This window comes from Actinomadura montaniterrae (assembly GCF_008923365.1).
GTDB lineage: Bacteria > Actinomycetota > Actinomycetes > Streptosporangiales > Streptosporangiaceae > Spirillospora > Spirillospora montaniterrae.
Genome location: NZ_WBMR01000003.1, coordinates 111,804 through 154,277, shown reverse-complemented (window position 1 = coordinate 154,277; position 42,474 = coordinate 111,804). Strand labels below are relative to the sequence as shown.

Genomic DNA, 42,474 nt, shown 5'->3' with positions numbered 1-42,474 from the left:
TGGTCAGTGGGGTGACAGCCCGCAGTTCGTCGCGGTCCTGGACGCCATCAACGTGACGCGGCTGGGGCCGGGTCGCCCGCGCCGCCGTCCCGATCACGTGCTGGCCGACAAGGCCTACTCCTCGCGGCCCACTCCTCGCGGGCCAACCGGGCGTATCTGCGTCGACGCGGGATCGGGCACACCATCCCGGTGCCGGCCGACCAGCGGCAGCACCGCCGCGACCGCGGACGCCGCGGTGGACGCCCGCCCGACTTCGACCCCGAGCGCTACAAGCAACGCAACACCGTCGAACGCGCCATCAACCGCCTCAAGCAGTTCCGCGCCGTCGTGACCCGCTTCGACAAACGCCGCTACCTGTTCACCGGCACCATCACCATCGCTGTCCTACTCATCTGGCTACGCACCTGATCCAAGAAACAGGCCCTAGTGGGGTGGCGGTGTTCGCGGCGGCGGTGCACAGCCGGGGCGAGGTCGTCCTGGCCGTCCATGTCGTGACGCTGGCGGCGCTCACGGTCGTCGGCATCGTGCGGAGGCGCTGGGCCACCATCGCCGCCGGAGGCGCGGGGCTGGCGGTCGCCGCGGGCGGCTACTTGGTCGCGGCGGCCGTCAACGGGCACGTCCGCGCCGAGCTGTACCCGGCGGGGGCGCGCGACCTCGCCGAGAACCTCGGCGCGCGGTTCACCACGGGCGCGGGGCGGGCGTGGGCGCTGTCCGGGGCGGCCGGGCAGATCTGGTACCTGGCCGTCTCCACGTGGGGGCTCGGCGGGGTCGGCTTGGCGGCCGTCGTCGCCGTGCTGGTGCGGCGGCGGGCGCACGCCGCGGACCGGGTCATGGCGGGCGTGCTGCTCACCGTGACGTTCGGGATCGCGTACGCGTCGTCCGCCGCGCTGCCGGACGAGCACCGCGTGGGCAACTACGCGTATGGGCGGTACCTGTCGTGCGTGGCGCTGGTGTACGCGCTGGCGGGTGCGGCGGCGCTGTTGCAGGTGGGCCTGCGCAGGGCGGTGGGGCTGGTCGCGGCCGCGGCCGCCATCGTCGGCGCGGCGGGGCTGTGGGTGCGCCTCTACGCGGGCGAACGGCTGCACACCTACAAGTTCATCGGGTTCGACTTCCCGGAGACGTCGTTCCTGACGGACGCCTGGGTCCACGTAATGAGCCGACGGTGCACAGGAGACCGCGTGCCACATCGCGTGGCTGCTGGACGCGGTGGAGGCGCAAGACCACCGGCGGCTACTCGGATTAGCCGTACGGCGGAAGGCGTGCGACGTCGTGACGGACGGGGCGGACGCCGCCGCTGCGTTCAGGCGTTCGGCCACGCGGAGTCCCGCGCACTGGAACAGAATCCGGAACCCGAGTCGGAGCGCACCGGCGAGTGCGGTCTCGGCGACGACTCGGAACGGAGCAGCACCGGCAAGAGAGGAGATCCAGGTGCTAACCCCGTGAAGGATCACCCGGCCAACTTGCTCCGCCCCGAGTCGTCGTCCGAGCTGTACCGTCCGTGCACGACCTCTCACAGCAACCCGCAAAGATCTCCTGCACCTGGCAGCCGAGGCGTTGGCGGCCTGGAGCCACGGGCCTGGCGAGTCGCCTCTGGGGTCTTCGCACCTGCGGGTTCGGACGGCGATGTGCACGTCGACCTCGCCTGGCCGCCAAGCCGCCAGGCATTCACCCTTCTTCGCCCGCAGAGCGCACCGCCGGGCGCCCGTCCACGTCGACGGCCTGCGCGACCGCTACCAGGCCGCACATCGTCCGAGGCCGACGGTCCGGAGAACGTAGTGGCTCATGTATCGGGCCGAGGGCTCAGACTGGGAGGTCTTCGACGTCGAAGACGCATGCGAGGTCAGCCTGCAACCAGAAAGTATTGCCCGAAGATTTCGTTGAAACGATAGCCCTGAGACTCAAGGATGCACATCGCCTTGGTTGTCAGCAGGCCGCCCCGCCGACCAGGAGATACTTCAGTGAGCATACCTTTCACCCTGGCGAGCCGAACCCAGTTCGCAACCGCGCGCCAATTGCATTCGATAATGACTTCCATTTTCCGCACGGGATTCGGATACCCCAGGTCGACGTACCATGAGTACAACGCGGCAACCAGCGCAAAAAAATCGTCTGACCGTCCCGCTCGCCCGGGCCGGGGCACTGACCGTACCACACATTGTATCTGGCAAGCCATCCTATCGATCACTTCAGAAAAATTATGCTCTCTTTCCATTTTTGCCATCAAGTTCAGCATCTCCCGGGCGTCCCTGGTCATCTTCGCCAGTGGGATCGAGCGCAATGTGTCGACCGTGATTCCCTGCTCGACCGACTCGGGATTCGCCTCCCGGCTGGGCCTGATGACGAGTTCAACGGGGCCGCCGGTGGTCATCGTCGGCCAACGCGTCGTGACCTCCCAGGCACCGGTGACCATGCGATGTTCGACAGCGGCCGCTCGCGTGGTGATCTCACCGTCGGCTCGGTCAGGCTCAGTCCCGCTAGGAACGCTCACAGAGGAAACGACTTTGAGTTCCAACCGTTCAACGGTTTCCACGCTCCCTTGCTGAGCTCCCGGGCTCCAATGCTGATCGCTCTGTCTCACTGCATGCTTCATGCAGCACCCCCCTCGTGCACAACTGCCGGCAGATCCCGAGTGACAACCCGGATTCCCCCAAGATCAGTGCATGAGTCTCAGTCCGTGCAGACCCTCTGCCCGCGTCTTGTTCGTTGGACTTTCGTCCGAACCACAGTCAGGCGTGACCGGAAAAGAACTGTCCTTCCGTGGCGGTTCCTGGCAACCGAACAGACTGAGATTGTGACCCGACCGTTATTAGAGTGTCTGGGGTGCCGCCGTCCCGCCGTGCTGCGATGAACCTGTCGCCCGCGTCTTAAAGGTCGTAACAGAATCAGCGGACGAGGCGTCGCGAGCAGATGAAGGCTGCGGCGAGGGTCATGAAGGCTTCGTGGATGTCGTCGCGGATCTCCCAGCGGATGCGTAAGCGGCGGAACCGGTGCAGCAGGCCGATGGTGCGTTCGACGACGTAGCGGTGGACGCCCAGCCCGGACCCGTGCGGGGTGCCGCGGCGGGCGATGACCGGTTTGATGCCCTTGACCCAGACCAGGCGCCGGTACTTGTCGCGGTCGGCCAGCAGCCGCCCGGGTCTTCGACGAGGCCGGCCGAGCCGCCCCCGGATCGGTGGCACCGCCTCCAGCAGCGGCATCAACTGAGTGACATCGTTACGATTCCCACCAGTCAACGACACGACGAGAGCGGGATGTTGTGGCCGTCGGTCAGCACGTGGTGGTTGGAGCCCGGTCGGCCACGGTCTAGTGGGCTCGGCCCGGTGTTGGGCCGCCCTTCAAAGCCCGGACGTGGGAGCTGTCGATCACCGCCCTGGACCAGTCCAACTGCCCGGCGGCGCGCAGTTCGTCCAACAGCAGCCGGTACAGACGTTCCCACACCCTGGCCTGATGCCACTCAGCCAGCCGCCGCCAGCACGTCATCCCCGAACCGAACCCAGCTCCTGAGGCAAGGACTCCCATCGGATCCCGGTGTGCAGGACGAACAAGATCCCGCGCAGCACCTTGCGGTCGTCCAACCGCTTACGCCCGGCGTGGCGCTTACGGCGCTCCACCTTCGGCAACAGCGGCTCGATCCGCTCCCACAGACTGTCAGGCACGATCCACGGGGGTTGCTCGCCCTTACGCACCCGCCCACACCACACCCGGCCATCACTCTATGTCGCGCTACATGCACACTCTGTTATTGCCTCTTACTGCCGACCGCGTCACTTGCATTTGCTCCTCCAGCGCACGCAGAGCCCGTTGGACCTCATCGGCCGTGTGTCTTCTCTCGGAACCGCCACCATCCCGCCTCCGCCGTCGATCAGCCGCCTCGGAGATCAAGCGCGGCCCCAGGCACTTTGGATCAACCGCCCGCACGTGCAGGACTCGGTGGTTCGCTTCCACTTCACCAGCGTCGGGCCGATCGCCCAGCGGGCCTGGGGGATGGTCGCTGGCCTCGTCTCGCTGGCCGCAGTGGCCGATCTTGCCTTGATCGTTGCCGCCTGGGGGTCTGGCGCCGATCGCGGGCCCTTCGGGGTCGCCGCTGAGGACCGCAGGCAGGTACCCGTTGAGGAAGGCGAACAGCGTCATCGGCCCGTTCACGTGCTCAGGACATCGGGTAGTCGCGCGACGGGACTCCCAGTCCCACGTGAGGCACCCACATGCGGACGGCGAGCAAGTACAGGCCGAGGATGAGCGCCGGCGCCAGCCACCGGGTGAGACGCGTCCGGTTCGCCGGCATGGTCAGGACGATCAGCGCGGGAGTCGCCGATGCGGCGCACACCAGGCCGAGCGCATCGAGAAGCGGACCCGGTCGATTCAGACAGCCGAACGCCAGGAACGCCTCTCCTCCGCAGACGTCCGCCTGGGTGTAGAAGAAGGCGAGAAGGCAGAACAGGCCGCCGAGAAACCATGCGCACGTCCCCAACGCCACGTCGAGGCCAGGGCCCCTCATCGGCCAGAGCTTGCCATCGCGCCGGGTGGCGCGCACATCCTTGACCGCCACGGCCGCCATCAGCCCGATGACCGCCACCACCGCCAGTGTCCCCAGACCCCACCCCGCGCTGCCCCCCTGAAAAGGCGGTTTCTCGGGGTCCGTGTCGTCCGTCGGCCAGGTCGAAATGGTCATGACGAAAAGGGCCGCGAGCGCCGCCCAACCTCCGCCCAGCACCCCGTACTCGCGAACGCGGCCGCGTGTCATCGCCAGGCCCTCGACCACGTGGACGCCCCCATCCGCGATAGCCGGTGGTTGTAGATCGTTGTACGCACCCAATGGCAGAAGTGCTCCTGGATGCTCGGCTGCTCGATGTCGAGGACCATGACCCTTCCTTGCTGCCGTTGTCGTTTGTCTCGCACATGCCGAGACGAAGCATTACCAGATGATGGTCTCTCAGAGACCGTCCGCGGTCGGGGCCGATGTACCACTTACCGAAGACCGATAGCAAAGGACACGACCCGGGTTTCTGACCGCGCCCTGGTCGGTGACGCTCGGGGCCGCCGTCGTGTCCGACGGGCCGGAGCGATCGGGGATGGCGGTAGCGCCGCTCGCCTGAACTGTCTGTCTGGTGTGCTGGTCCGGCTGGCCGTCTGAACGCTGGGGATGAACGATCAATGACCAACGCCCTGAACCTTGTCGTGGCGGGAGACGTGGGCCTGTCACGGAAGTTGCGTGGCACAGGACGGTTTCCGGCCGTGTTCGATGTCGCCTCCGCCACCGAGCTTCGATCCGTGTCCAAGAGCGGTGAGGTTCGGCCTCCGGCCGCGTTCATGTTCGCGCGGACTTCAACGAGGACCTCCCCGACGTCTGTGTCACTCACCTGGCCAACGGGTTGGCGGCCGCCGGGTTCACTGTCCTCGTCCACTGCTTCTTCACCCAACGTGGTGACTGCTTCAGCTCGGGGGTTCTCACCAGCGCGGAGCCGATGAGCCTGTCGCAACTGCTGACAACGCTCGGCGCCGCCCCACCGGAGGACGTTGAGCAGCCGGACCTTCTGCCCGAGCCGCCGCCGGAGCCCTGGGTACTCCCGGGCGTGACGGCCGCGGGGCAGACCGGCCAGGCATGGCCCGCGGACGAGCCGCCGGCAAGTCCGGTCCAGAGCGGCGTCGGCGATGAGCCTCTGGAGACCCCGCCCGGTTACGGCGAACTGACGGTCGCCCATCGCGGCGTCGCTGCGGTCACCTACCGTGCCGTGCACGAAGAATCCGGGACCACGGTCGCCCTCGGATCCGGCACGATGGTGTGGAGACACCGCCGGACGAACTGGCCGCCTTGGAGCGCGCCTCCCTCACTGATCACATGGTCACCGTGCTGGAGTCCGGCCGCACCCCGGCCGGGCAGGTGTACACGGCCTCAGTGCACTGCCCCGCGTACGCATCGGAACCGCCTCTGTCGCTCCGGGAGGCGGTCCACGTCGCCGCCTCGCTGGGCATGGGTCTGCAGGCGCTGCACGAGCAGGGATTGATCCACGGTGATGTCAATCCCGGCCGTATCATGAGCGACGCCGGGAGGCCGCTGCTGACCGGGGCGGCGAGTCTTCGGGGCCTGGCGGCACATTCCTCGCCGGGCATGCTCGAACCGGTGGACTTCGAACGCATCGATCCGAGGGTCGCCGCGCCCGAAGTCCTTTCTGGGCGACCTGCGACCGCGCGTTCACCGATGCGCTCGAGGAGGGCATGCGGGGCGTTCTCGAATCCCCCACTGACTGGGAATCCCTGCTGGCATGGTCGTCGGGTGCGACAGTGGCGGAGCCCGGCGGCGCAGGCCGCCGCCGCAAGCCCGTGCTGGCGGTCCTGGCGGTGTTCGCCGTGCTCGTCCTCGCCGGGGTGGGAATCGGTGCGGCGGGACTGATGGCCGGGGACGACGGGGAGGCCGCGCAGCATCGGCAGCCGAGCCCTTCGCGGCCGGAAACATCGCCTTCGAGTTCTTCGCCGGGCCCGACGTCCCCCCCGACAGCGGTGAGGCCGATCAAGGAGTACGCGCCCGGCCGGGTACGGATCGCCGACGCCAGGGTATCGATCGAGGTCGCATGGGCGGACCGCAACGGGGACGAGCCGCGTACTACGTCGGGGGGCCTGTGGGACGCAGACCCTCCACCTTGGCCAGCGCACCGCCGGGAACCGCGAAGGTCACGGTCACCGCGCTGAACCCGAGCGTGGACTACTGCTTGACGGTCGTCGCCGTCCTGGACGTCGACCGCGTAGCCCACGCCGAGCCCGTCTGCACCCACCGCGTCAAGAGGGCCGGCTGACCCGACCGCGGAGCCCGGTGACGGGCTCTCCCCGCGTCAGGCGGGACGGTCGAGCCGCCCAGAGCACCGCTCGCGGGTTCACCCACCACGACAGGCGGCGCGGCAGTGAACTGGAGTGCCGCAGCCGTGTGGCCAGCAGGCGAACCTGCTCGGACGTGAACGAGGCGTCGTCCGGTGTGACCGGACCACCGAAACCCGCCGCGTTCACCAGCCGGCTCAACGTGCGCAGCCGTCCAGTATCGGTGTCCGGCAGTGCCGCCGCGAGGCTCGCCGTCAGTTCTGCCGTTGTGGCGGACGCGGGCACGGTGTGGCCTGCGAGCCGCATCGCCACTAGGAGTTCTGCCCAGGCCGCGAGGATGCGCGCGCCGTTCCCCTGCGCGATCTGCGCACCCCACGCAAACGCAGCAACGGCATCAGCAGCAGCAAGAGGACGAGCAGCCCCAGCTGGGTGTCGATCAGCAGAGTGTATTCACCACCTGACAGCCGTGGCACGGCGCCGCGTGCACCAGTGTCCGTAGCGTCGGAGGTTTCGCCGCCGCGGTATGTCCCGTCGTGGCCCGCCCGCTCCTGCGAGCCCGGACGCGCCGACGCCTCCGAACGCTTCCGCGGGTTCGGGTCGTAGGGCACCCAGCCCAGGCCCTCGAAGTAGATCTCGCCCCAAGCCACCGCGTCACCGGTGCGGATCACACGGCTGCCGCCGCCGCCCGCCCCGAACCCGACCACGACCCGGCTCGGCAGTCCGGCCGCCCGGGCGAGGACCGCGAACGCGCTGGCGAACTGCTCGGAGGTGGCGCCGCCGCCCTTGCGTCCCGGCGGGACCAGCAACTCGGCGAGCTCGGCGTAGCCGTGTCCGCCCGGGGCGCCCGGCTCGAAGGTGTAGGAATCTCGCAGGTACTCGGCGATCCGGGAGGCACGCTGGTGCGCGGTGCCGTTCCCCGCCGCCGCCTGGGCGATGTCGCGCAGGCGCGCCGGCGCGCCCGGCGGCAACCGAAGGTAACGCTCGTACCCGGTACCGGAGGCGGCCGCCGCCCGGGTCCCCTTCCATCCGCTCCAGTCGGGAACCATTCCGGCAGCCGTGTACGAATGGCCAGCGACCGCGCCGTCCAGGGAGAGCAGTGTGCCGGAGACGGCGTCGTGGCCGACCGCGACGCCGTCCACCCGGGTGGCGATGCCCGGGACCGGCAGCCAGTCGCCGGGCAGGTCGCCGGCCGAGACCTTCACGGTGGTCCGCGTCGTCCGCGGCGGCACCACCTCGGGGGGAGGCAGGTCCGGCCCGGCAGGACGGTAGGAGCTGTCGGGCAGCCAGACAGGTCCTGTGAAATCCGCGAGCGCGACCCACCGCAGCGTGGTCCGCGGACCCGAGACCGTCATCAGCGGCACGTCCGGGGCGGCCGACCACGCCGACAGGTAGGACAGCGGATTGCGCACCTCGCGCGGCTTCTCGGGAAGATCGCGCTGCCCGCGCGGATCGGCCGCGCGTACCGGCGTGGCGGGGAGCAGGGCGGGAAGGACGCGGCCGTCGCGGCGCAACACCGTCGTGATCGCTCCGGCGAGCCACATCGCCAGAACCGGGAACGCGAGCAGGTCCACGGTCGCCAGGGGGTGTGGCCCCGTGGTCAAGATGCGCGCTCCCGAGTGGAGCACCGCGTCCACCGCCGCGGGGACCGGCTCCTTGATCGGCCCGGGCGGCCAGCGCGACCAGCACGACCGCGGCCATGGGCAGGCCGGCCGGCACCGCGACGGGCCCCAGCCCGCGCAGTACCCGGTGCGCCGCGGAGGTGACGGCCACCGCCGCGATCGCCGTACTGACCAGCACGGCAGTGACCGGCGCCGACCGTTCGTAGCCGGCGGCCAGCAACGGCGCCGGCGCCGCCGCGGCCACCGCCACAGCGGCGGAGGCGAGGACGGCGCGTCCCCGATTCACGTGGTCCACCAACAGGTCTGGTTCCAGCCGGTGGCGAAGGCCGCCGGGGTGTGGGCCTGCAGGATCCGCCCCCCGGCGGTCGATGCGGGGGGATGATCGGTTTCGCGGAAGTGGCCGATCAGGGCGACCAGCGACAGGACGCGCCGCGCGGCCAGAGCGTCCAGCGCCGCCGCGGTGTCCGCCGGCGTAGCTCGGGCGGACAACAGGACGACCACGCGCCCGGTCGGGGCTGAACGGAGCAGAGCGCACGCGGCCTGGAAGTCCGCGCCGGGCCGCGCCGCCGCCTCGGCGAGGAGGTCCAGATGCGCGGTGACCCCGGCGGATGAGGGCGAATACCCGCCACTGGCCAGCCGCAGTTCGACCGGGAGCCCGCGGGCGGACAACACGATCGAGGCCGCCGCCTCCGCGAGGTCGTCCAGCTCCGCCTGGCCATGGCGGTCGTCGACGAGCACGGTGACGCCGGGCCGGGGAGAGACGGCGTGCTCGCGCACCATCAGCCGCCCGCGGCGGGCCGTAGTGCGCCAGTGGATCTGACGGACGTCGTCGCCGGGTGTGTGCTCGCGCAACCCCGCGAAGGCGCCTTCGATCGACCGGGTCACGGCCGATGAGGCGTCCCGGCCGCCGGCGCCGGCAGCGGTGAGGACGGCCAGCTCATGGTGGCGGGGATGCACGAGCACCCGCACGGTCTGGTCGTCGAGCAGCCGGATGGCGCGTGCGAGCCCCAGCGGGTCGGTGCGGACCAGGCTGAGCGGGCCCACTTCCAGCACGCCCCGCTGCCGCGCGGACAGTTCGTAACGGAGTTGGGCCCGGACTCTCCCCAACGGAATGTCGTACGTGCCGGCGGGCGAGGTCACACGTTCGGCGGCCGTCACGCCACCCGCGTCCGCGACGTCCGTCTCGATGATGACGGTGACGGACTCGCCGACGTGTACGCGCGTGTTCGTGATGCGGCGGTGTACCCGGGCAGCGCGCGGCGGCCGGGCAAGGATCACGGCCAGCGCGACGGTGGGGAAGGCGAGCGCGCCCAGCACGCCTGGTGCCAGGTAGCCGAGGCCGCCACCGGCCAGGACGGCACCGGACGAGAGGATCCCCCAGCCGCGGGGGGTGGGCCGAGGCATGCGACCCGCCATCCGCTAGGGCCGGTTCCCGTGCGGCCCCGGTACCGGAACCTCGGCCAGGACCTCGGCCAATAGCGCTGTGTTCTCCTCTGCGGTGGAGGCGCGAGAGAACGGCGCCAGCCGGTGACCCCACACGGGCCCGGCGAGGTCCTTGATGTCGTCGGGGGTGACGTACACGCGACCGTCGGCCAGCGCGTACATGCGCGCTGCCCGGCACAGCGCGATCGACGCGCGCATCGACACTCCGGCGCGCAGCCTCGGGTGGCGACGCGTCCGCTGGGCCAGCTAGAGCACGTACTGGTACACCGGATCGGCGAAAATGATCCGGTCGGCGGCGGCGGCCAAGCGCGACATCTCCGCTCCGTCGAGCACGCAGGCCAGGTCCTCGGGGGCGGCCATGGACGCTCCGCGCATCAGCGACAGCTCCGCTTCCTCACCGGGGTAGCCCAGTGAGAGCCGCATCAGGAAACGGTCGAGCTGAGCTTCCGGGAGCGGGAACGTGCCCTCCAGATCGGCCGGATTCTGCGTCGCCACCACCAGGAACGGGTCCGGCACGGGATGCGCTTTCCCGTCCACCGTGACCCGCCCCTCCTGCATCACCTCCAGCAGCGCCGACTGGGTACGGGGCGAGGTCGTGTTGATCTCGTCCACCATGACGAAGTTGGCGAAAACCGGACCGGGATGGAACTCGAACTCCTGGGTCCGCTCATCGAAGATCGTCACCCCGGTGATGTCGGAGGGCAACAGGTCCGGGGTGCACTGCACGCGGCGTGCGGTCCCCCCCGGTCACCGCCGCCAGCGCGCGGGCCACCGTGGTCTTCCCCATGCCGGGCAGATCCTCCAGGAGCACGTGCCCGCCCGTGGCGAACGCGGTGAGGAGCAGCCGCACCGTCGCCGGAGCGGGCCACGGTCCCCACGCTCTCCGCCATCCGGTCGAAGGTATCGGCCGCCCGCATGGCCTCCTCGCCGGTGACCGCGGCAGACTCGGGTGTACTGATGCTCAAGCTCATCCCTTCCAGGGGCATCTGCAGTTGCCCCACCCGGCTGATGCACTCGCGGCGGACGCGCCACCAGAGAAGCTGACGCAGATGCCGGGTGCATCCACATACACCGGCCCGGCGTAGTACTTGAAGGTGCCGCCGTCGTATGCGGGGCTGCCTCCGCTCTGCTTCTTCAGCTGAACCCAAACATTGGTGCCCTTACCGACGTTGGCGGTCTTCATCGTGACCGCGCAGTTCTTCTTGGTGCTGTTGCTGTAGAGCAGGTAGGCCCGCCCCCCATGGAATGAGACCGACCGCTGCACGTAGTAGCCACCGCCCGACCCGATGTTGCAGACCTGCTGCGGTGTGTACGGGTTGCGCGTGGGCTTGGGTTTGGGCTTCGTCGCCGGCGGGGGCGGCTTCTTCGCAGGCGCCTTGCTGCTCGGCCGTCTGCTGCTCGGCCGTCTGGTGGAGGGTCTTGGCGCGGAGGGACGTCCACCCGAAGAGCTGGCCTTGGGCGCGGTGGTTCTGGATCCAGTGGGTTCGGGCGGGGTTTCGGGCTTCGCCGGCCCCCGGTGCGAAGGAGTCGGGTCGAACGGGTTGGGGAAGATCGGATCGATGGACGGTGCCGGCACCAGCGGCGGAGCCTTCTCCCAGCCCACCGGCACGACCGGACGGTCTCCACCCTTCCCCGCCTTGCCGAGGTACTTGCCGACGATTCTGGCCCGACCGTCGGATCCGACGACGCGAGCGTCCGGGCTGCCCGGTGCGTTGATGAACAGGTTGCCCTCCCGGACCTGCAACTCCAGGTCACCGCGTCCGGCCGGGATCGACTGCACACCGGTCTGCCGTCCGGCCGGGTCGTACACGTGGACCTGCCCGGTCTCCCTCACCGGCACGTACACCTTGCCCGCGAACGGTACGGCGGGCTCCTGGACGGGATCGCGCAACGGGAAGGACAGGACCGGACCGCTCTTGCCCACGTCGCCCAGCGTGACCACCGAGCCGGCGGCGGGGACGGTGATCGCGGCCAGCGCACCATGCGTGCGCTCGGGCACCAGCGCGCCCGCCAGCGGCACCGGCGCGGTGACGCGGCGGGTGCCGCCGAGCGTCGCGACCACCAGGTCGCGCCCGCCGCGGTCGACGACCAGCGCTCCCTGGTCCAGCACGCTCAGCCCGAGATCACGGCCCGGCTCAGCGACCTCGGTGGTGAAGGTGACCGCGGCACCCCGGGCAGAGACCGTCAACGCCGCGGCCGTGCCCTGCTGGGGCACCGCCACCCACAACCGCCCGGCGTCGTCGAACTCGCCACCGGCCAGCGGGCCCGGCAACTGCAGCACCGGTCCGACCGGGCGAAGCGTGGCGGGGTCCAAAGCGCGCACCGAGCCCGAGGCGCGGTCGATCACTGCGGCGGCGGTGGCGGTCATCGCCAGGTGCGGGTCACCGCGCAGGCCGACGTCCAGCTGTCCCGACAGCCCCAGGCCGCTCAGGTCGAGGGAGGACACCCGGCCGGTGTCCAGATCCTGAATGAGTAGATGCTCGTCGTTCTGGGTGACCTGCACCCGATGGCCGCGGGCACGTCGGTCACGCCGCGGCGCTGCTCCACCTGGCCGCTGTCGGGATTGACGCGCGCCACCTCACCTGCCGTCCGGCTCCACAACCAGGCACTGCCATCGGACGCCTCGGTGGCGTGGCCGATCTGGCCGCTGCCGAGCAGTGTCGCGGCAAGAGCCAGAGTGATGAGGGCGGCCGCGCCCCAGCCGCCGATGCGCGCCCGGGCCTTCGGCGCGGGCTTTCCCGAACCCATCAGAGGCACCCTTCGTCGTCCCCACCAACCGGACTTTCTGGTACGGGGGACGACATCCGGGCCAACCTCGGCCTTTGCAGCCTCCAGTTCCCGCCGCCGATTCAGCCCGCGCCACAGGTCTCCGTACCGACAGTCCGGAATGACCTGCGATGTGCACTACCGGGCCTGTGGCGGGCGGGTCGCCGGCCCAGGGAGCATGAGTCAGCGGGGACGGACCAGAGGCAGGAAGACCTGGTCGATGATCTCGATGAGGGCCTGGTCGGAGATGGGGGCGGTGCCGCCCATCAGGTACTCGTTGCGAAGCAGGGCGATGGGGAGAGTGGCGATGCGGGGGACGAGGGCTTCCTGACGTGCCTCACCGCGGGCGACCGCTCGCGCCAGGATGGCCAGCATCACGCCCGGCTCCCCCTCGGCGAGTTCGTCGCGTATGCCGGCCAACAGTCCAGGGTCGCTGCGCGCGTCCATCATCAGCCCGCGGAGGATCTCGGTCCCTGCGGAGGAACTCATCCGGGCGGCGGTGGACCGGAGCAGCTCCAATACGTCGGAGCGGAGTTCCCCGGTGTCGGGTGGGCTTTGCGGACGGCCGACCATCTGCTTGTAGGCGGCGAAGGCGAGTGCAGTGCGGCTGGGCCAGCGCCTGTAGATCACCGTCTTGTTCGTGCCGGCGCGGGCGGCGACCCGGTCCATCGTGAAGCCGCCGTAGCCCCGCTCGGTCAACTCCTCGATGGCGGCCTGCAGGACAGCGCTGTCGATTTCCGTGGCGCGGCGCCGTGGACGCCGTGCCGGGCCGTCGGCCTTCTCCACCGGGAGCATGCCCTCCGCTCGCATCGATGCCCCTCCGATCACTTGTCATCGGTTTGCAGGGTGCTGGCGGGCACATTCTACTTGAGCAATAAAGAGACTCTTAGTACCTTATGAGGGTACTGGGAGTACTTACAAAGGAAGGCAGGAGGAGATCATGTGCATCCGGTTGGCCCTCGCTGGCATGGCGTTCATCGTCCTCGGCGTGCTCGACCTTGGCGGCCTCAGGGAGTTCGTGATCGTGGCCGGCACTGTGGCGTTGCTCGGCTCCAGTATCGGCTGGCTCATCGCCCGACGCGGCTGGACATCGTGAAGGGCGCACTCCTGCGCGCCGCCCTGTCCGGCCTGACGTCCGAAGGCGTTGCCTCAGCGGCCGGGCCGCCGCGCGCACAGAGCCTGGCAGTGCACAGGACAGGTACTCATAGTGTCCAGGCTCACGAACATGGGAGAGGGGCGGCGAAGCGGCCGAGATTCCTCGTCCGGTGGACGGCCCTGCCGCTCGCGCTCGGTATGGCCCTGGGCCCGCTCACCCCAGCGGCTGCGTCCCCGCCCTCCGCGCCGGACATGCGGGACGTCGGCTCGCTGGTCGACACCATCGTGCCGAATCAACTCGCCGAGGAGAAGATCCCCGGAGCGGCCGTCACCGTCGTCGCGGGCGGCAGGACGGTGTTCAGCAAGGGATATGGGCTCGCCGACGTCGGCCGGCGCGTGCCGGTGAGCGCCGAGCGCACCGAGTTCTTCACCGGCTCGCTGGCCAAGACCATCACCGCCAACGCGGTGCTGAAGCTGGCTGGAGAGGGGCGGATCGACCTGAACGCCGACGTCAACACCTATCTGCGCCGCTTCAAGGTCACCGGGGCTCCGGGACGCCCGGTTCGGGTCCGCGATCTCCTCACCCACACCGCGGGGTTCGAGGACGATGTGCTCGGCCGGTCCTGGGGAGACCCGGACAATGTCCCGCGGCTGGCCGATCTCGCCGAGGACCGGCCGGACCGAGTGCGCCCGCCCGGCACGCTGGTCGCCTACGACAACTACGCCTACACGCTCGCCGGATACCTCGTGGAAGTGGTCTCCGGCCAGCCGTTCGACCAGTACGTGCAGCGCGAACTCCTGGCCCCGCTGGGCATGAGCGGCACGACGTTCGCACTGCGGCGCCCGCTCGCGATCGACGCCGCGCTCGCCAAGGGCTACCGTCCCGACGGCGACGGGTTCACCGCCTACCGGCGCTACTACGGTGCCGCACCGTCCGGCGTCGGACCGGTCACCACCGCGGCGGACATGGGCCGATACATGATCGCCCAGCTGCGCCATGACCCGCTGCTCGGGAAGGACGCGGCCGTGCGTATGCAGGCCAGGCAATACGCCCAGGACCCCCGACTGCCCGGCATGGGCTACGGGCTGGAGGAATGGCCGCGCAACGGCCGCCGGCGGCTCGTCAAGGGTGGAGACGTCACCGGCTTCCATCAGATCATGGCGCTGCTGCCGGACGACGGAGTGGGCATCTACGTCGTCTACAACGGCGAGGGCACGTCGATGGGGAAGGGGACCGTCCTCGCCGAACGCCTCGTCGACCGCCTCGTCGACCGCTACTTCCCGGCACGGCGATCCGCGCCGTCCCGGCCCATCAGGGCAGACGCCTCGAAGTACGCAGGCACCTACGTGCCGAGCCGGAGACGCGGCGACCTGCTGAGCTTCAGCACGCTGTTCAATCCGGTGACCGTCGAGGCGACCGGCGACGGGACGCTGCACACCACCGGGCTGTCACCCGATCCCGACAAGCCCGAGCAGGACTGGACGCAGATCGGGGTCGGTCTGTTCGCCGAGCGCGGCGGCCAGGAACGCATCGCCTTCGACGGGCACGGCCGGTTGGCCGGCGGCCACACCGAGGAGGCATCCGCCTTCGAACGCCGTGACGGGCTCTCCTCACCGGTGCTGCATCAGGTCCTGGTGTACGCCGGGTTGACCGCCTTCCTGCTGTCGTTCGCGGGCGTCCCGATCGTCGCGCTCGTCCGGCGGCTGCGGAAACGCCGCGCCGACCATCCGTCCGCATGGTGGCTGGCCTGGCTGACCAGCGCCCTCGTGCTGGTCTTCGTGGCCGTCCTCGCCTGGCTGTTCATCCTCGACTCCAACAACGCCGGAGACGCGATCTTCCTCGGCTCGCCGCTGCTGACGGCGGGCCTGCTCGCATCCTCGTCGGCCTTCGTTCTCACGGCCGGCCTGGCCATCTGCAGCATCATCGCCTGGCTGCGCCGCTGGTGGCGCCTGCCCAGCCGCATCGCCTACACCGCCCACACCTTGTGCGCCGCCTCGTTCATGACGGTCGCGTACATCTACCACCTGGTCGGAGGCGTATTCGCCACGTCCTGACTCCGACGCGGGTGAACGCGTACCACCGGAACCGTGACGGGCCGCTGCTGATCGACCCGCATCGCACAGACAATCGAGCACCCACACGGCAAACTCTCTCCAGAAGCAGACCGGGGTGGCCGTGATGCCCTTCGCCCGGACGGTAGGCGGCACAAGACGCTCACCTACAGGGCGTTAGAGGCCTTTCGGAGCGGATTCCGCACCCAGGAGGTTGATACCTGATGCGCATACCGCGATTCCCAGAGCCCGCCGCGACGGGCACGGTCACCATCGGAGCGACGCCGGACGAGGTCTACCGCGTCATCAGCGATCCGCCGTCCATGGCCCTCCTCGCCGAGGAGACCCACAGCTCCCGCTGGCTGGACGGCGCCACGGGGCCCGCCGTCGGCGCCCGCTTCCGCGGCTACAACCGCAACGGGCCGCGTCGCTGGTCCACCACCTGCAGCATTACGGACGCCGAACCGGGCCGACGCTTCGCCTACGAGGTGGCGGCGCCGTTCAACGTCCCCATCTCGCGCTGGCAGTACGACATCGAGCCCACGGCGGACGGCTGCAGGGTCACCGAGACCAACTGGCTGCGTGTGCCGACCTGGTTCCTCCCGTTCGGCATCCTGATCACCGGCGTCGCCGACCGTGCCGACGCCAACGACACCAACATCGCCGCCACACTGCGGCGCCTCAAGGCGTATCTGGAGACGACCCCCAACCTCCACACCGACAGGCGCTAGGCATACACCGTCCGTTCGGCGGCGCCCGGGCTGGCGTGTTGAGCCGGCGGCCAGACCGACAGCCGCAGGTCGTTCGTGGCGGCGAGCCGTACGGCGTTCGGGATCCTGCCGCGCTTCACCGGGGTCGCCGTCCATGATGCATACGCCGGATATGACAGCCTCACCGGGTGTGCACGCGCTGTGTAACGCCCATGCGGTACGGGAACCGGACGCGATCGCCGAGTTCGACGCCGTCGCCCGTGATGACGGCTAAGCGGCTGAGATGATCGGCCTGCTCGGTGACGCTCACCGGCAGTCCGGCGCCTGGCAGCGCAAATGACACACCCGGCTGCCCGGCTTCGAAGCCGATGACCTGCGCGGACGCTGGGATGAGCTGGTCAATCGGGCACTTGACCGCCCATCCATCCCGGCCCGGGAGACACAGCCGGGCCCGCAACCTCGCTCTGCGGCTACGGGACCGCCGCGAGGAGTTCTTGCGTTTCACCGCGATTTCACCGTCGCCTTCTCCAACAACACCGCCGAGCACGCCGTCCGCATGTCGGGATCAAGACCAAAACAGCCGGCAGGTTCCGCACCCTGCACGGAGCCGTTACGTTCCTGGCCATCCACGGCAACATCTCCACTGTCTGCAAGAACGGACTTGGGGTCGCTCGCGCGCTATGAGAAGCGCTGCACGGCAACTCCCGGATCCGCCCATTCAAGCGACCTGCATAGTCACCTGCCAGCGTGTAACGTCGGATGACACGAACCATTAGGGAAATCTCCATGTGCGACTTATCGAGGAAGGGGAGCTCGGTCAGCGTCATAGTCAATATCAACGTTTCCAAAGATGTATATCACAAAAGCTGCAGGGCCACGGTTACTGCAGGGTCCGGCAGTTTATGACGCATCGGGCCAGTAAAGGCGGGAAATGTAAACTGAGTGAGCAGACCTACACCTTTCGTATCTTCGAGAGCGATGGACGGAGTCTAAAGAAAGCCACCACTGCCAGATTCTTAAACGACCATTGATCCGACCTGCCGCGATGGTCCGCGCTAGCCGGAGCCGCGTCCCAGGCAGTGGCGCAGGCCCGCCGGGTCCCCAGGGATCAGCGGTCATCTGCAGAGGTGACCGTATGCGTAATGGTCAGCCGGTCGGCCTGCTCACCGGCAAGCTCCCGTAACTCTTCCTCCAAATGCAGCGCGCAGCGCGCTGCCCCCGCCTCTGTGAGATGCCTGTGCCTGCACTCGCGCTTGTAAGTCTTCATCTCGTCCGAGACTACGGTGACGGCGATGGCGGTTGCGGTGTACACGACGCTCTCCTAGCCGGATTGCCCGTCCGATGTCCATATGAGACTGTCCTGGACATCGGCGCTCTGACAGCACGAGATAGGTTGGTGTAGCGAGTGGGTTCAGCTGCCTCTCCTTACCGGCGCTCGGGCTGCCAGGTCATCTGGGGGATACCGACCCTGGCGGGTCGCGGGCGGCTCTGCACTGGGCCGCCGAACGAGTATTCGACCCTGTGCATGGTCCATTCGCCGTCGCCGCTCGCCTGAGTCTCCGAGTACACGGGCAGCCGAGTCTGAGGATCGATATAGCGTACGATGCGCAAGGCGTCCACTTCCTTGCCGATGAGGTTATACGGGTGGGTATCGGCCTTGAGTTCGGTGTACTTGAAGGCATCCAAGTACATACCTGCGCCGATAGGGTCCCCACTTCCGACGACTTGAGGCGTCACCTGGATCTCAAGGCGCACATACTGTTTGCCGGCCCGCTCCACCACGCTTTTCCCGCGGGTGTTGATCAAGCCTTTACAATCGGCGAGGTGTCCGACGAAGATATCGGCCTGCTCGGGAGTCAACCCGCCAACACCGAGTCCGTCGTTGAGCCATGTCTGATCAGTAACGGACGGGCACTGGTCACTCTCCTGAGTCCAGCGGCCCACACTTGACCAGAACCAATCCTGGTATCTGCCCTGGCACCAGTTCGCCCATGCGACGCTGGCCTTGCCGTTCTCCACCGTGACCTCTGACTTCTCCAGGCGCACGTCCTTGGTCCGGTAGTCGACCCCCGAGATCACCGCCTCCCGGCTGCCGCCGGGATAGGCCTGCCGCTCCAGGTAGTATTCCTGCACCAGGTTGATGGACGGCTGCAGCGCCTGCCGGCGCAGCGAGTCCAGATAGAGCCCACGCGCATCGGTGGTCGCGATGGCAGGTGCCCCATTCGCATCCACCCTGGCCGACGGCGAGTTACCAGCCGGCCGCGAGCCTCCTTCCTGATCGCCCGCCTTTCCGTGGATCACACCGCAACCGCAGATTACTATCAGCAGAGTTGCCACCAGACCGTGTTGAAAAATACGCATCGGCACACCTCACCGTTCCGGTCGAGACACCGGCCACCGGTTTGACCAGCCCGGATTACCGTCCGTCGGCCTCCCACGGCCGCAATCATCCCGGGCGCCGGATGTCGCCGCTTGCGATGTCGCTCACCCGGCGGACGGTCCTAGATGGCCCTTGGTGCAAACCAAGACAGCGCAGATTGGAGGCAGTCATGCGTGACAGCGGCTGGGGCTGACGAGCCGATCAGAAGACCGATCCTTCATGAAGCGGTGGCAGGCCGGGTTCGGCTGAGCTCGCACCCCTGAGAGGGTCGCCTCCGCGGATGGGGCGCGCGGATGCCGGGGTTCCGCGCATCCGCGCGCTCACGGATGGGTGTGAGAAGTACTCCGAAGAAGCTGAGCTCATCAAGGCGTGGGGAACCGTGTCAGCGGATCGGACGGCCACGTTCGCCGACCTCTTCCGAGTCGGCGAATACCGGGCGCTATTGATCGCCAACCTGATCTCCAATCTGGGGGACCAACTCGCCCGGGTGAGTCTCGCCCTCCTGGTCTTCGACAGCAGCGGTTCATCATTCCTCACCGCGCTGACCTACGCGCTGACCCTGCTCCCAGCGATGGTGGGCGGGCCGCTGCTGGGCGGGCTGGCCGACCGGTACCCACGTCGCGACCTGCTCATCGCGTCCAATCTGATCCGAACCATCCTTGCCGCGGCGATGGCACTGCCCATGTTGCCCTTGGCCGCGGTGTACGCACTGGTGTTCGCGTTGACGCTCCTGGACGCGCCGGAACGGGCCGCACGCACCGCCCTGGTCCGGGACCTGCTGTCCGGGGATCTCTACACGCTCGGAGTGGCGACCAATCAACTCATGTACCAAGTGACTCTGCTGGCGGGGTTCGGTGCCGGCGCCATGGTCGTGACCTCGATCGGCCCATATTCAGCCCTGGCGGTCAACGCCACGACATTCGCCTGCTGTGCGCTGCTTCTTCGGACATGTCTTCGACAGCGTCCCGCTCTTCCCACAGCAGGGCAAAGAAGCTGGCGAGTTGAACTCGCCGCGACATTCCGGCTGATAGCCGGTTCGCCGCAACTGCGCGCGATCCTCGCCCTCGCTCTGCTCGCGGGATACTTCGTGGTCCCCGTGGGCCTCGCCGTTCCGTACGCCGCTCAGATTCACCTGCCGACGCGGCTAGTGGGCCTGCTGCTAGCCGCCATCCCGGCCGGAAACGTGGTCGGCATGGTCGTGATCGGCCGATTGCTGCGGCAACGGACGCGGGTCACGGCTATGGGACCGCTGGCGTCACTGGCCGGGCTCCCACTCACCGCCTGCGTCCTGCACCCGGGGGCCGCTGGATCCCTGACCTTGTTCGGTCTCACCGGCGTGGCCGCGGCCTATCAGGTGATCGCGCAGGCGGAGTTCGTTCGTGCCGTGCCCGCCCACCGGCGCGGTCAGGCTCTCGGCCTGGCAGCCCCGGCGATCACCGCCGTCCAGGGTGCGGGGGTTCTGCTCGGCGGCCTGCTCGCCGACCACATCGGCCCCGCCGCCACGATCGCGCTCACGGGTACCGCGGGCCTGGTCACCGGGATTCCGCTGGCCATCGTCTGGCACAGGGTCCGTACGAGCGCACCGACCGTGCCCGAGCCCGACCGCGACGCGGACACCCCGACCGCGCGTGATCCGGCACGAGGGCCGTGAGCATCCCTCGGCCGCCGAGGACATTGCCAAAGAGCGCAACAGGGCTCACCTGCGCTCGCCTCACCTTGACCCGGTGACGGCCGGGCTCGGAGCCTTCCCCGCCGGCCTGTAATCCCAGCCGGCGGGGAAGGCTTACTGCGGTGGCGGCGCCGCGAGAGTGCTCTCAGCGGGCATCGCCGCTCACGACTCCGGCCGATCCGGCACGAGTCCGGATCCGGCGCCCGGGCGCGCCCGGCGCTCGATCTTGCGGATGAGTTCGGCGGCCCGTGACTTCATGTACGCGATCCCGCCCGCTCCCCAACTCACGAGTTTTAGTGTCGATGACGGCGACGGTCCCGAGCGCCACCGTCCCATCGATCAGCGGAGCCCCCAGATAGGAGCGGACCCCGATCGCATCGACCACTGGATTGCCGGCGAAGATGTGGTAGTCGCTCACCTCGTCCAGCGCCAGCGCGTGCATGGCGCGCGGTCGCGAAGATGCAGAAACCACTGTCGCAGGACATCACCCGGAAGGGGTCGTTCTCCGGTTCACGCACCTTTCCTCGGAGGATGGATAGATTCCTGCGAAGAACTGCCGCTCCGGACTGATGATGTTAACGCACTCCTCATTTCATTTTTCTTGGATTTGGACTCGGTGTGGGGCCAGTGCATCCAAAAGGTATTTGATCAGAGAACGCAGGACGAAAATCGTGGAGCGGGACTCTCTGGCATCGCACAGCATGATCGGGGCGTCCGGATCGAGCCCGAGAGCAGCGCGCACTTCTGCGGCTTCGTAGTGGAACGCTTCTTCGAATTGGTTCACGGTGACCAGGAAAGGTATACCTCCGCGTTCGAAGAAGTCCACTGCGGCGAAGCATTCCTCGAGATAGCGGGTATCGGCCAGGATCACCGCGCCGAGCGCCCCGGCGGCGAGTTCCTTCCACATGAACCAGTAACGTTCCTTCCCGGGCATTCCGAACAGATACAGCACGATGTCGTGCTGGACGATGGTGATGCGGCCGAAGTCCATGGCGACGGTGGTGGTCGACTTGCCCTGCACCCGGCTCATGTCGTCGGCGTCGACGCTGGCCGTGGTCACGATCTCTTCCGTGTTCAACGGCTCGATTTCGCTCGCCGAACCAACGAAGGTCGTCTTTCCAACGCCGAAGCCGCCCGCGATCAGGACCTTGACCTGTATGGAGGAGACTTCAGATTCGCTGTAGACCATCGAGAAGTCTCTCCAGAAGAGCTCTGTCGTGCGCGGGGGCACGAGGATTTGGTGCCTGAGGGGCGATGGTGCCGCAGTCGACCAGGTCGGCGAGAAGGACTCTTATCACCACCAGGGGAAGACGCATGCGCGCCGCCACCTCGGCGACTGAGATCGGCCTGCGGCACAGTTCCATTACCTGAACGTGCTCCAACTCCAGAGTCGAGCCGGCGCGGCCGGTACTGACCGGCAACGTGAGCAGAACCAACTCCACCTTCGGGCGGGTCCGCCCCCGTTCACGGTGTATGCGCGTACCAGCGGACCGGCCGCGTCGTCGACCCAGACCCCGTTCTCGCGGCCAGCCACGATCACCGCATCCGGTCGTCGGCCGCGGCGGGCGCCGGCCGGGGGGCGGTGTCCAGGAAGGGGCGGACGGCTTTGATCAGGCGGGCCATCTCGAATCCGATGACGGCCGGGTCGGCGCTCCCTTCCGCCAGCACCGCGAGGACCGAGTTGAACCCGGCCCACGAAATGGAAAGCTGACTTGAGTGGAGTTCGGCCACGACCTGCCGGACATCGGTCCCGTTGTCGAATCTCGTGCTGGCGCTACGTGATATGGAGAACAGGCCGGAGGTGAGCGCCGCGAGATATTCTAAACTGGTGCGGTCTAGGCCGTGACGGGCCTTTACCATTCCGTCGGAGGAAAGTAGGACGCTACCACCGATCGCCGGAACCTCTTGAGCCAGCCCCTTGAGGAGCCAGGCCAGGTCCGCCGGCTGGTTCGAAGTGGTGCCGGCCATTCGCCGCTCCTTACGGCTTCATGGTGGTCGAGGGGTCGATGCCATTCGGCCTATTCGCAGGACGTGGTCGCTCGGCATCACGCATCCCCTGACGAAAAGCGGCCATCAGACCGTGATTGAGCTGGACGCCCGCGGCGCTGTCCGGCGGCAGGGGAGCCTCTGTTGGTTCAGGGGCGAAGTTGGTCTGGGCAGCCGCTTCGGCAGTTCCGTTCGGCCACGACTCGGACGGCGCTGCACGGTAGGTATCGTCGCCATTCGGCGAACTCGGTACCAGGCTCGGAGGGGTCCCGTACTGAGTTGGAGATAGAGGCGCCGGGGGCATGCCTGGCGAGGGGGCCGCGCGGAGCCGGGGAACTCGGCCGGCGGCGCCGGATGAGCACCGATACCCGGCACTTCCGAACCGATCAGCTCGTGCGGAATCACCATGACCGCCTGCGTCCTACCGTAGATGTTCGCCTGCAGCCTGACGGCGATTTTGTGTCGGCGTGAAAGTGCGGCCACCACAAGGAGGCCGATGCGCCCCTCCTCCAGCAAACGGTCGTCGCCGAGTTGTTCCGCGTCGTACAGGAGGTCGTTCAGCCGGTGCTGAGCTTCGACCGGTGATCCGAGGCCGCGATCTTCAATTTCGACTGCGAGTCCGGCGGTCACCGTCTCTACCCGGACGAACATCTCCGTGTGCGGCGGAGCGAACTTCGTGGCGTTCTCGATGAGTTCGGCCAGAAGATGGACGACGTCGGAGACCGCGCCCCCGTCGAGGGTGCCTTCGACGGCGGGAACCACTTTGACCCGGGCGTACTGCTCGACTTCGGCGATGGCCGAGCGAAGCACCTCGTGAACCGAGACCGGCCTGCTCCACTGGCGGCGTGGGGCGGCTCTGCCGACGACGGCGAGGCTTTCGGCCTGGCGGCGCACCCGGGCCGTGAGGTGATCGATTCGGAAGAGTTCCTTGAGGAGATCCGGGTCCTCGACCTGGTTCTCCAGCTCGTCGAGGCTCTCGAGCGCCCGATGCAGCAATGTCTGCATCCGCAGGAAGAGATTGACGAACACCTCTACCGTGCGCTCGAGGCCGTTCGAAGGCTGCTGCCGGGTCGCCAACTCGACTAGTACGTTCCATGCCTCGTTGTGAGCCTGCTGCAACTCCCATCCGAGCCGCGCGGCCAGGTCCTCGATCTCGGCCGGGTGAGAATCGACGGCACGAAGCGACGGGATCTCGCCGGCCGCGATCCGATTGCTGAGGTCCCGTAGTTCCTCTCTGCCATGGAGCATCAGGCTGGCCAATGCGTCAAGTCGCGAGTGGGCTCCCTCGCCTCTCTGGGCCGGCGCGGTGGGCATCGGCCACGCCCGGCGGGCTGTCGCCTCTGCCGCGAGGGCCGCGCCGAAAACAACCCCTGCCGCTGCTACAGCGATGACGACGAGCGCCCATCGAACCTTCGGCGGCAACGGCTCGGTCCTGATCAGAATCATCACCGCGACCAGTCCCAGACCCGCCATCAGGGCCGAGCGGACGACCGTCGCGCACAACTGGACGACACGATCGTCGGCAGGTCGCCTTCGTCGCCGACGGGAAGGGCGGGTCGGCGCCGTTGTGCCTCGGCGTGCAGGGACCGTGGTGTGCGGCGAAGGCTCAGGCATCGGCGTCCTTGATTCGGCTGATAAAGCTATAGGGGCCACCGTCTTGAGTTACGTGGAAGGCGCACGGACATATCCATAGCTGTGGAAGTCGCGGGAGGCGCGGTTCCCGCGTTGCGGGGACCAGTGGGTGCGGCCGAACACCGGTGGCGTCGGATGGTAGGGCCTGTGACGCATCCTTCCCGGCCCCGCCCGCCGCATATAGTCGCCCTGGCGGATCAGATGCAGGCGGCCCTTCGCGACAAGGACGGTGATCGTTTCGCTCGTATCGTCCGTGCGCTTTACCTGCACGCCCCTGCCGCAGCCAAGATGATCCTGTGGGAAGGGCTGCGGCGGGCGACCGGCTCCGAGCCCCGGCCGAAGCCTCCGGGACGGTGACCCGGAGGGGCGCTGACCGGCGGAAACGACAGCGTGTTCGCCCGCTATTGGTCGAGGTCGATTTCGGCCCACGTCCACGAGCCGTCGCCCATCGAGTGATGGCCGAACGCGGTGTTGGGCAGGTCGAGGTCGGCGAAGTCCGCCGAGCCGGCCCGCTGGGCGTGCCGTGCCGGGGCTTTGTCGAAGATCTCGATACGGACGTATCGCCCGTCCTGGCGGTGGATGAGCCGGATCGCGACCTCCAGTTCTTCCGCCCGGCCCGCGGCCCCGCATGCCGCACACCGCCTCATCCACCAGTTCGCTGACGGCGACCTCCGCGGCCACGGTGACGCGGAAGTTCTTCACCGCCCACCCCGCGAGAGCCGCGCTCAGGAGGCCCTCGGCGGCGCGTACGAGCCCCACGGTGGGCTGGTGGAACAGGACGTAGCAAGCCTTCTCGTCCGCCAGCGAGATTGTTGTCGTGCCCGGACTCCTGGTCATAGCGCATTCCCTCAGACGGCGTCGGCGATGGGCTCGTTGAGCTTGGCCAGAGCCTTCTGCTGTATTCGGCGAACTCCCTCACGAGACAGCCCGAGCTGTTCACCGATGACGCGCAGCGGCTGTTCCTCCTCCCTATCCAGCCCGAATCGGCGGGTCAGCACGTACAGTTCGCGTGTGTTGAGGTTCGGCAGCCCGTGATTGATAAGTGCACGCAGGTGGAACCGAAGTTGCACCTGGTGCTCGATACTCGAGGACGGATCGGGGAGACGGTCCTCCCAGGGGATCGTGTCCTCACCCTGCCCGCCGATCGGCGCCTGGAGGCTCTCCAGGCGAGGCGCATCCAGGGCTCGGTGACCTGGGCCTCGGTGACACCCGCTCGCCTGGCGATCTCGGCGTGATCGCAGACCGCGTCGGCTCCGTGGTCCTCCAGGAAGGCGCGCTCGGCAGCGAGGATGGCCGGGCGCTTCTCGAAGTCGCTGAGGTTGAGATTGTGATGATCGGCGTCCCGGACGGCCCGCAGCACCTCGCGCTGGATCGGTTTGAACGCTCAACTGGCGAACGAGGCCCGTGCGGGATCGTAGGACGCGATGGCCCAGAGCAACCCGACCTTGCCGGCGCTCTGAAAATCCTCACTGTGCTGACTGGACCTGAAGGTGAACATGGCGACATACCGCCGCACGAGACCGTAGTTGGCGGCCGTGATCTCGGACGTCAGATCGTCCAGTTCGCGCTCGTCCTGCCGCAATGCCGCCTCGGACACCTCGTCGATCTCGCCGGCTTCGGCCTTGGCCCGCAGCTCGGCGATGCGATCCGAGAGCTCTTTCCGGCGGGCGAAGAGTTCGTCGTTCCGACTGTGGAGCTGGGTGGCGGGACGTCCGTCACTGGTCGGCTGCGCGATGTCCATCTCACTCTCCCTGGCTTGTTCTCCACGGAAGCTGCGAGGTGACGATCTCCAATAACGGTCGGTGCGGAAAAGAGGTTGTTGACAGGCCGATGACGGTGGCAGACGGCGGAAAACGTTCGGGATTCTCGGGCGATAGGGCGAGGGAGTAGCCGTATATCCAGGTGAGAGGCCATCGCTAAGATCCACGGGCGCGGCCGGACCAGGGCCGCTGTCGTATTCCGTTGACACGTTATTAATCGCTAGCAGGCGGCACGTTGATGCGCCGGTGGTCCCCGCGGTGCGGTTGTAGTGTGCAAATTAGCCGAACAACACGGCCTTGAGCGAAAACAGCTTGCCGATCCGTGCGCGCACGGACTTTAGAGGGCATGGCGGAGGTTAAGCGTTCTGGTGGGAACGGGCGGCGACACCGCAAACCCGCGAGAAGGAGAGCAAACGGAGATCCAACGGATGATCCCGGCGGTTCAGGGCCGCGTTCACCGCCCGCCGGGGGCATCGGCGTCGCGACGGGCCACCACCGGCATGAGCCGGGGGCCTGACATAGCTCGGTCCGGATCGGCCCTCTACCGCCGGGTGCTGAGGTAAAACGGTGCAATGGGTTTCGTGTTGGTCCAGGCGCAGGCGGGAACGCCGCCTGGTAGTGTGGAGGAGCTGACAGGGTGCGGGCGATGCTGCCCTGGATCGGAATTCACTGGTCGTTGCAGGCCAGGTACTGACCTGGCAGACGACGTCCACGAGCGGCTCTCTTACCGCCGTCCCGCTGAATGAGACCGCCGCGATGGTCTTCAGCCGGGTCGGCGGGACGGGCTCGGGCAGTGGCACGAGCGGTTCGCGCGAGGACTCGGTCACTGCATGGCGGGGGAGATGACCATCGCCTCCGTCACCGCCGGACTCCTGGACGAAGCGGCCGGGATGACCGAGGATTCCGAGATGCTCGGTTGCGTCGTCGACGGGTTGGCATGGCTGCTCACGGAGGTGGAAGAGGCGCAGATGATGGAAGTGCCCGCCGCCCGGATCGTCGCCGACACCCTCAGCACCCACGCCGCTCTCGTGGGCGCACTCACCGATGAGCAGGTCTCCGAGCGGCGGCAGGGGGACTTCACCATCCATACCGTGCGTTCGACGTCCGCCGGTCTGCGGCGTCCCGCTCTCGAACGCGCTCGAGCGCGGGATGGCCTGCCCTGGCCCACGCGGGTGGAGAACGGGTTAGGCAGTGACCTCGGGCTGGCCCGCTGGTGCACGGCCATGCAGGCTCACGGCCACCAGATGTGGTCGCGGCTGGAAGACGAGGCGACCCTCGTCACCGACCTGTGGCTGCGGAATCATCCGGCCTCGCGGGGATGAGGTATCTGTAGCCCCGTCTGGGGCACGATGAGGCCATCGCCCAGCTTGCGGCGCAACCTCGAGATGTGCTCGGCCAGTGTCCGGGAGACGCCTCGGCTTGTTCCCCACACGTGCAGCATGAGCTCCTCTTTGGAGACCGCCGGCCGCGGTTCGTCGCCAAGAACTCCAGGACGGCGTACTCCATGGGGGCGAGGCGCACCAGATCTCCGTCCCTGAACACCTGGCGTGCGGCGAAATCGATCATCACGGGCGGGAGCTCCAGCAGGTCTCCTCACGGGCTTTCGGCCCGCTGGAAGGCGCCCCCCTCGGCGCGCCGCAGCACGGCTTCGATCCTCGCGAGCAACACTTCGGGCTCGAACGGCTTGGCGACATAGTCGTCCCCGCCGAGCCGCAGCCCGAGAGCCTGGTCGTGCACCTCGCTACGGGCCGTCAGAAGGATCACGGGTATGTCGTTCCCCTCCTCGCGGAGTTGGAGGACGAGGGAGAGACCGTTGACATCCGGGAGGTTGACGTCCAGCAGGGCGATGTCGACATCCCCACGGCGCAGCACCTGGCGCGCCAGCTCTCCGTTGGGCACCGACTCCACCAGGTGGTTGTGCCTTCGCAGAAGGCTCCGTACCACCTTCACAAGCCGTGGATCGTCATCCACCACCAGTACCCGAGCCACGACCACATGTTTTCTGCGCACCCACAGTGATCGAAAGCCGAGTGGCAGAACGCGGGCGACTCGGCTGGCTCCGTCCACCTCGGCTGGCGGCTTTGAGGACTCCCGGGTTGGTCAGTTGCCCCACGCCGTCCTGGAGCGCGACGGGCATGAGCCGTCGTCGCCGAGAACGGCACGAACGGATGGCGCGAACTCACCGGAGCCACCCCGCCGCAGATGTTGATCCTGGACCGCATGCTTCCCGACATGGACGGCGCGGACCTGCTGGCCCGGCTCCGCGGTGACGCCCGGACCGCGGCACTGCCCGTGCTCATGCTGACGGCGACCGCCAGCACCTCTCGCGACTTCGACGACGGGACGCTGACCCGCGTTCTCGGCAAGCCTTTCGATCTCGTGGACCTGCGTGAGGTCCTTTCCGAACTCGCCGGCAACTGAACAACGATCACAGTCGGGTTCGGCCGTCCTCCGGATGGTCTCCTCCGCGGCTTCCGTCCCCGGCCGTGAGCGGAAGCCGCAGGTCCACCTGAAGGCCGCCCGACGGCGCGTCGGCCAGCCGGATCTCTCCGCCCATGACGGCCATCATCACCTCGGCGATGTGCAGGCCCATACCCGACCCGGGCAGGTCCTGGGTGGCGGCCGATCGATAGTAGGGCTTGAGGACCAGCCGGCGTTCGTCCTCGGGGATCCCGGGTCCTTCGTCCGCGATGGAGATCACACCGTGGTCGCCTTCGCTGTGCACGGTCACGGTGATCTTGCCGTCTGGAGCATACTTCTCCGCGTTGCCGAGCACCAGGAGCAGGCACTGGCGAAGCCGGACGGGATCGCCGTGCACGATCATTTTCGCCGGCGTGACGGTGGTCGTGCGGGCCGCCACCGACGGAAGGATCTGCAGCGTCCTCCGTAGCAGGGACGGCAGATCGACGGGCCCCCTCGCCGCGGCCGGTCGGGCGGAGGGGTCCTCACCGAGTACCAGGACGAGATCCGCGATGACGTGATGCATGATCTCGACGGCGTCGGTGATGGCCGTCAGTGAGGCCGCCTCGGCCTCGTCGCTGACGACGGTGCCCAGCAGTTGGGCATGGCCGCTGATGCTGGTGAGCGGACCGTGCAGCTCGTGGTGGACCGATGCCAGGAGAAGATGCCGCATGTACTCCAGTTGACGGATCGCGGTCTTGTCCACGAACACTGCGGTGCGGAGTCCGGACGCGCGCACATCGTCCGGGGTCGATGAGGAGATCTCGACCCAGAGCGAACGGCCGGTCGGCATGGTCAGCCGGGCGCTGCCGTTCACTCCGTCCACGAGGTCCAGCATCGAGCCGCCCTCGTCGGTCAGTGTGAACAGCTCCTCGGGCCGCCGCTGCACGGCGTCGGCGGTGGGCGTGCCGGTCAGCCCGGCCATCGCGGCGTTCCAGACCATCACACGGCCGGACGGCTCAAGGGCGAGGATGGCGACGTCGGAGTGATCGATGGCCGCACTGAGCCTGGAACGCTCGCTCTCGAGATCGTGGGCGGCCCAGACGTTGGCCCAGAAGGCGCCCAAGGCGCGGCCGGTGCTTGTCATCGCCCCGCCCAGGACGCCAGCGACCATCCAGCGTGCCAGATACGGGCCGGTCCGCCTCGTCCAGCCCAGCAGCAGGTATCCAGCGTCCCGTCCGTCGGGAGCAGAGAGCGGAACGTACACGGCAGCGCGCCAGCCGGGCGGAAGGGCCTCATGTTTGAGGATCTGGGGCCGTTCCGGCCGGGAGGGCCGCGTGAACCCGAGGTCATCGTCCGGCCTGCGTTGGACGCTGCCGTGGGCGGATGCCTCGACCAGCACGGTCCCGGACGGAAGAGTCGTGTGCATCCACAGCACGTCCGAGCCCAGGATTCGCCGAAGGTCGTCCACGAAGGGGACCAGATCCGCGACGGTGGTCCGCTGCACGGCGATCAGGTTGGGAAGCCTGAGCAGTTGCTGCGCGGTGCTGAGCGCGCTCTCGCGGGTCAGTAGGACACGGGTGTCCAGGTAGTGCGCGCTTCCGGGGATCAGGGCCAGCAGTCCCCATATCAGATGTCCGCTCTGCAGTGCCTCAAGCACCAGAACGGCGAACGCGACGGCGAAGCCGGCTCTGGCGAGCCCCTCGCCGATCAACGCCGCCCGCACTGAGCGGCTGATGATGGCGTCGATCGCCATGGCGGCGACGGCGAGAACGCCGATCTGTGTGGTGGTCGGATCCACGGACGGAAGACCCGCGGAACTCACCATGATGTCGGCGATCAAGAGCGCGAGCATCGTATCGATGGCATCGAGAACGGACCGCCGCGGCGCTCTGCGGAGGACCAGTGCCTTACCCAGCAGCACCGTCCCCGCTCCGACCAGTACCACGACGGTGCCCTCGGCCAGGCAGAAGCCCAGTGGCGCCGCGAAGGCCACGATCGAAGTCGTCGTCGAAGGGGGGCGTATGAACCAGGTCCTGACCTGGGTCGCGGGCTGGGAGCGTCTCATGGAGCCCTCTGTGGGATGAAGCATGACGGGCACGTGTGCGGAGCCTGCAGCTATCTTCCTTCTTCTTGTCGTCTCCCGCATCCGCAGCCGGTCGTTCACCTGCCGTTCGTTGCGCGACGCCGGTTGAACCGGTGGTGCTGTGGACGGTCCCCGCGCCCAGAGAGGCATCGCCTATTCGCAGAGATTCGTCGGTCGCCGCACAGTTGGTCACGGCCCCGATCGTCCGGGTAACGACCTCGACCGCAAGCGCTGAGGCGCATCCGGCTCGAGAGGTCGCGCAAACTGGTGACGACATCGGCGGTGTTCGGGGGCAGGGGTCTCCCAGGAGGCAAATGCCCCTGGCGCGGCAGGCCAGGCTGATGCGGGTTCGGTGGTGGTGCACGTGGGCGTTGGCGCGATAGCCCTCGGCCGACAGGTCGAGACGATCATCTCGGCTGGCGCTCCCGACGCGACCATTCGTTCGGTGCCCATCGGCACGGTCCTGCTGGTCGCCGGCCTCCGCGCACTGGGCGAGTCCCGCAGCCCGAGCGCGCCAATGATCGACGTTCGGGGAACGCCCTGTACATGCTGGGAGTGGGGAACTCATTACGGGCTGGTAGAGGGCGGCTCCCGTGGCTGGGCCTCGCTGTGATCCTGAGCAGCGCGCTCATGGGCTCGTCGTTCTCCTTCTCCCAGTTCTTCTACGAAGGTCGTAAAGTACGCCGCCCTTCTCTCCGGTCAGCGGCACCTCGTACGCGTCACTTTGACGAGCTTTCCGGTGGCATCGTCCACTGCGGCAAGCCTCGCAGCCGTATGTTCTGGGACACGCCCGCGACCCGCCGCCGGACGGCTGGCTCGGAGGCATGGATGCGCGCAATGGGAGCCAATCGGCCCTGTTCGACCGGGTCGGACGCCGACAAGCGTCGTTCGGTGCCCCGGTCGGCCTACGAGGGTGGAGGCGTCGACTCCTCTATCGCGAGATGAGAACCAGAAGGCAGGGCTGGAGCGGCTTTGACCGGCACATCTCGACGGACTCGTGGCTGCTGGCACAAGAGATACCGGCACGATTGCGTACCTGAGCTTGCCGACCGAGTCTGTCGCTGTTCCAGGCGCCCCGCTCCTGTAGCCGACGGGTTCAGCGAGTGCCCGACATCGAATATTTACTGAGATCGGGCCACGCCCGCCACTTGCATCCTGGATGCCCCCCTCTCAGAAGGGGTCTCTCGTCGGTAACAGCCGAATCGACGAGACGAGCCACCTCCCGAGCGCGGTTCCGCGCTTTTGCTGGACAGTCCGTAAGCCGCTGCAACTGGCAGCCGCCGAGGGAGAAGAATCCGGCGCGGTGGGGGAGCACGTGCGGGGAGGTCGCCGTGTGTCCGCTGAGCAGCGTGAAGCCGAGCAGGTCCCTCCCGGCCCCGGAACCATCCTGCGAGGCGGCCGGCGTCTTGCGGCCCTTCGCCCAGAGCCGATCACTCCGGTCTGGACCGCCGTGTTTGCGCCACCTGTTGCAGCCTGAGTGCCCATGGTTCCCGTTGAAGGCGTGCCGGGGTGACGGGTTGCGTGTTGGCGGGCGTCTCGGACGGTCTTGGGTGGTGTTCGTCGGGGGGACGGCGACCCATCTCAAAGGGAGAGACGGGCGCGAACGCTCAAATCTGAGCCGACCCGCTGGAAACGGAGGCAGGCCATGCAAATCGGCATCCGACGAGGGACGGTGCTCATCGTGGCGCTGGCTGCCCTCGTGAGCGGCTGTTCGTCGCCCGATGGCGGTGACAAGGGGGCGGGCGAGAAGAAGGTCGCCGCGCAGGGCTCGGGCCAGGCCGCGGGCGCTCCCAGTCCGGACGGCATCGCGGGCGGCGGCGCGGGCGGCGGTGCCGTCGGCTCCAGTACGCCCGTGGCCACTGTTACCTTCGACACCCCGAAGTTCCCCAACGGCAAGGTCGAGGTCGCCGTCATGAGCCTGCAGGTGCGGGGGAAGCTGGCGATCCTGACGGTTCGGCTGACGCCGCACCTGCCCCAGGGGTCGCCTGAGAAGACCAATCCTTACGAACTCAACGACGAGATACCGCTCGCCCCCGAGCTGATCGACACCGTCAACCTGAGGCGGTACGTCGTCGTCAAGGACAACCAGCAAAAAGAGGTTCAGACCGACGACGTCATGGCGCCCATCTACAACGAACAGGCGGGTGTGGCGACCTACAGCTTCGCCGCGCCGCCGGCCAATGTGCAGTCCGTGGACGTGCATTACGGCCACTGGCCGGCTTTCAAGAACGTCCCGGTCCAGCGGTGAAGACGGTGGCCACGCGGGGCGCCGCGGCGCTCGTCGGCGCTTTCGCGGTGATCTTCTCCGTCATTCCCGGGGTCGCTGGAGCCGACCCGAGCGTCTCCGACGTGAACATCCAGGAGTCCGTCCGCACGATCGAAGCCGATCGGTATGTGTACGCGATCGAGGTCGGTCCCTCCGTGCAGCCGCTGCAGACGGTGGAGAACGACGGCAAGCACGTCACCGTGCGTATCTCCGCTGACCTCCTGTTCGACTTCGACAAGGCCGACCTCACCGACGCCGCGCGAAAGCGGATCTCGCAGCTCGCGCCGCAGATGAAAGACGCCGTCGGCACGATCGAGGTTTCGGGTCATTCCGATTCCATCGGAGACCCGAGCTACAACCAGGAGCTCTCACAGAAGCGTGCGGACTCCGTCAAGGCCGAGATCGAGCGCATGCTGGGCGCCGGCAGGCATGTCAAGGCCACCGGGTACGGCGAGAGCAAACCGATCGCCCCCAATCAGGTCGGCGGGAAGGACAACCCCGAAGGCCGAGCTCAGAACCGGCGGGTCGAGATCGAGTTCACGCAGCCTTGATGTGGAAGTAGGGCCGAAGTAGCCCTGTCGCTGCGGTTTGCTTTGCGAAGCCGGCTGTCGTCCTCATCCTGCCCTTTTCGCGTCCCTGGCCCCGATGGGGAGAAAGTGAAGTTTCCGTGAAGCACGGCCTCGGTGAAGACCCGCAGGACGCGGCCAGGCAGCTCCAGCGGCACAGCGGACGCTGGCTCTGCTGGTACGGGTTCAGGACCGGCCACTATTGGGCGGTGACACGGTACGGTCGGGCAGTCCTGCTGGAGGCGACAACGCCCCAGGAGCTTCTCAACAAGATGACGCGTGTCGACGTCTCTCACGGGATGGGAGATTCGCTTGCCCTTTCGTGACTCACTTCGGTGTGGAACGCAGCGGGACGGCCGGATCAGCTGGTGGAGCGGAACTCTGGCCATTGGGTCAGCAGCCATGCGGACGTCGGCCCCGCGCGCCGCCAGGTGACGACCGCGACCGCGATGACCGTCTTTCCGTCATGAAGTTCCCAGTTCTGCATCGCCGATGTGCCTGACGGATCCCCGACAGGGGCCAAGGGATCGATGGTGACGGCGGCATTGGCCCAGCCGGAGTAGATGGCGGCATGCAGGCGCTGGTTGTTGTAGTTGTACTGGCTCCGCTCCGTTACCCGGCCGATACGGTTCAGGTCGCCTGAGCTGACTTCGGTTAGAACGGCGGTACATCTTTCCGATGGCGGTACCGAATAGGGCTCCGCCGATGCGAGGCCGCTCGGGAGTGTCGACAGTTGCCGCGTGACCAGGGTCGTCTGAGATGGAGTGGGTTCGCTCCGCGGCGGTGGCTCCCTTCTGCGACCATCGACTTGTGCGACCACGGCGATGAGCAGGATGAGGACCAGCGCTGCGCCCGCGACAGTGGCGTACAGCATCGGGCGGTGCCTCCTCGCCGGCTTCGGGGCTTGCTTCGGCCTCTCGCTGGGAAACCAGGCCTGGAGTGTGGCGTTGTCGTCTGCGGCCGGCTCGCTGGGAGCGGCCGGGGGAAAGGGAGCGGTGCCGACGCCCCCCGGCTTTTCACCGGTCATGTCGATCGGCGCTGTCTCCGCGGATTCGGACGGGGCGGCCGGCCGCCAGGCTGCGCCGTCCTCCGGGCCTCGCCGGATGAAGGACTGAGTCATCGGGTCGACGCGCCATGTGCAAGCTGACGCGTCGACGACCTCGCGCTTTCGCAGTTCAAGCAGGGCATCGTCGAGATCGACGATTTCCTTCTCGACCTTTCCCGTCAGGTCAGAAAAACCGCCCACAGGCCGGCCAGTGGACCGTCGGTAACCGCGTCACGTCCGCTTGTCACATTATTCGCCTCCGCGAGTGACCGTCCTGTGGGTGCATCGGCCTGCAACGTGGCCGAGGGCGGCGGGCCGCACCGCTCGACTTGCTGACCGCTCCCATCCGCGGACGGTACGTGATGACCGCACGCTGATCGATGGCAGGACAGGATTGTGATGCTCGACCACTTGAGAGCGGCACGCAAATCGGGGGCCGGTGTTCGGCGCCTCGCGTGGCTCGTCTTTTGGGGGGAGCGCGCGATGGGCTATGCCGAGGCCCGCGGCAAAGGCATTCCGGACCGCGAGGTGGTCGAGGCCGTCAACGACGGCATTTTCCTGTCGGACTACAGCAAGGCTCGCGAGGTCGCCGCGCATCGCGAGATTCTTCAGGCCCATACCGCGACCGGTGACGTCTTCGGCTACGCCTGCCATCGGGCATGGGGTGAGGATCACGAGGCGGCGCTCGAAGAGGTCGGCGCCGGGGCTTCCGGCCGAATGCAGGCCCCCCTGCGGTGTGAACGTCGGACGATGGTGGCGTTCCGTCCGACGATGTCGCGGAGGGCGCGGGAGGTCGAGGTGCCGCGGTGAGTCAGCGCGGGCGCACCAGGGGCAGGAAGACCTGGTCGACTATCTCGGTGATGACCTGGTCGGAGACCGGGCCAGGGCCGAACATGAGGTACTCGTTGCGGAGCAGGGCGATGGGAAGCGTGGCTATGCGGGGGATGAGCGAATCTCGGCGCGCCTCTCCCCGGGCCACCGCGCGCGCCAGGATGGTCAACATCGTGCCGGGAGCGCCCTGGCCGAACTCATCGCGCAGGTCGGCCATCACCTCGGGTTCGCGGCGAGCGTCGATCACCAGCCCGCGGATGATCTGGCTCTGCACGGGGGAGTCCATCCGGTCGGCCGCCGCGTGGAGCAGTTCGAGCACGTCCGAGCGGAGGTCGCCGGTGTCGGGCGGGTCCTGCGGGCGGGCCACCATCTGCTTATAGGCGGCGAATGCCAGCGCGGTGCGGCTAGGCCAGCGCCGGTAGATCGCCGTCTTGCTCGTGCCGGCGCGGGCGGCGACCCGGTCCATGGTGAAGCCGTCGTAGCCGTTCTCGGAGAGTTCCTCGACCGCGGCCAGGAGGACGGCACTCTCGACCTCTGCCGCGTTCCGCCGCTGTCTCCGCGTCGCCTTGGATCCGCCGCTGCCGTCGGCCGCCGTCGGGGGCGGGTCGGTGTCATCCGAGGTCATCGGTGCCTCCAAACGGTCATCAGTACCTTGCTGACGGCCGATCTGCCATTGTGCTTGTAAAATTAAGGGACTGTGAGTACCTTCAAAGGGTACCTACGGTATCTAAGTGTACCGGTTCAAACAGAGACAGGAGAGGAACATGGCCATTCGGCTGGCCCTCGTCGGCGTCGCCCTCGTCGCCGCCGGCGCACTCGACCTCGGCGGATTCCGGGAGATCACGGTCGCGGCCGGAGGCCTGGCACTGGTCGCCTCCGGCATCAGCTGGCTCGTCGCCCGGCGAGGCGGAACCTCGTGAACCGCGCACGCGTCCGGACCCTTTTGCCCAGCCTGGCGCTCAACGGCGTCGTCCCGCTGCTGGCCTACCTGCTCCTGCGCCCGCACCTGTCCGGTGACGCCGGCGCCCTGGCGATTGCGATGGCCATCCCCGTCGTCTGCACACTCGCGGTGTTCTCCTGGCGGCGGCGAGTGGACGCCATCGGCGTCATCGCGGCCGTCACCTTCGGTATCGCACTGATCGTGGTACTGCTGTCGGGCGGCAACGCGTTCGTCCTTAAGATGCAGGAAGCCGTCGTGACCGGGCCGGTCGGGCTGCTGTTCCTCGGCTCGGCTGCGGTGCGCAGACCACTGCTCCTCGTCGCCGCGCAACTGCTCGCCCGGCGTAAGCCGCAACCGCGGCAACCACAGGTGGACGCGCAGCGACGGCAGGCCTCCATCGTACTGACGACGATCATGGGGGCGACGTTCCTCGTCCACGCCCTCGTCCTCACCCTGCTCGCAGTGGTGCTGTCCACCGCCCAGGTGCTGGCGGTGTCCAGGCTGGTCGGCCTGGCCATCCTCGGCATCGGCTTGGCCGTCGTGCTGGGACACCGCGGCAAGATTCAGAAGGCCATGCGATGACCTCGCCACCGCCGCCGGCCACCTCGCTGTCGGGCCCACGGATCGGGATCTGCCGGGGGATCAGCTACGGCCTGCTCGACGACCCTGAGTGCTTCATGCCCGCCGTACGCTCGCTGGGCGTCGGCCTGGCGCGCATCAATCTGTTCTGGTCGCAGATCGAACCGGAGCCTGGTCGTTTCACCTGGGACGTCGTCGACGCGTTCCTCGACCAGCTCGAGGACGGCGACGAAGCATGGGTTACCGTCTGCTCCAGCTCCCCATGGGCGACACAGCACGCGACACGTTTCCTACCGTCCTCACCGGCTACCGACATCGACGACTATCGCCGTTTTGTCACCGAACTGGTCCGGCGCTGCGGCGGCGCGATCAGGTACTGGCAGTGTGAGAACGAGCCGTGCGTGCCGTTGCTGTGGGAGGGCAAGGTCGACGAGTACCTCTCCCAGCTCATCGTCTTCTCGGACGCCGTCAGGGAGTCTGCCCCCGGCTCGCTCGTCGTGCTCGGCGGCGCCGTCCCCGCCGCCATGTTCGCCGAAGAAGCCAGCGGGAACCAGCGATGGGCGGAAGACCTCGACCGCATCATCGGCGAGGGCCGCGACCACTTCGACCTCTTCGACCTCCACCCCTATGGCGACCCGTATGCGATCCCCGCTCTCATTCAGGCGAGCAGGGCGCTCCTGGCCGCCCACGGTGCCGGCAAGGCCATCGTCGTCGGCGAGCACAACGGCCCCATGCCCCCCGGCTTCCCTGAGAACCTTCCGTACCTGACCGATGTGCTCACCGAGCACCGCCGCGTCTTTCTCGGCCAATCCCGGCTGGCCGACGGAGGACTGGACTTTGACCGGACCACCCCCGCCATGGTCGACCTCTACGACTGCCGGGACCAGCTGCCGCCCACCCTGCAGATGTTCATGGCCGACTGCCCAGCCGACCTCGCCGCGGAACGCGACCGCCATCTCCAGGAGGAGATCGTGATCCGCACGATGCTGCTCTTGGCCTCCGGCGTCGAACGGGTAGCGTGCTTCCAGCTGGCGCCCGAGGCCCGCGACACCGGCAGCCGCCTCAACATCCGGTCCCTGATGTTCGACGCGTTCGCGCTCATGGACTACGAAGGCGGTCACATCGGCCGCCGGCGGCCCCAAGCCGACACCTACGCGCTCATGGCAGCCCACCTCGCCGACGCCCACACCGTCCTTCACCACAACCCTGGTCGGCCGGGCACCTACCTGTACGAAATCCAGCGGCGCGGACGGAGCTCGACCTTCGTCGGCTGGAGCCGCGTCAACGAGACAGCGCACATCACCTGCCCGTGGCCCTTCAGGGGACGCCCTTACGGCATCAACGCCCTCGGTGAAAACGTCCCCATCCGCCTCCAGCGCGGAGTGATGCGCATGCCGATCTCTTCGACCCCCCTCCTGGTCGGAGAGGAAGGCGGTGACCGATGACCACCGGTGAGGGCGCCTTCCACTGAAGCGCGCCCTCACCGGTGGATTGGGTCAGAGCAATCGCATCTGCGAACGAGATCGCGGGCCGCCGCAACGCAGTCGGCATCAGGGTGGGTTCTCAATTTTCCGCGGTGAGGGTAGACGAAATGCGCAGATTCCCCCTGCATTGCGGCGGCGACCGCCGCCGCCGTCATGGCTGAGATGTCGCAGACGTCGCCGATCGGGAACAGTGACCTGGTCTCGCTGATCACGGTGTTGTCTCCGGCTCGCAGCACCACGCGCAGGTCCGGCTCCAGCGCGAGCGCCGCGATGGCGGCTTCGACGTTGTCCAGGTCGTCGGCGCCCATGGCGGCGAAGGCCCGGGCGCGGTGCAAGGAGAGTCGGCCAAGCACGGCACGGTCTTCGGCATGCGCAATCAGCACGGGGATCCCAGCCGCCTTGGCGAGCCGCAGATTGGTGGCCCAGGGATCGCGTTCCACCGCCAGGACGGGTATGTGCAGGTGTCGCAGTGCCATGCAAAGACGAAGCCCGATCTGTCCCAGCCCTACGACGATGACATGGTCGCGGGTCGGCAGCGTCCTCGCGCCGATGATGTCGATACTGCGGTCGAAACAGGAGCCGATTGACGATGCTGGCGGTGAAAAGGGCGGAGTAACCGATGGTCAGCAGCATTCCGATACCGGACAGGACCAGGTACCAGTTCGGTGCGGGCTGGGCCTCTCCGGGGCCGACCGTGGCGACGACACGGGTGGCGGAATAGAAGGCGACGGTCACCGGCTGATGCAGGACGACGACCGCCAGCAACCACTCCAATAGCAGAGTAATGGTCAGGCCCGTGAGCCCGGTGAGCAGAATCCCGCTGGTCAGGTCGTGGGAGCGGAACTGGCGGGAAAGCGCACGCATCAGTCTTCGCGAGCGGGGATCGGGGCGCCAGCGGTCCATGGTGATCCTCTCGGCGTCCTCGATGAGGACCCTGGCCGGAGAACTGTGGACGTCGACGGCGAGAACAGGCTTGCCGAGGCACGCTCCGATGATCGCGGGCACGGAGACGTCGGCCGGTGAGGTCACCTGGCAGTTGGGAACGGTCTTCAGAAGCTGGTCGGCGACCGTCCGGTCGAAAAGCATGACCACCAGGTGGATGCGGGGACGCAGATGCTCGACCAGCAGCGCGTACCGGAGGGCGGCGACGTCACCGCGGACGAGAACGGCGACCGCATGCGGTTCCCAGGCCAGGGCCTCGCGCAGTTGGTTCTCGGTCGGCTGGAAAAGGTGCGCGACCGTGCTGCCCTGCCGGGTGAGTGAGGTACAGGTGAGCCGGGCGATCTCGATGTCGCCGATCACCATGACACGTCGTGCTCGTCTCATGCCGTCTACTGTGCGCAGGCCGTTTGGTCCGGCCAGCAGTGGCGTTGCGGCGTCCCGCCTGCACCTCGCCTCATTGCGCCCTGTCGTAGACCGGTGTGCGCGATCATCCGATTGGCTGCACTGCCTCGGAGCGGACCTGGAGTGTGAGTTTTGCGTAGAACCGCAGATCCATATTGGAAGGATCCTGGGAGGCCGTCTCGCTGGTGATGGAAGCGACCGCGGCGGCCGTGTTCTCGTCAGCCCAGGCGCACACAGGGTAAGTCAGAGTCGTACCCGACTTATCCTGCTTCAGGACTTCGCAGCTGACAGTCGGCGAGCCGCTCTGCATGAAGACCTTCGGTCCGACCGCCACGGTCATCCCCTCGCCCTCTCCGGCCCCCTTGAGCATGTTCTCGCGCGGCATGACAGTGTTGCTGAAGCGGCCGTACATGCCGGACAGCAGCAGCGCCCCCCTGGACTCGTCGCCGCCCAGGTCGTACTTGCCGACCACCGTGTCGGTGATTTTGACGTATCCGGCGCCCGCCTCGTCCTCGATCCTCTGCCCCTCCGAGTCGGAGAGGTCCTGGGCGAGCTGGAAGCGGCCGTCGACCAGCGTCTCGGGCAGGGTCAGGGCGGACTTGGCGTCCGGGAACCCGCTTTCGGACCTCAGCGTGATCAGCACGATGAGGGTCACGATTATGAGGACTACGCAGACACCGCCGCCGATGATGCCGAGAACGGCGCCGCTCCTGCGCCTGTTCGGCGGCAGTGGCGGGTTCGGCGGGCCACCGCCCAGCGCGGGGGCGGGTTGCCAGCTGTTAGGGGGTCCGTACGGTGGGGAGCCGTAGGCTCCCTGCTGCGGCACCGGGACGGGCTGCCCGCCGTAAGGGGGCTGATGCGGCGTCATACGGAGTTCACCATGGTCTCTCAATTCCTCGGCAGAGCGGCGGGACCGTGGTTCGCCGCCGGCCGCCCTGCCCCATCCCGGCCGGTCCTCAGCGTGCCGGCCGAGCGGCCGCCGGGGCCGGGCAGTCGATCGCGTACTCGGCAGCCTCGTCCCCCTCCCAAGTGACGATGTTGGTGCCCTGCGGCGCGATCTGCGCGCACGCGGGCGTGTCTCCGCTGCTAAGGACGACAGACCCCTTGATTTTCCACGGGCAGTCGTTGCGCAGCACCGCCCAGCCGGCGCCCTGATCCGTAAGTTCCGCGCAGGCGCCGGCAACCTTGGAGAATCCAGGCTCCGAGCCGTCAGCGGCCAATGCGGCCGTCGGGGCAGAGAAAAGGACACCCGTGGCAGCGACGATGCCTGCCGTCGCACGTAGCCTCATTGTCGTTCCTCCAGTGCTCGACCGAAGCAGGTTTCCCGGCTCCGCCCTGCGTAACGGGGGCAACGCAGGGTCGGGGCCGTGAGGTGACCGGCGATGGGCCCCTGACCCGGTCCGCCGACCGCCATCCATGACAGTCGCGGAGCAGGACGAAGTGTCAACCACGAGATGTGGCGGTCAGCGGATTGCGTCGTCGCGCAGCGCGCCGAGACCACCGGCCACGTCCTCGCCCGTCAGCGGGCCGAAGGCCCCGATCCGCCGCTGTTAAGCGACCGGCCCTGCTTGGTGGACAGGACGCGCCGCAGCCAGCGCGAGCCATCCGGCGGTTCATCTCCGCTGAGCCGGGCGCTCGGGGGGCGAAGGCCGTGCCGAGCCGTCTTTCGATCGCCTCTCCGCAGCTCGCGTGCCGTTCCCCGCGACGGGTACGCGCCGGCGAGTCTCGACGCGGTCTGCGAAGGGGCGGGTATGACCGAGAGGTCGCTCTACCACTTCCGCGGCAAGCGGGAGTTGTGCGAGGCAGTCTTCAAGGAGGAGGCCCGCCATCACCGAGCGCGCCGCCACCGAAATGGACACGCAGGGCGAGCCCTGGGCGGCGACGAGGCGGCACTGAAACGCGTGAACAAGCAACTGGTGGTCCACCGCTGGGTTGAAGGTGCCGGACCTGTCAACAATGGCCCACCTCGTCCTCGTCGCTCCGTTCGAGCCCACGATGCTGCTCGACGTCAAGGGGCCGTCTGCCCGCGCCGGCATCGAGGCCGACCTGCGCAACCTTGACCACTCGCATGCGGGAGGTCGGGCCCGCCGAGGGCGTACACCGGAGCATCCCGGCGGTGTCGGATGGTCGCTCCGTTGGGAAGAAGGCAACCACCCTGGACCCACCTAGCGGCGTTTCCCACGGACCCGGAAGGAGGTGTGAGTGCTTCCCGCGTGCGGATAGGACCGTCCGGTCTTTTGGATACTGCCGCAATCCGCCGTGACGGGAGACATCGAGTCGCTTGGAACGGTTGCTCACGGTGATCGGCCACAAAAGGTGACCAGGCCGCCCCGCACTGCCCTCTCCGTGCTCTCACCGGCGGCTCGCCTCACCCCGGGCGTTCGCCAAGCGGCGGATCGAGTTCCGCCGTCGCCTGAGGATTATCAAGGAGGCCGAGCCAGGACGCGATCGCCGGGGCGCTGCACAGGCGGCGGACGTGCGAAGCAAGGTCACACAAGGCGGCGGCGCCTCCGTGGTCTACGCGCTGCCGAAGGAGACGCTGGTCGACGCGTTCGGGCAGAAGGGCCGGTCGGTGCTGTTTCCGTTCGGGATGGCGGTCGGGCCACGCGGATTGCCCTCCCAGACCCATCAGCCCTCCGTCTACATGGTTGTCGCGTCGTCAAACCGCTCGCCGTGAGGGGCGTCGGTGTCGGCGCCGCTGGCCGGAGCATGGGCGGCGGCGTGCGGTTCACGGTCGATGCCGGACTGTTTCAACCGCCGCCCGCGCTGCCGACGCTCCGCTGGCTGCTGCGGACGGGCTACCTCGAACGCGTCACCCGGTCGCTCTGTGCCTCGGTGACCTGTACGGAGAGGCATCATGGGCACGTGGAGCAAGGGAACCCTGGTCGGGGAGAGGCACCGAGTCGACGTGATACTGCCCGCCCCCGTCGTGCATGAGGCGCCGAAGGTGGTGGGGCCGCACTGGCAGGTCGTCCGATGGAGCCCGGTCGCGGCCCGCTGGACCGCGACCGCCG

The 42,474-nt window shown here is 67.9% G+C and carries 45 protein-coding genes and 2 pseudogenes (1 of these 47 cut by a window edge); 18 read left to right on the top strand and 29 right to left on the bottom strand.

Going from position 1 to position 42,474, the window contains the following annotated elements; genetic code table 11:
- Nucleotides 1-189 precede the first annotated feature (189 nt).
- Nucleotides 190-408 carry a hypothetical protein gene (locus F9B16_RS54035; RefSeq protein ID WP_404800472.1) on the top strand — a complete coding sequence of 73 codons (219 nt, stop codon included), beginning with the start codon at nucleotides 190-192 and terminating at the stop codon, nucleotides 406-408.
- Nucleotides 409-431: 23 nt separating this feature from the next.
- Nucleotides 432-1,889: a hypothetical protein gene (locus F9B16_RS02840; protein WP_151538213.1), complete on the top strand. Its 1,458-nt coding sequence runs from the start codon at nucleotides 432-434 to the stop codon at nucleotides 1,887-1,889.
- Here the strand turns inward: F9B16_RS02840 and F9B16_RS02835 are convergent.
- The 3 genes and pseudogenes from F9B16_RS02835 to F9B16_RS02825 form a co-directional block, all read right to left on the bottom strand.
- On the bottom strand, nucleotides 1,841-2,530 hold the full coding sequence (locus tag F9B16_RS02835) for a hypothetical protein (protein WP_151538212.1): 690 nt from the start codon (nucleotides 2,528-2,530) through the stop codon (nucleotides 1,841-1,843). The genes F9B16_RS02840 and F9B16_RS02835 overlap by 49 nt on opposite strands.
- Nucleotides 2,531-2,882: 352 nt before the next feature.
- Nucleotides 2,883-3,659 (bottom strand): annotated as a pseudogene (locus F9B16_RS02830) (IS5 family transposase).
- A gap of 488 nt (nucleotides 3,660-4,147) precedes the next feature.
- On the bottom strand, nucleotides 4,148-4,759 hold the full coding sequence (locus F9B16_RS02825) for a hypothetical protein (protein WP_151538211.1): 612 nt from the start codon (nucleotides 4,757-4,759) through the stop codon (nucleotides 4,148-4,150).
- Nucleotides 4,760-6,635: 1,876 nt separating this feature from the next.
- On the opposite strand from F9B16_RS02825, the gene F9B16_RS50660 reads away from it, so the two are divergent.
- Complete coding sequence (locus F9B16_RS50660) at nucleotides 6,636-6,788, top strand: hypothetical protein (RefSeq protein WP_192808594.1); 153 nt, start codon at nucleotides 6,636-6,638, stop codon at nucleotides 6,786-6,788.
- A gap of 330 nt (nucleotides 6,789-7,118) precedes the next feature.
- On the opposite strand, the gene F9B16_RS02820 is transcribed toward F9B16_RS50660, so the two are convergent.
- From F9B16_RS02820 to F9B16_RS02795, 7 genes are all read right to left on the bottom strand, one after another.
- Entirely contained in the window at nucleotides 7,119-8,378 is a 1,260-nt protein-coding gene (locus F9B16_RS02820; RefSeq protein ID WP_151538210.1) for a DUF3488 and transglutaminase-like domain-containing protein, read from the bottom strand.
- Nucleotides 8,379-8,708: 330 nt separating this feature from the next.
- On the bottom strand, nucleotides 8,709-9,743 hold the full coding sequence (locus tag F9B16_RS02815) for a DUF58 domain-containing protein (protein ID WP_151538209.1): 1,035 nt from the start codon (nucleotides 9,741-9,743) through the stop codon (nucleotides 8,709-8,711).
- A gap of 102 nt (nucleotides 9,744-9,845) precedes the next feature.
- Nucleotides 9,846-10,067 carry a hypothetical protein gene (locus F9B16_RS52380; RefSeq protein ID WP_264159679.1) on the bottom strand — a complete coding sequence of 74 codons (222 nt, stop codon included), beginning with the start codon at nucleotides 10,065-10,067 and terminating at the stop codon, nucleotides 9,846-9,848.
- A 48-nt stretch (nucleotides 10,068-10,115) separates the two neighbouring features.
- Nucleotides 10,116-10,574 carry an AAA family ATPase gene (locus tag F9B16_RS52375; protein WP_264159678.1) on the bottom strand — a complete coding sequence of 153 codons (459 nt, stop codon included), beginning with the start codon at nucleotides 10,572-10,574 and terminating at the stop codon, nucleotides 10,116-10,118.
- 262 nt (nucleotides 10,575-10,836) lie between these two features.
- Entirely contained in the window at nucleotides 10,837-12,372 is a 1,536-nt protein-coding gene (locus F9B16_RS02805; protein WP_151538208.1) for an NHL repeat-containing protein, read from the bottom strand.
- On the bottom strand, nucleotides 12,297-12,617 hold the full coding sequence (locus F9B16_RS02800) for a hypothetical protein (RefSeq protein ID WP_151538207.1): 321 nt from the start codon (nucleotides 12,615-12,617) through the stop codon (nucleotides 12,297-12,299). The genes F9B16_RS02805 and F9B16_RS02800 overlap by 76 nt, the downstream gene beginning before the upstream one ends.
- Before the next feature lie 201 nt (nucleotides 12,618-12,818).
- The gene (locus tag F9B16_RS02795) at nucleotides 12,819-13,430 is read right to left on the bottom strand and encodes a TetR/AcrR family transcriptional regulator (protein WP_151538206.1); all 612 of its coding nucleotides are present in this window, start codon (nucleotides 13,428-13,430) and stop codon (nucleotides 12,819-12,821) included.
- Nucleotides 13,431-13,575: 145 nt separating this feature from the next.
- On the opposite strand from F9B16_RS02795, the gene F9B16_RS50655 reads away from it, so the two are divergent.
- From F9B16_RS50655 to F9B16_RS02785, 3 genes are all read left to right on the top strand, one after another.
- Complete coding sequence (locus F9B16_RS50655) at nucleotides 13,576-13,731, top strand: hypothetical protein (protein ID WP_192808593.1); 156 nt, start codon at nucleotides 13,576-13,578, stop codon at nucleotides 13,729-13,731.
- Between the two features lie 251 nt (nucleotides 13,732-13,982).
- Nucleotides 13,983-15,785 carry a serine hydrolase domain-containing protein gene (locus F9B16_RS02790; protein WP_192808592.1) on the top strand — a complete coding sequence of 601 codons (1,803 nt, stop codon included), beginning with the start codon at nucleotides 13,983-13,985 and terminating at the stop codon, nucleotides 15,783-15,785.
- A 221-nt stretch (nucleotides 15,786-16,006) separates the two neighbouring features.
- Nucleotides 16,007-16,513, top strand: coding sequence for an SRPBCC family protein (locus F9B16_RS02785; RefSeq protein WP_151538204.1), 507 nt, complete (start codon nucleotides 16,007-16,009; stop codon nucleotides 16,511-16,513).
- Nucleotides 16,514-16,673: 160 nt separating this feature from the next.
- On the opposite strand, the gene F9B16_RS53510 is transcribed toward F9B16_RS02785, so the two are convergent.
- The 3 genes from F9B16_RS53510 to F9B16_RS02775 form a co-directional block, all read right to left on the bottom strand.
- Nucleotides 16,674-16,802 (bottom strand): hypothetical protein, encoded by a 129-nt coding sequence (locus tag F9B16_RS53510; RefSeq protein ID WP_264159677.1) that lies wholly within the window; start codon nucleotides 16,800-16,802, stop codon nucleotides 16,674-16,676.
- Nucleotides 16,803-17,600: 798 nt separating this feature from the next.
- Nucleotides 17,601-17,804, bottom strand: a complete 204-nt coding sequence (locus F9B16_RS02780; RefSeq protein WP_151538203.1) for a hypothetical protein — start codon at nucleotides 17,802-17,804, stop codon at nucleotides 17,601-17,603.
- A gap of 113 nt (nucleotides 17,805-17,917) precedes the next feature.
- Nucleotides 17,918-18,853: a hypothetical protein gene (locus tag F9B16_RS02775; RefSeq protein WP_151538202.1), complete on the bottom strand. Its 936-nt coding sequence runs from the start codon at nucleotides 18,851-18,853 to the stop codon at nucleotides 17,918-17,920.
- A gap of 299 nt (nucleotides 18,854-19,152) precedes the next feature.
- On the opposite strand from F9B16_RS02775, the gene F9B16_RS02770 reads away from it, so the two are divergent.
- Nucleotides 19,153-20,523, top strand: a complete 1,371-nt coding sequence (locus tag F9B16_RS02770; RefSeq protein WP_151538201.1) for an MFS transporter — start codon at nucleotides 19,153-19,155, stop codon at nucleotides 20,521-20,523.
- 163 nt (nucleotides 20,524-20,686) lie between these two features.
- On the opposite strand, the gene F9B16_RS02765 is transcribed toward F9B16_RS02770, so the two are convergent.
- The 8 genes from F9B16_RS02765 to F9B16_RS02730 form a co-directional block, all read right to left on the bottom strand.
- Nucleotides 20,687-20,983 (bottom strand): hypothetical protein, encoded by a 297-nt coding sequence (locus F9B16_RS02765; RefSeq protein WP_151538200.1) that lies wholly within the window; start codon nucleotides 20,981-20,983, stop codon nucleotides 20,687-20,689.
- A gap of 150 nt (nucleotides 20,984-21,133) precedes the next feature.
- Entirely contained in the window at nucleotides 21,134-21,730 is a 597-nt protein-coding gene (locus F9B16_RS02760) for a GTP-binding protein (RefSeq protein WP_151538199.1), read from the bottom strand.
- Nucleotides 21,711-21,983: a DUF742 domain-containing protein gene (locus F9B16_RS02755; RefSeq protein ID WP_264159676.1), complete on the bottom strand. Its 273-nt coding sequence runs from the start codon at nucleotides 21,981-21,983 to the stop codon at nucleotides 21,711-21,713. The genes F9B16_RS02760 and F9B16_RS02755 overlap by 20 nt, the downstream gene beginning before the upstream one ends.
- Before the next feature lie 94 nt (nucleotides 21,984-22,077).
- On the bottom strand, nucleotides 22,078-22,509 hold the full coding sequence (locus tag F9B16_RS02750) for a roadblock/LC7 domain-containing protein (RefSeq protein WP_151538198.1): 432 nt from the start codon (nucleotides 22,507-22,509) through the stop codon (nucleotides 22,078-22,080).
- A gap of 105 nt (nucleotides 22,510-22,614) precedes the next feature.
- On the bottom strand, nucleotides 22,615-24,000 hold the full coding sequence (locus F9B16_RS02745; protein WP_192808591.1) for a sensor histidine kinase: 1,386 nt from the start codon (nucleotides 23,998-24,000) through the stop codon (nucleotides 22,615-22,617).
- 560 nt (nucleotides 24,001-24,560) lie between these two features.
- Nucleotides 24,561-24,806: a hypothetical protein gene (locus tag F9B16_RS02740; RefSeq protein ID WP_151538196.1), complete on the bottom strand. Its 246-nt coding sequence runs from the start codon at nucleotides 24,804-24,806 to the stop codon at nucleotides 24,561-24,563.
- Between the two features lie 201 nt (nucleotides 24,807-25,007).
- Nucleotides 25,008-25,229 carry a sigma factor-like helix-turn-helix DNA-binding protein gene (locus F9B16_RS50650; RefSeq protein ID WP_192808590.1) on the bottom strand — a complete coding sequence of 74 codons (222 nt, stop codon included), beginning with the start codon at nucleotides 25,227-25,229 and terminating at the stop codon, nucleotides 25,008-25,010.
- A gap of 314 nt (nucleotides 25,230-25,543) precedes the next feature.
- Nucleotides 25,544-25,900, bottom strand: a complete 357-nt coding sequence (locus F9B16_RS02730) for a hypothetical protein (protein WP_151538194.1) — start codon at nucleotides 25,898-25,900, stop codon at nucleotides 25,544-25,546.
- Nucleotides 25,901-26,761: 861 nt separating this feature from the next.
- On the opposite strand from F9B16_RS02730, the gene F9B16_RS02725 reads away from it, so the two are divergent.
- Complete coding sequence (locus tag F9B16_RS02725; protein ID WP_151538193.1) at nucleotides 26,762-27,241, top strand: hypothetical protein; 480 nt, start codon at nucleotides 26,762-26,764, stop codon at nucleotides 27,239-27,241.
- On the opposite strand, the gene F9B16_RS54030 is transcribed toward F9B16_RS02725, so the two are convergent.
- A complete protein-coding gene (locus tag F9B16_RS54030) occupies nucleotides 27,220-27,516 on the bottom strand; it encodes a winged helix-turn-helix domain-containing protein (RefSeq protein ID WP_225991287.1) in 297 nt (98 codons plus the stop codon). The genes F9B16_RS02725 and F9B16_RS54030 overlap by 22 nt on opposite strands.
- Complete coding sequence (locus F9B16_RS02715; RefSeq protein ID WP_192808589.1) at nucleotides 27,513-27,908, bottom strand: response regulator transcription factor; 396 nt, start codon at nucleotides 27,906-27,908, stop codon at nucleotides 27,513-27,515. Before F9B16_RS02715 ends, F9B16_RS54030 begins: the two co-directional genes overlap by 4 nt.
- A gap of 168 nt (nucleotides 27,909-28,076) precedes the next feature.
- Between F9B16_RS02715 and F9B16_RS02710 the strand changes: the two are divergent.
- A pseudogene (locus F9B16_RS02710) lies at nucleotides 28,077-28,340 on the top strand (response regulator); the annotation flags it as partial.
- A 7-nt stretch (nucleotides 28,341-28,347) separates the two neighbouring features.
- Here the strand turns inward: F9B16_RS02710 and F9B16_RS02705 are convergent.
- Nucleotides 28,348-30,315, bottom strand: a complete 1,968-nt coding sequence (locus tag F9B16_RS02705; RefSeq protein ID WP_192808588.1) for a PAS domain-containing sensor histidine kinase — start codon at nucleotides 30,313-30,315, stop codon at nucleotides 28,348-28,350.
- Between the two features lie 1,735 nt (nucleotides 30,316-32,050).
- Between F9B16_RS02705 and F9B16_RS02700 the strand changes: the two genes are divergently transcribed.
- Nucleotides 32,051-32,653: a hypothetical protein gene (locus F9B16_RS02700; protein ID WP_151538188.1), complete on the top strand. Its 603-nt coding sequence runs from the start codon at nucleotides 32,051-32,053 to the stop codon at nucleotides 32,651-32,653.
- On the top strand, nucleotides 32,650-33,222 hold the full coding sequence (locus F9B16_RS02695; protein ID WP_192808587.1) for an OmpA family protein: 573 nt from the start codon (nucleotides 32,650-32,652) through the stop codon (nucleotides 33,220-33,222). Before F9B16_RS02700 ends, F9B16_RS02695 begins: the two co-directional genes overlap by 4 nt.
- Nucleotides 33,223-33,598: 376 nt before the next feature.
- Here the strand turns inward: F9B16_RS02695 and F9B16_RS02690 are convergent, their stop codons facing one another.
- A complete protein-coding gene (locus tag F9B16_RS02690; RefSeq protein ID WP_151538186.1) occupies nucleotides 33,599-34,483 on the bottom strand; it encodes a hypothetical protein in 885 nt (294 codons plus the stop codon).
- Nucleotides 34,484-34,765: 282 nt separating this feature from the next.
- Here F9B16_RS02690 and F9B16_RS02685 point away from each other — a divergent pair, with 282 nt between their 5' ends.
- The gene (locus F9B16_RS02685) at nucleotides 34,766-35,092 is read left to right on the top strand and encodes a hypothetical protein (protein WP_151538185.1); all 327 of its coding nucleotides are present in this window, start codon (nucleotides 34,766-34,768) and stop codon (nucleotides 35,090-35,092) included.
- 1 nt (nucleotide 35,093) lies between these two features.
- Here the strand turns inward: F9B16_RS02685 and F9B16_RS02680 are convergent, their stop codons facing one another.
- Nucleotides 35,094-35,738, bottom strand: coding sequence for a TetR/AcrR family transcriptional regulator (locus F9B16_RS02680; RefSeq protein WP_151538184.1), 645 nt, complete (start codon nucleotides 35,736-35,738; stop codon nucleotides 35,094-35,096).
- A 139-nt stretch (nucleotides 35,739-35,877) separates the two neighbouring features.
- Between F9B16_RS02680 and F9B16_RS50645 the strand changes: the two genes are divergently transcribed.
- Genes F9B16_RS50645 through F9B16_RS02670 form a run of 3 tightly spaced genes read left to right on the top strand, consistent with a single transcriptional unit; the run spans nucleotide 35,878 to nucleotide 38,077 of the window.
- Nucleotides 35,878-36,033, top strand: a complete 156-nt coding sequence (locus F9B16_RS50645) for a hypothetical protein (RefSeq protein WP_192808586.1) — start codon at nucleotides 35,878-35,880, stop codon at nucleotides 36,031-36,033.
- The gene (locus F9B16_RS02675; RefSeq protein WP_151538183.1) at nucleotides 36,030-36,635 is read left to right on the top strand and encodes a VC0807 family protein; all 606 of its coding nucleotides are present in this window, start codon (nucleotides 36,030-36,032) and stop codon (nucleotides 36,633-36,635) included. The genes F9B16_RS50645 and F9B16_RS02675 overlap by 4 nt, the downstream gene beginning before the upstream one ends.
- Nucleotides 36,632-38,077 carry a hypothetical protein gene (locus F9B16_RS02670; protein WP_151538182.1) on the top strand — a complete coding sequence of 482 codons (1,446 nt, stop codon included), beginning with the start codon at nucleotides 36,632-36,634 and terminating at the stop codon, nucleotides 38,075-38,077. Before F9B16_RS02675 ends, F9B16_RS02670 begins: the two co-directional genes overlap by 4 nt.
- A gap of 35 nt (nucleotides 38,078-38,112) precedes the next feature.
- On the opposite strand, the gene F9B16_RS02665 is transcribed toward F9B16_RS02670, so the two are convergent.
- A complete protein-coding gene (locus tag F9B16_RS02665; protein ID WP_264159680.1) occupies nucleotides 38,113-38,631 on the bottom strand; it encodes an NAD-binding protein in 519 nt (172 codons plus the stop codon).
- A 598-nt stretch (nucleotides 38,632-39,229) separates the two neighbouring features.
- Between F9B16_RS02665 and F9B16_RS50640 the strand changes: the two genes are divergently transcribed.
- The gene (locus F9B16_RS50640; RefSeq protein WP_192808585.1) at nucleotides 39,230-39,379 is read left to right on the top strand and encodes a hypothetical protein; all 150 of its coding nucleotides are present in this window, start codon (nucleotides 39,230-39,232) and stop codon (nucleotides 39,377-39,379) included.
- 166 nt (nucleotides 39,380-39,545) lie between these two features.
- Here the strand turns inward: F9B16_RS50640 and F9B16_RS02660 are convergent, their stop codons facing one another.
- Entirely contained in the window at nucleotides 39,546-40,115 is a 570-nt protein-coding gene (locus tag F9B16_RS02660) for a hypothetical protein (RefSeq protein WP_225991286.1), read from the bottom strand.
- A 301-nt stretch (nucleotides 40,116-40,416) separates the two neighbouring features.
- Nucleotides 40,417-40,749 carry a hypothetical protein gene (locus tag F9B16_RS02655; protein WP_151538180.1) on the bottom strand — a complete coding sequence of 111 codons (333 nt, stop codon included), beginning with the start codon at nucleotides 40,747-40,749 and terminating at the stop codon, nucleotides 40,417-40,419.
- Between the two features lie 1,187 nt (nucleotides 40,750-41,936).
- Here F9B16_RS02655 and F9B16_RS02645 point away from each other — a divergent pair.
- Both F9B16_RS02645 and F9B16_RS02640 read left to right on the top strand, forming a co-directional pair.
- Entirely contained in the window at nucleotides 41,937-42,137 is a 201-nt protein-coding gene (locus tag F9B16_RS02645) for a hypothetical protein (protein WP_151538178.1), read from the top strand.
- A 180-nt stretch (nucleotides 42,138-42,317) separates the two neighbouring features.
- Nucleotides 42,318-42,474: the 5' portion of a hypothetical protein gene (locus tag F9B16_RS02640; RefSeq protein WP_151538177.1), read on the top strand. The gene runs 101 nt beyond the window's last position; the window shows 157 of its 258 coding nt (coding positions 1-157); the start codon lies at nucleotides 42,318-42,320; its stop codon lies off the right edge, out of view.

Excerpts from the sequence above, each read along its gene's own strand:
- F9B16_RS52380 (WP_264159679.1), bottom strand. The coding sequence starts at position 10,067 with ATGCGCGCGTCGATCGCGCTGTGCCGGGCAGCGCGCATGTACGCGCTG.
- F9B16_RS02800 (WP_151538207.1), bottom strand. The coding sequence starts at position 12,617 with ATGGGTTCGGGAAAGCCCGCGCCGAAGGCCCGGGCGCGCATCGGCGGC.
- F9B16_RS02795 (WP_151538206.1), bottom strand. The coding sequence starts at position 13,430 with ATGCTCCCGGTGGAGAAGGCCGACGGCCCGGCACGGCGTCCACGGCGC.
- F9B16_RS50655 (WP_192808593.1), top strand. The coding sequence starts at position 13,576 with ATGTGCATCCGGTTGGCCCTCGCTGGCATGGCGTTCATCGTCCTCGGC.
- F9B16_RS02790 (WP_192808592.1), top strand. The coding sequence starts at position 13,983 with ATGCGGGACGTCGGCTCGCTGGTCGACACCATCGTGCCGAATCAACTC.
- F9B16_RS02785 (WP_151538204.1), top strand. The coding sequence starts at position 16,007 with ATGCGCATACCGCGATTCCCAGAGCCCGCCGCGACGGGCACGGTCACC.
- F9B16_RS02775 (WP_151538202.1), bottom strand. The coding sequence starts at position 18,853 with ATGCGTATTTTTCAACACGGTCTGGTGGCAACTCTGCTGATAGTAATC.
- F9B16_RS02770 (WP_151538201.1), top strand. The coding sequence starts at position 19,153 with ATGGGGCGCGCGGATGCCGGGGTTCCGCGCATCCGCGCGCTCACGGAT.
- F9B16_RS02765 (WP_151538200.1), bottom strand. The coding sequence starts at position 20,983 with ATGCACGCGCTGGCGCTGGACGAGGTGAGCGACTACCACATCTTCGCC.
- F9B16_RS02760 (WP_151538199.1), bottom strand. The coding sequence starts at position 21,730 with ATGGTCTACAGCGAATCTGAAGTCTCCTCCATACAGGTCAAGGTCCTG.
- F9B16_RS02750 (WP_151538198.1), bottom strand. The coding sequence starts at position 22,509 with ATGGCCGGCACCACTTCGAACCAGCCGGCGGACCTGGCCTGGCTCCTC.
- F9B16_RS02745 (WP_192808591.1), bottom strand. The coding sequence starts at position 24,000 with ATGGCGGGTCTGGGACTGGTCGCGGTGATGATTCTGATCAGGACCGAG.
- F9B16_RS02740 (WP_151538196.1), bottom strand. The coding sequence starts at position 24,806 with ATGAGGCGGTGTGCGGCATGCGGGGCCGCGGGCCGGGCGGAAGAACTG.
- F9B16_RS02730 (WP_151538194.1), bottom strand. The coding sequence starts at position 25,900 with ATGGACATCGCGCAGCCGACCAGTGACGGACGTCCCGCCACCCAGCTC.
- F9B16_RS02725 (WP_151538193.1), top strand. The coding sequence starts at position 26,762 with ATGACCATCGCCTCCGTCACCGCCGGACTCCTGGACGAAGCGGCCGGG.
- F9B16_RS02700 (WP_151538188.1), top strand. The coding sequence starts at position 32,051 with ATGCAAATCGGCATCCGACGAGGGACGGTGCTCATCGTGGCGCTGGCT.
- F9B16_RS02685 (WP_151538185.1), top strand. The coding sequence starts at position 34,766 with ATGGGCTATGCCGAGGCCCGCGGCAAAGGCATTCCGGACCGCGAGGTG.
- F9B16_RS02680 (WP_151538184.1), bottom strand. The coding sequence starts at position 35,738 with ATGACCTCGGATGACACCGACCCGCCCCCGACGGCGGCCGACGGCAGC.
- F9B16_RS50645 (WP_192808586.1), top strand. The coding sequence starts at position 35,878 with ATGGCCATTCGGCTGGCCCTCGTCGGCGTCGCCCTCGTCGCCGCCGGC.
- F9B16_RS02670 (WP_151538182.1), top strand. The coding sequence starts at position 36,632 with ATGACCTCGCCACCGCCGCCGGCCACCTCGCTGTCGGGCCCACGGATC.
- F9B16_RS50640 (WP_192808585.1), top strand. The coding sequence starts at position 39,230 with ATGCTCGACCAGCAGCGCGTACCGGAGGGCGGCGACGTCACCGCGGAC.
- F9B16_RS02655 (WP_151538180.1), bottom strand. The coding sequence starts at position 40,749 with ATGAGGCTACGTGCGACGGCAGGCATCGTCGCTGCCACGGGTGTCCTT.